Raw genomic sequence first — 45663 nt, 5'->3', positions numbered from 1 at the left:
CACTAGCGTCGCATTAAAATAATTCAAAGCCCTTTATAAATCTGAATTTTCTGCAATATTATTCATGCACAAAAAAATCCTTTATAATGGTTGGGTGGTAATAAACCATCCAAATCCAAAATAAAGGACAATAAGCATGGATAAGTTTACACGAAAAACATCATTTGAACAATGGTTTTCACCGATTTTCTCCACAAAACTCGAGGAATTGGTTGAAAGCTATCAATTAAATTCCTATACAAAGAAGCTGTACATTGCTTCATTCTTGAAATTACTCGTATTCGCACAACTCAACGAAACCGAGAGTCTGCGTGCAGTCAGTGAGACATTATTTTCTGACGACCTTCAAAAAGCGACGCATTTAGAAGCGATTAGCTTTTCGCAGCTCGGACGCCGATTAAATCAAGTGCCGACTAAAGTGTTCCAACAGGTATTTTTGGATTTAGTTGCCCAAATTCACGAGAAATCACATTATGAGCAGCGCCGGAAAACGACAACACCGCTGAAAATCATTGATTCGAGTACGTTGCCACTCAATTTGAATAATCACAAATGGGCGGAGTTTCGCAAAACAAAATCAGGTATCAAGCTTCATTTGCGCCTTGTTTACGCAGAAAAAGGCTGTTCCTATCCTGATAATGCGGTGCTGACAAATGCGAAAGAACACGATCGTGGCCAGCTAGAGGTACTCGTTGACGACAAAGAATGCATGTACGTTTTTGATCGTGGTTACTTAGATTATGAGCGATTTGACCGCATGACAGACGACGGGTATTTCTTTGTCTCACGCTTACGAAAAAACGCCGTTACACATCAAATCGAGAAATTTCACCTGCCAAAAAATTCAACTGTTTTATCAGATGAAATGATTTCTTTGGGCACAGCACAAAGTCGGGCTGGTAATGAGTTTCGACTACTGAAAGTGATGGATTCAAAAGGGAATGAGCTGCACCTCATCACGAATCGTTTCGACTTAAATGCGGATGAACTCGCTGAACTGTACAAATCACGCTGGGCAATCGAGCTGTTTTTCAAGTGGATGAAACAACACTTGAACATCAAAAAGTTCTACGGACAAAGCGAACAAGCTGTCCATAATCAAGTGTACATCGCGATGATTGTCTACTGTTTAAACGTACTGGCTCAGTTGGGTACAAACAGTTCACGGACGTACTTACAAATTAGTCGGTTGTTAAAAGCAGCACCGTGGAAATCCGCACACATTTGGATTCGAAAAATAGCAGGAAGAGCTGTCCCGTAAAGGTTTAACCGTCTCTGTCGCCCTCGCCAAAGGTTATAGTGAAAAAATGGATGATTACTACCTCTGTTCACGTGTCTTCATTTTTCTTCTCAAACGGAAAAATAAGAAAACAGAAAATTCAGTCAATATTTATGCGACGTTAGTGTGAGAATTTCAAAAAAATATATTGAAAGCGCTTTATCTATATGTTATTCTTCATTTATCGAGGTAAAATTTACTGAAAAATAAGTAAAAAAACACATGTAGTGAGGTAGTGTATATGACCACGTTAAAAGAGGTAGCAACTGCTGCAAAAGTTTCAAGCACCACCGCATCTAGGGTGTTAAACAATGATCACACACTTTCTGTTTCTGATGAAACCAGAAGTCGAGTTTTAAAAGCTGCAAAAGCATTGAATTATACACCCGTAAGAGCGCGTAAAGGAGAGACGGGAGATGCAAATCTTACTCCCCGTATTGGTATTATGTTTGCCCAAACTGTTGAAGAAGAGCTGGCAGACCCCTTCTTTTCATCTATACGACACGGAATTGAGAATGCTTGCATAGAGAGAGGAATTTTAACAAATCGAATGTTTCGTCTAAAAAGCATGCATCGAGAAGAAGTGCTTCATGACCTAGATGGTTTAATTGTTGTCGGGCGCATTAGTGCTGAGACGATTCAAACTGTTAGTAATCATCTCGACAATATTATCTTTGTCAATCACTTAGCGGATGAAAATACATATGATTCAGTCATCAGCGATTTTGAACGCGCAACGGAAAGTGCGCTTGAGCATTTAATACAGTTAGGTTATCAGCGTATTGGCTACATCGGAGGACGTGAACGAGAACATTTTATAAACGGAAATCAGGTTATTGAAGATAAGCGCCAAACAACATTTGAAAAAATACTAGAGAAAAAAGGAATGTTTTGTTCTAGCGATGTTCATATTGGTGAATTCGCCATGGCTCAAGGGTATGAGTTAATGGAGAAAGCGATTAAACAAGGAAATTTGCCAGAAGCCTTTTTCATAGCGAGCGATTCAATGGCGATTGGCGCAATGCGAGCTCTTCAAAAAGCGAATCGTAAAGTGCCAGAAGATGTTGCGATTGTAAGCTTTAACGATGTAGATGTTGCAGAATTTACGAGTACGCCTCTAACCACGGTCAAGGTCTACACGGAGCAGATGGGCCAGTTAGCGGTCAACTTACTAATGGATCGAATAAATGGGCGCAAGATTCCGCTAAAGGTGACGGCACCTACAAAATTAGTAATTCGAGATAGCTGTGGTTTAACAATGAAACGAATGGCTAGCGGGGCGTAAACAGTATAACTGAAAGGAGGTGATGCACGAGCCTTATTGGAACGTAAATGATTGTAAGGGGGAGAAGAAATCGAAAGTAAAAAACACATAAAAAAAAGAGATTAAAAAACCTAGAGCAAATGCTTCCGTTTTATTGGCAGATAAAGCGGAACAAGCAAGATGGCAGTCCTTCTTATCTAGGGGTTTTTAACCTCAAATAAAACATATAGAAGCCTATTATACTTACTTTTTTATTTTCTGGCAATAAAACCGTTTTATCCTAATTAATCAGAAAATTCTAAATAAATAACGTGTAGGAGGAGCACATGAAGAACGTGACGCGTTTGTTAATTTTGTTTATGGTTTTTGCGGTATTTGCGGCGGGGTGTGGAAGCAAAGGAGCTTCTTCTGGTGATGGTGGTAAAGTCACACTAACACTGTTTTCCACAATGAGTAATAAAGGAGAAAGAGCAGCATTAGAAAGCGTAATTGCAGATTTTGAAAAGGAAAATCCTGATATAGCGATTGAAGCAAACTTTCCTGGAAACGGATATGAGGATATGCTTCGTGTGAAGATGGGTGCCAACGACATGCCGGATTTATTTGATACGCACGGTTGGTCACAGCTTCGATACGGTGAATATGTTGCAGATTTAAAAGACATGAATTGGGTGAAAGACTTAGATCCTGCGCTTGATCAAATTTTAAAAGATGAAAGCGGCAAGGTGTACGCTTACCCGTTAAATCAAGCTAAAGATGGGATTAGCTATAATGTGAAACTACTAGAACAATACGGAATTAAACCACCACAAACAATGGATGAGTTTGTGAAAGCATTAGAAGTAGTAAAAAACAAAAGCAAAGGTGATGTCGTACCGCTTTGGATTCCTGGAGGAGAAAACGGAAATATTGCGCAAATCTTTGACCAAATCGCTACGCCATATCTTATTACTGACAAAGAGAATGGACATGGAGACGAGCTGTTAGATGGAAGCTTCAACTGGTCAAAATACGATCAGCTAGGAGAGTTGATGGTCGATTTAAAGAAAAAAGATTTACTCAACAAAGATGTATTAACAGCGAAACAATCCCAGGTAACGGAGCTTATGGCACAAGATAAAATTGCGTTTACATTCGTAGGAGGCTCCTTAGGTCCTGATGCAACAGAACTAAATCCTGAAGTAAAGGTTGGAACAATTCCTGTACCAGCTGTTCATAAAGGGGATGCACAAAGTTGGATTGGCGGCGAGCGCTTTACACTAGCAGCATGGAAAGATTCTAAAAACCTAGACGAGGCAAAGGAATTTATTGAATTTGCGGCTAAGCCGGAAAATGTAAAGAAAATAGCTGAAGGCACATCTTCTACAGCAGCATTAAAAAATGCGGAAGCAGATAACTACTACTCAGAGTTTTATAAGCAATATGAAGAAGTAAAGGTAGAGCCATACTTTGATCGTAAGTACTTACCAAGCGGTATGTGGTCTGTGATGTCAACAACAGGTCAAGAGCTATTAGCTGGAACGCTTACAGCAAAACAGCTTTCTAAGAAAATGGAAGAAGAGTATAACCGCTTGCGAAAGCAGTAAAAAGTTAGGGAAAGCAGTGCTTAATTGTGCTGCTTTCTGCAAACTGCATCTAGCTGAAATAGGAGTGAGGTTATGAGCGAATTAGTAAGAAACGAGCGGCTACCCAAAGAGTCTACTTCAGTTATAAAGAAAAAAAAGTCAACTAAGCTCAAAAAAGAATCATCTTTATGGTGGATGTACTTACCTGGGCTTGTCATTGTTACGCTGTTTATTATTTATCCATTCATTAATGGCATCCAGCTTTCGTTTACAAACTGGAATGGTTTTTCGCAAACATATGATTGGATTGGAGTTGAACAGTATCAGAGGTTACTAGCGGATCCAACAACGTGGCTGGTTGTGAAAAATACGCTATTGTACGGAATTGGAAGTACAATTTTTCAGAATATACTGGGCTTGTTGTATGCACTTTTGTTGAATCAAAGTATTCGAATGAAAACATTCACGCGTACGATTGTTTATTTACCGGTTATTATTAGCCCGATTATTATGGGATACATTTGGTACTTTTTCTTCTCATTTCAAGGTGGAGCGCTGAATGATGTGCTGATGCTCTTTGGGTATGAACCGGTTAACGCACTAGGGAATGCAAGTTTGAATCCATGGATCATTGTATTTGTTAATACGTATCAGTTTGTTGGGATTGCGATGATTATTTATCTTGCGGGACTTCAAGGGATTTCAAAAGATTATTATGAAGCAGCTCAGTTAGATGGTGCTTCTGGTTGGCAGCAGTTTAAAACGATTACTCTTCCTTTACTAATGCCGTCTATTACAATTAACGTTGTTTTAAATATTATTGGAGGACTAAAGTTGTTTGACGTAATTGTTGCCTTAACAGGCGGGGGGCCTGGAGATGCATCACAATCTATGTCAACGTTTATGTATGATTTATACTTTAAACGACAAGACGCAGGTTACGCTGCAACGCAGGGTGTATTTATGGCTGTGATTATTTTAATTATTAGCATCGGAGCATTGATTTACTTTAAGAGGAAGGAGACAGAAGCATGATTGATTACACGAATAAGAAGAAAAAAAGACGGCTTACAGTTTTGGCTGTTGTGATCACCATCTTTCATATTGTGCCGTTCTATATTCTTGTGACAACATCGCTTAAACCAGCGGGAGACTTCAGTTCAAAGTGGGTATTTCCATCACAGCCCAATGTTCAAAATTTTGCTGATGCGTGGAGTCAAGCAGGACTTGGTACAGCGTTCTTAAATACGGTTATTATTACGTTTTGCTCAGCCGTTTTACTTATTGTATTAGGTTCGCTCGCTGCTTATCCACTAGCACGTCGTCAAACAAAGCTAAATAAATACGTCTACTTTATCTTTATTGGAATTATGGTCATCCCCCCGCTAACAGCACTTGTTCCCCTTTACAAAATGGTGGTTAACATGGGGATGATGAACACATACCAAATTGCTATCTTAAACAATGTGGCAGCATTTTTACCATTAACAATCTTTCTATATGCAGGATTCATTCGCTCGACGATTTCAAAAGAGCTCGAAGAAGCAGCGAAAATTGATGGAGCAAGTACGTTAGGTATCTTTTTCCGCATCGTCTTCCCACTGTTAAAGCCAGTGACGGCGTCTGTTTTAATCATTTCATGCGTGTATATTTGGAACGATTATCAGTTTGCGATTTTCTTCTTGCAAGATAAAGAAATGCATACATTAACGGTTACGCTTGCCAGTTTCTTTGCACAAAATCAGCATAATTTGAGCTTAGTAGGAGCAGCAGCTTTAATCGCTATGCTGCCGATGACAATTTTATTTTTACTTCTACAAAAATATTTTATTGCCGGCTTAGCTTCGGGATCTGTTAAAGGCTAAATGATGAAAAGAGAGGGAGAGAATTAATGACAAAAATTACGTTTATCGGTGCAGGAAGTACAGTATTCGCCAAAAATATTTTAGGAGACTGCATGTTTGTTCCGGCTTTGGCAGGATTTGAATTTGCCTTATATGATATCGACGAGCAGCGTTTAAAGGATTCAGAAAACATGCTTAATAACCTAAAAGAAAACTATAAAATCAACGTGACGGTTAAATCGTACCTTAATCGAAAAGAAGCGCTTAAAGGCGCAAAGTACGTAATCAATGCCATACAGGTAGGGGGATATAAACCAAGTACGGTAATTGATTTTGATATTCCAAAGAAATATGGTCTTCGCCAAACGATTGGTGACACGGTTGGCATTGGTGGTATCTTTAGATCTCTGCGCACCATTCCAGTGATGCTTGATTTTGCAAAAGATATGGAAGAAGTCTGCCCGGATGCGCTGTTTTTAAATTACACAAATCCAATGGCTACTTTAACGGGTGCGATGTTACGCTATACGGATATTCAGGCGGTCGGGCTTTGTCATAGCGTACAGGTATGTACCAAAGATTTATTTAAGGCGCTTGAAATGGATCACGAAGGAATTGAAGAAAAAATCGCAGGTATTAATCATATGGCATGGCTATTAGAAGTAAAGCGGGATGGAAAAGACTTATATCCTGAAATTAAGCGCCGTGCTCGTGAAAAGCAAAAAATAAAGCATAATGATATGGTGCGTTTCGAGCTTATGGACAAGTTTGGTTATTATATTACGGAGTCGTCTGAACATAACGCAGAGTATCACCCATATTTTATTAAGAACAACTATCCAGGTTTAATCGACCAATTTAACATTCCGCTTGATGAATACCCAAGACGATGCGAAGAGCAAATTAGCCAATGGGAAACGATGCGAGAAGAGCTTGTTCATAACAGAAATCTCACGCACACGCGCTCTCATGAATATGGTTCACGTATCATTGAAGCGATGGAAACGAATACGCCATTTAAGTTTGCAGGCAACGTATTAAACACAGGTGGTTTAATTAGTAACCTGCCACAAAAAGCGTGCGTAGAAGTCCCGTGTATCGTTGATCGTAGCGGTATTATTCCAGGTTATATCGGAGAGCTACCAGAGCAACTAGCAGCGCTTAATCGTACAAATATCAATACGCAACTTTTAACAATCGAAGCAGCAGTGACCAAAAAGCGTGAGCATATCTACCAAGCTGCAATGTTAGACCCTCATACAAGTGCTGAACTATCAATGGATGATATTGTTTTACTATGTGACGATTTGATTGAAGCACATGGTGATTGGTTACCACAGTTTTCAGGAAAAGTGTATCAGTCTATCTAATAATAAATGAGTAGGGAAAATTCCCTACTCGTTTTGAACATTTAAGAAATGATTAATAACAATTGAGACAGCACCTAATGCAGGTGCATTTTTTTCTAATGAAGAGGGGAGTAGTTCACATGTATTTTCTAAATGAGAATGTACCCTAGAAGCAACTTCATTTTTAATGGTGTTTAACACAATCGGGTGAGATTCGATAATATTATTCCTTAGAATAATGGCTTGTGTGTCAAAAGTATTGAGAATGTTAGTGATGCCAATACTAATATAGAATCCAAAGTTTTGTAGTGCACTTAAGGCATCCACATCATTTTTATTTGCACGTTCAATAATTTCTTTTCGTACCAAATTTTTTTCATTTTTTTCTTCTACAGAAGAAAAAGAAGCTAGTAAAGCTTTTTCAGAAGCAAAAGCCATTTTGATGGATATCAAACAAACTATTACAATGAATGCTTCTTCTCAAAAGTTATTCGCCTATGGGAAATTGGTGATTATTGTAGGAATACTACTTTCTGTTTTTCAACAATTTGTAGGTATAAATGTAGCTTTATATTATGCCCCACGTATTTTTGAAAGTATGGGAGCTGCTAAAGATTCTTCAATGTTGCAAACCATTATTATGGGATTAGTGAATGTTGTTTTTACAATTATTGCAATTTTAACAGTTGATCGATGGGGGAGAAAGCCCTTATTAATAGTAGGTTCAATTGGAATGTCTATTGGAATGTTTGGTGTATCAAGTATGGCATTTTCTAATATGATTGGAATAGGGACACTTATATTTATTATTATTTATACAGCTTCATTTATGATGTCATGGGGACCAATATGCTGGGTGCTGATTTCGGAGATTTTTCCTAATAAAATTAGAGGCCGAGCTGTAGCTATCGCTGTAGCAATCGCTGTAGCAGTTCAATGGGCGGCTAACTATTTTATTTCCTCTACATACCCTACAATGATGGAGTATAGTGGAGGATTAACATATGGTTTTTATGGTTTGATGAGTGTACTTTCTGCTTTATTTGTCTGGAAGCTTGTTCCGGAAACGAAAGGAAAAACGCTTGAACAGATGGAAAATACATGGAGAAAAAGAAAAGAAGACCAAAAAGATAGTCAAATTATTTAAATTAGGAGAATCATTCAAAGTAAACCATAAAATATACGTTTCCGGATTTTTGTAGATTGACGAGTAGGGAGTTCCCTACTCGTTTTCTTCTTGTTCCAAACGTTTATAGTGTGTCTTCCCCATTTGATAGACGAAAAATAAAAAAATAGGCAAGAGAATGATAAGAGAAGACATGCGAATTAGCGTGTCCACAATGGCTCCTTTTGTAATAATTAAGTTCACGATAAACATTAAAACAAAAATTACAATACCTACAGTTGTTAGCGTTTTTTTCAGCTTTTCTACTTTCACTTTTATCACCTAGTTTTAAAAATAATGGATGAAGCACTGAAAATCAACTCTTTCGATGAAAAGAGAGCAAAGAGGTTTACAGGATAAAAGATATGTTGTACGATAAAAAAAGTTCAATTCTTACTAAATCTATAAGATATGAGGTGTATATCATGGCATCAACAACTGTACAAACTTCTAAGCATACTAATTCAGCTCGCACAACGGTTGTTACGGAGCTTAGTCCAATGCAAAAGCCGTTAGTTATTGTCGGAATTTTAATTTCGGTCGTGTTACTAACAGCGATTGTAAACACAACAAATTGGACACAAGGTGTATTATTTATTATCGGTCTCGCTCTTGGCGCGACGTTACTATATGCACGATTTGGTTTTACTTCAGCGTTTAGACGATTAATGTCGGTCGGAAACGTACAAGGTTTACAGGCACATATGCTTATGCTAGCAGTAGCTTCCACGCTGTTTGCTATTATTTTAAGCACTGGGTTTAGCTTTACCGGTACGACACCGGCAGGTTATGTGTCACCAGTAGGCGTGAGTGTGGTGGTAGGAGCATTTTTATTCGGAATTGGAATGCAGCTAGGAAACGGATGTGCATCAGGTACTCTTTATAATCTTGGTGGCGGTTCGTCTTCTATGATCATTACGCTCGTTTCATTCATTGGAGGTTCACTACTTGCAGCGTATCACTTTACATTTTGGATGGAGGATATGCCATCGTTCCAACCAATTTCGTTAGCTGAATCAACTGGGCTTGGCTATTTCGGTGCATGGGTTGTTCAAATGGTGGCATTTGCAGTTATTTACTGGATTACAGTTCAGCTTGCTAAAAAGAAAAATCCGCCAATGATGAAGCAGCTTCCAACAACAACAGGATGGAAGAAAGTTATTCGTGGTTCTTGGCCATTATTTGCGGCAGCAATTATCTTAGCACTTTTAAATGCTCTAACGCTAACAGTACGCGGTAACCCTTGGGGCATTACGTCAGCATTTGCTTTATGGGGTGGTAAAGCGTTAATGGCAACAGGAATTGATGTTTCGACTTGGGGTTATTTCCAAGGAGCGAATGGTCAAGCGTTAACGCAAACGGTTCTTGCCGACTCTACAAGCGTAATGAACTTTGGCATTATTTTAGGCGCGTTTATCTCAGCGGCAGCTCAAGGAACGTTCAAGCCTGGTAAAATTAAGCCAGGAGTTGCAGGAGCAGCAGTTGTAGGTGGCCTATTAATGGGCTATGGTTCTCGCTTAGCATTTGGTTGTAACATTGGTGCTTATTTTGGAGGAATCGCATCGTTTAGCTTACACGGTTGGGTATGGATGGTTATGGCAATGTTAGGAACAACGCTAGCCTTATTTATTCGACCATTGTTCGGATTAAAGAATCCAAAACCAAACGATTCGATTTGTTAAGAGAAAACCTACTTGCTTATTTCAGCAAGTAGGTTTTTTTCTTGTACTTATATGAGAAGTGAGATAGAATGAGAAAATAGAAAAACTAAAAATGTTTTATGAGTTTATCACGAGGAGGACTGATAATGAAAGAGCGAATTATGCAGGCATTTATCGAAGAGATTCATCATAAAGGAATGAAATTTACAATGGATGACTTAGCCAAAAGGCTAGGCATTAGTAAACGGACGCTGTACGAACATTTCTCGTCCAAAGTAGAGATTTTAGATACCATTATCACTCAAACGCTACAGGATTTTGATCAGAAAACCGAAGCGATTGTAAATAATGAAAATCTATCTTTGGTGGACAAAATCAAGCGAGTTATTACCGTTATTCCAGAGTATAATGACTTCTATGACTTATGTATCATTGAGCAGATGAAGCGCTACTACCCAGCACAGTGGGAGCAGTTAAATGTGGCTTTGAACCAGTGGGACTCACTGAGAGAGCTCATAAAGCAAGGAATAGAAGAAGGAATTATTGTAAATCGAAATCTTGATTTAATGATGAAGGTAATCATCGACGCTGTGAATTCGACTTTAGATCGAAGCTTTTTTTTAGAAAATCGATTAACCGTATCAGATGCGCTCGATACGATTGTTGATATGCTATTGCACGGCCTTTTAACAAGTAAGGTAAAATCGGAACTTTAAAATAGAGCGCATACGACAGAGTCTGGCATATCTCTTGTTTTCATGGGAGTCAGTCTCTTTTATCGGTCGATAAAAACTAAAAAAACAAAAATAGTTTTCGTGTTTTATGGAGAATATAGGAGAAAGTTGGAGGGTTATTTATGTCACTACTGTTAAGAAATAAAGGAGCCATGCTGCTTTTAATGCTTAACATCTTTTTGGTGTTTATGGGAATAGGTCTTGTAATTCCCATTATGCCAACTTATATGATTGAGCTTCAAATTAGCGGAAGTATCGTTGGAATGCTTGTCGCTGCATTTTCGTTAACACAGTTTATCTTTTCACCTGTTGCAGGGAGATTATCGGACTCTTTTGGGCGTAAAAAAATGATCGTTACCGGTATGTTGATCTTTGCCGTGTCAGAGTGGCTATTTGGAATTGCCAATGCACCGGCGCTATTGTTTGGCGCTCGTATGCTGGGCGGAATTAGTGCAGCATTAATTATGCCAGCCGTTATGGCTTATACAGCTGATATTACGACGCCAAAAGAGCGCGCAACAGGAATGGGGTATATTAATGCAGCAATCACAACAGGCTTTATCATCGGCCCTGGAATCGGTGGATTCATTGCTGAATTTGGCATGCGAGTCCCGTTTTATTCAGCAGCTGTTGCAGGAGTTTTCGCAGCCTTACTTACCTTATTTGTTCTGCCTGAATCACCAATGGAAGAACGCGTGAAGGCTGACCCACTTCAAACAGAAAAGCAGAGCTTATTTACACAGTTACGTAATTCGTATAAGGAACCGTACTTTTTAAGCTTAATTATTGTGTTTGTTGCTTCGTTTGGCTTAGCGAATTATGAGACGGTATTTGGTTTATTTGTAGATCGTAAATTCGGCTTTACGCCAAAAGATATAGCATTTATTATCACGTTTGGTTCCATTGCAGGAGCTGTTGTTCAGCTCACTATTTTTGGGTGGATTGTCAATAAGTTTGGTGAGAAAAGGGTTATTTCAATCTGTCTGTTTGTAGCAGGCTTATTCGTACTTTTAACTTTGTTCACGCATGCATACTGGTTGATTGTTGTCGTAACGTTTACGCTGTTTTTAGCAATCGATATTTTACGACCAGCTATTAGTACACAAATGTCAAAACTTGCTCAAGAACAGCAGGGCTACGTAGCCGGCTTAAATTCTGCTTACACAAGTTTAGGAAACATTGCAGGACCTCTTGTTGCAGGGATTTTATTTGATATTGATATCAACTTTCCATATGTAGCAGCGGCCATCGTTTTATTCGTTTGTTTCGTCTTATCGTTAACAGTAGGAAAGCGAGTAGCTCAGTCAAATCCAGTTGTTGAGAAGTAAAAGTCAATGAAAAACGTTCTATTCCTAGTGGATAGGACGTTTTTCATTGACTTTTGACAGGTTGTTTCATACACTTTTAGTAAAATATTTCAGCTTAGGCTGTATGTTGCTACTTATTAAAGTAGAGAAGATACATAAGGAAGGAACGAATATATGAATGAAACCTCATCTGTAAAGTCGATGGGCTATTTAATTAGTCGTAAGCTTATTGCAGGACTAATCATGGTTGTTGCCATTAGTGTCTTAGCGTTTGTCACGGCGATTATACCTGCGGATAAGCCAGCTGACTTTACTATCCTTAACTTTATTCAGGAGTTTAAGAAAGAAGGGAGTTTTTTCGCGCTTGGGTACTACTTTTTTATTGTAGGGTCAGCTGTTATCTTAACCTCTTTTGTGGTAGAGCTAATTGCGCAAACGATTACAAATCGCTGGGAAGGTAAGTACAAGTGGTGGATTACGGGTGCTTTACATTTTGTTTTATCACTTTTTTTCATCCCGATGCTGCTTTTTTTCTTTATTGTGGATCGCTTATTGGCATTTAAAAAGACGCCATATCATTGGAAGCATGTACTTGGATTTTTTGTAGCTCCAATTGCGCTATTTAGTTTATTTGTTGTTATCGTTTAAAGCCTCTCTGCTTCAGAGAGTTTTTTTTATGGAAGCGTTAGGGGGAACTTTGGTGAATAAGATGCTAAAAGGAAGAAAATAACGAATTTTATAAAAATAATGATATACTAAACTCATTAGTACTGTAGGAGGTTATTGTGTGAAAGGATACTTCAAGCCATTTGCCATTATAATAGGTGCGCTTTTACTTTTTCTAGGAGGATACGTATTTGGAAAATCCACGTCTGATCAAGTCACTCGGGAAATCTGGATTGGCGACGGGAAGGACGGAGAGACAGACGTTCAAAAGGTCATTACGGACTTAGAAAATCAAGCTGCTGTTGATAACTTATCACTGATTTACGCTCACCGAGAAAGCATTGATACTGCGGATGTAGATATAAACAATCCGGATCTTTACGTAGCATTTAATAGTCCAAAGCAATCGGCATTATTAGTTGAGTCTCGTCTTTGGCTAAACGATAAGGGAGCTGTTATAGCGGAACGTACGGGTGAGACGTGGGATGAGGTTGACTATTCTACAATTCCTGTGGAAGATGCTCTTTATATTCAAAGTTTGTTGAAGAACAATAATGAAGAATAATTTCTTTTATTTTCCATAAAATGAAACTTTTTGGATGGTCGTTCGTAATAGAAATAAAGGGGGGGGATTCATTGAAAAATTACATAGCCTTCATTGCTAGCTTTGTAATGTTAATGCTTGTATTGCAAGTAGGTAGTGGTATGCTGTTAACGATGCTGTATGAGCCAGGCTTGACGGAAGAAGTTGGAACGTTAGGAAGCACGGTTACCTTTGGTGAAAGTACTTATATGTTTCCGCTTGTAGTAGCAATGCTAGCAGCAACAATTTCCTTTTTTATTTCAAAACGACTTTCATAATGTAGTAGAAAACTAGGCATGTACGGTGCCTAGTTTTTTCTTTTATATGTTCGAGCTCCAGGCTGTTCTTTTACTGCACGCCACGCTGCAATTGCATCTGCACGGCTTTTCCCTTTGTTGGTTGGGTCTGCAAAGAAATCTCTTGTAAACTGGTTATATTCAAACTGGGCTCCAATTTCTCGCTGATAGGAAGGATCTTTTTTTCGGCTTTCTTCTTCATACCAGGCCGTCACAACATCACGATATGTCTTGCCACTGTTCTGTTTAAAGTAGTTTTGGATATAGGTTGAAAAATGAAAGTTTGGAATGATAGTTTTGAAAAATGTCCGTACGCTTTGGCTACAGCGATGGTGTTTTGTAATAACAGTGTCAAGACTCAGTTCTTCTAACTTGTTACCGTTAGGAGCACCCGTCTTTTTATGAACAGGACGTTTTATTTCTCCAGTTTGCAAAAAGAGATGAATTCGCTCTGTTAATTCTGCTTTGGAGCCACTTCTGGGGATGTGGTGGTCGTGGCAAAAACCTTGTAGTTCTTTCTTTAACCAATAATAGCTGAGAAATTCTTTTGTCTTAATGTGTTGATTCAGTTTAGGTCTCATACATAACCATCCTTTCCATCTATTTCAACATTAGAACATTAGTTCTTATTTTGTCAATGGCATAATAGAGAAAATATACCATTCATAACGATTCACTTTACTACACCTTATTTCCACCTTTTAGTATAATTAGTCATATCATTTAGAGGAAAGGAGCCGAGCAAATGCCTGCTTATAATAAGCTAGTCCGTGATTACATTCCGCAGATTATCGAACAAAGCGGAAAGAAGTATACAACAAGCAACCTAACTATTGATGAATACAAAAAGGAACTAAAGAAAAAAGCTGAAGAAGAATGGAGCGAATATAAGGAAGCCAAAACGGAGCACGAGGCAGTAGAAGAGCTTGCGGATTTACTAGAAGTTGTTTATGCGCTTGCTGCATTAAACGGCGCAACTCCTCAGCAGCTGGAACATGTGCGTCAGCAAAAAGCAGATGAGAAAGGTGGCTTTAACGAAAGAGTTTTTTTAGTAGAGGTGGAAGATCAATAACTCTTAGTATATAAACCTTTTTTAAAACGATAATTGTCCAAAGAAAGACGCTCCTTTTTAAGCACAACTAAACTCAAGTTGTGCTTTTTTATGGTACACTAAAACTAAGAAAAGAGATCTACATCAGGGGGCACAATTGTGATTACAGATTTACAGTTTGGTGAGGCTTTTGTACGAGGAAAGCGATATCGCCGCAAGCAAATTCATGACCTTTATAAAGGGCAGGAGCAAAGTGAAATTTCAACGCCAAAGGAATACCCATACATCTTTATTTTTACAAAGATGAGCGGTGAAGAATACGGTACTTCTCATGGATGGAACGACGACCAAACAACCTTCTTTTATACTGGAGAAGGACAGCGTGGTACGATGCAGCTAATCAAAGGAAATAAAGCGGTGATGGAACACGCAGCAAACGGTGAAACCATCTATTTATTTCAGTACGTAGAGTCTGGAATTGTTGAGTTTTTAGATGAGATGACGTATGTAAACCATCAGCTTGAGTTGATGTGGGATGCAGACGGAAGCTTTCGGGAAGCCATTATGTTTGAACTAAAACCCAACCATGTATTAGAAGAGAAAGCGAACGCAATTAGCATTAACTCAACGGTACAAGAAGAGCTGTTAGAAAAATTCTATGAGGAAAAGAACTTAACGAAAAAGGTAGCTTTCCTTCATCGGTATATAAAAGCGCGAGCGAACGGAAAGTGTGAATCATGCGGTGCACCAGCATCGTTTAAAGATAAAAAAGGAATGCCATATCTAGAGCTTCACCACATCAACCACTTAACCGACAGCGGGTTAAATAGAGTGGACCAAGTTGCGGCCCTTTGTCCAATTTGTCATAGTCATATTCACCATGGACAGGGTGGCAGAAATTACAATGCAAGGTTGGGGAGACTAATTAAAGAAAAAGAACTAGAAGCTGTTCAATAACTGAACGAATAGAAAGGCGTGAAAGTAATGGAACTATTAGGTCTACATCACGTTTCAATTTTAACGGGAAAAGCTGAAAAAAATTATGACTTCTTTACAAACGTACTGGGAATGCGTCTTGTAAAAAAGACGGTTAATCAAGATAACCCGCAGTCATATCATCTGTTTTACGCAGATGCAGAAGGAACACCTGGAACGGAAGTCACTTATTTTGATATTCCTGGCCTTGGTAGAACCTACCCGGGAACAACGGATATTTCAACCGTATCCTTGCGTGTGCCGACGACGGAATCCCTTCACTATTGGAAGCAACGCTTTGAAGAGCTAGGAATCGATCACGATGAGATGACAAACCAAGCAGGTCGCAACGCGCTTGCGTTTCGTGATTACGAAGGTACACGACTGATGCTTGTTGCAGATAACGGAGAAAAAGGTGTACGTGCCGGTGTTCCATGGAAGCGAGAAGATATTGAAGAAAAGCATGCAATTATTGGCTTAGGTCCGGTTACGTTAACAGTTGCAGAAGCGAAGCTAACAGCGGATATCCTAACAAACGTTATGGGATTTCGTCATGTGAAATCTTATAATTCAATGAAAGTTTATGCAACAGGAGAAGGGGGAAGCGGAGCTGAAGTACATATTGTAGAAGAACCCGGGGTGCCAAAAGCAAGGCTTGGAAGAGGTGGCGTTCATCACGTTGCGTTTCGTGTCCCAAATGAGCAAGAATACCGCTACTGGCTTGAACGCTTAAAGCAAGCTCGTATTCCTCACTCCGGCGAAGTCGAACGCTACTATTTTAAAGCAATTTATTTTAGAGAGCCAAACGGTATCTTATTTGAACTTTCAACCGATACGCCTGGCTTTGCGACCGACGAGCCCAAAGAAACGATGGGAGAGAAGCTCGCTCTACCGCCATTTTTAGAACCGCGTCGAGCAGAAATTGAAGCGAATTTACGTCCGTTGGATATATAGAAAGCACAGCTGTTTTTATAGCTGTGCTTTTCTGTTGTTTTTCGTTGCGTGTTTTTTAAGGCGAGCTGCAAAGCGAGTGGAATGGAAACAGCTGATGTGTTGCCGTAATACTCGACGCTCGTTAGCATTTTTTCGCGCGGAAACTCAGCTTTTTCGCAAATGGACTCAATCATTCGCAAGTTGGCACTGTGCGGGACGAACCAGTCAATGTTTTCTTTTTGAAGATTGGTTTGCTGTAACAGCGAATCAATACCTGCTGGAACGGTTCTGGTAGCCCATTTGTACACTTCGCGTCCATTTTGAAGCATTTTACCAGGTGTTTGAAGCTGCTCTTCGTTCATCGTTGTGGATAAGTTCGTTCGATACACGTGCTTACCGCTGCTGCCTCTTTGCCAAATAGGATGCAGGTAGAGCGGTCTTCATAATCCGTTACTTTTGATAGTGTCTCAGCTGTAACAACTAAGACTTTTTGGTGTAATCCAGACGTAATAAAGCTATCGGCAATATGTAATCTGTAAGTAAAGCCAGCGCACGTTGCGTTAAAATCAAATGTTCCTGCACTATTAAAACACCTTTCTTTATGACTAGGTTATATCATTAAATATTAGTGCTATATAACAAAAATGTAAATAATTGTATATCTAAATATTCTTATAATTAAACGGACCTTATTCAAACCAAAGTAGATTTTGTCGAAAAATAGATGTAGAAATTAATAGTTTTATTAGAAAAATAGTAGTATTATAGTCGTGAGTAAAAAGTAACTGAATGGGACTTAGGGGGATTTTTTGATGAGTAAGAAGAAGGTTGTTACAGCATTAACTGCAGGTTTATTGGTTTCTTCGTTATCGATGGGGACAGGTTACGCAGAAGAGAATAATTATGATGTATCAAAAAAAACAATTGAAGAGCAGGCAGAGGTTAGCAAAAAGCTAGAAAAAAACATTGTGAAGCCAGAAATAATAAACGAGGTAAAGTCAGATGTTTTGAAGTCGTTAAATATGCCAGCACCATTTTCAAATAAAGCAGCAAAAAGTCTTCAGCGATCAAGCGTAAGCTTTGATAATGAAGAAATTGTTTTTGAATCAGAGCCCAATGATGATTTTCATACAGCAAATATAATGTCTTACGGTAACACAGTCATTGGTCAGCTTTTACCACTTTACGATTTGGACATGTATAAAGTGAATGTTCCTACAGCCGGCGCATTCATTATAGCAGGAGGTGCCTCTTCACCTGCAATCGATTTAGGCTTTACGGTTACCGAAAAAGATTATAAAGATAATAATAATGTCAGCTACTTAGGCAGCGAGTTTGACGAAGAGATTGAAACGCAAGTGTATCAAGTAAACAAAGCTGGTACTTATTATGTTCCAGTTATTGACTTTGATAATATCGATGACCTTGATGATAATTCGGAAGAAGATATTTATATTTTGTCAGCGGCGTTTGTTGATAACGTTGCGCCAGCAAAGCCAGTAGTGAATCAAGTTACTAACAATGATAAAGTAATCACTGGAAAAGCGGAGGTGAACTCAACGGTAACAGTGAATGTTGGTAAAAATCGAATCGGCTATGCGAAAGCAAATGCGAGCGGATCGTTCTCTGTTAGTATTCCAGCTCAAAAAGTAGGAACAACGCTAAACGTAACGGCAAAAGATGCAGCTGGAAACGTCAGCAGCTTGACCTATGTCAAAGTGACAAGCGTTGACGTGACGCCACCTGCGAAGCCAATTGTTAATCAAGTTGATGATAATGATAAAGTCATTACAGGAAAAGCAGAAGCGAATTCAATGGTAACGGTGAACGTTGGTAAAAATCGAATTGGCTATGTAAAAGCAAGCTCAAACGGATCATTTTCTGTTAGTATTCCTATTCAAAAAGCAGGAACGACGCTAAACGTAACGGCAAAAGACGCAGCTGGAAATGTCAGCAGCTTATCCTATGTCAAAGTTGTAAAAGCTGATGTGACGCCACCTGCAAAGCCAACGGTTAATAAAGTAAAAGAAACTGATAAAGTAGTAACGGGTAAAGCGGAAGCAAACTCAACGGTAACGGTGAATGCCGGTAAAAACAGATTGGGTTATGCGAAAGCTAACTCTAAAGGCGTGTATTCCGTGAAAATTGCTGCACAGAAAAAAGGGACTCTTTTAAACGTAACGGCAAAAGATGCAGCTGGAAATGTGAGTAAACTTTCATACGTAACGGTTGTAAAGCGTTAATAACCATAAAAAATGCACTTCAGAATATTAGCTGAGGTGCATTTTTTATGAGAGCTCATTGTAAATAACGAGGGGTATCCGTTTTTGGATAGTTAATCTCTTGAAACAGATCCTTTTGAGTTCCTGTGTCACTAGATGGACTGTTCTCTAACTGCTGAGCTAAATGAGGAAAATAAAGATTCATTAAGTTTTTAAATTCTCCGATTGTTAATGGCTTTTCCGATTCTTTTAGCTCATAGCCAAGTTGTCCATTGGGTTCAATCGTGGCAGATTTTACGTGTTCTAGCTTTGCCACGCCTTGATTACGAAGCCGCATTTCAAGCTGATCAATGGTTAAACGCAGTTTTTTTTAATTAAGCTGGCCATTTTCAATTACAACTTTTGGTTTGCCTGTAATGAACTTTTCTAGCGCATTGGATTTCACCTGTACGTATTTTAAAACCAAGATAGCTAGTACAAAAACAGCAGCGCCTATAATTGCTTTAAACATGCTTTTTTCGACAATAGGCTGAACGATAATAGTTCCTAGTGAAATCATTACAACGGTTTGAGCTAGCGTCATCTGAGCAATGGATTTACGTCCAGCTATCCTGAGTAAAAGTATACCTGTTAAGATTAAAATAAGCGATTACCATATGAAATTCATTCTTTCACCCTTTCCTATTTATTCCTGAATTTTAGGTTGGTTAAAAAGGAGTTTTTTTATGTATAGATAGGAGGTGAGAGATTTCATATGGTAAAATATATGAATCATATAAATTTAAATAGTATCAATGGAGGAAAGTATGAACGAGTCTATGAGCAGCCATTTTAAAAACTTAGAAGCAGCTGATAAAGCCCTTCAGTATGAAGCTTTTCAAGAAATTCTAAACGCAACTTCTGAACCGGTAGATTGGGCTTATGAAGTGTGGGAGGAGTTAATGAGGTGGTTAGGAGATGCTGATAACCATAAAAGAGCAAGAGGAGCTCAAATTCTTGCAGGTCTTGCGAAAAGTGATCAGGAAAAACGAATACTAACTGATTTTGGTTCCTTGTGGAAAGTAACCAAGGACGAAAAATTTGTTACGGCTCGTCACGCCCTACAGGCAATCTGGAAAGTGGGCTTAGCAGGAGACGGACAAAAAGAGTTAGTTCTCAAGCACTTAGTTGATCGCTTTCATACATGTGAAGGCGAAAAAAATGCCACTCTTATTCGCTTTGATATCATTCAAGGCTTACGAAATCTATACGATGAAACAAATGATGAAAAATTAAAGCAGCAGGCACTAAAGCTAGTAGAGATAGAAACAGATGCGAAGTATCAAAAGAAGTACCTTAAAGTATGGAAATGAAAATCTGTAATTAAAAAACAGAACGCTTCGATACAAGTAAAAAGCATTGAATGGAAGGAGGCCTTTATATGCTTACAGGCTCTAAACTAACACCTGAGCTATCAGTTTCAAATATAGAGAAGAGCTTGAACTTTTACATCAACTTGTTAACATTCAAGGTAAAATACGAACGAAAAGAGGACAAGTTTGCCATGCTGACCTTGGGTGGGTGTGAAATCATGATTGAACAGGTAAACGGATATTGGAATACAGGTGAGCTAGCTTATCCATTTGGGCGAGGTATTAATTTTCAGATTATGGTAGACGACGCTGAGTTTATTTACAGTCGATTAAAAAAGTATGATTATCCAATTAAGTATAAACTTACAGAAAGCTGGTATCGCGTTGATGATAAACTTTATGGACAACAAGAGTTCTTGGTTATGGATCCAGACGGTTATTTATTACGGCTGGCTGAAGATATAGGAAAGAAAGCAGTATGAACACGCTAGAGTTGCACTATCATATTTATCAAGACAATGTAAAAGTTGCTGAACATTACTTGCCATGGGCTTTTTCTATGATAGAGAGTGACTATGAATCTACATCTTTATATATTCTGGCTGCTCTTCAAAAACCTTATAATATTTTTGAAGCGGAACACTATTTTCGAAGAGCTGTGGAAGAGCTTGAACTAAAAGTACCAACTGAACAAGAATGCACCACATATGTTGTATACAAAAGGCTTGAAGAATTAATCAATCAGTCAGATGATCTTTTCAACAAGGTATACGACTTGTCTACCCTCATCATATATGAGTTAGATTCTCCAAAACAACTGGCATCATTTGTAGAAATTAGTGATTTAATTGATGACTTTCTATACGGTGATAACTACTTAAAGTTGACAGAAACTATGTTGAAAGAGGAGATTTTGAGGAGAGCTGAAAAGTTGATAAAGTCAGTGAAAGAACTGGATGGAATAGACTAGCACATTTGTGGAATTAACAAAGGTTTTTTATTGATAAGATGTATTTAATATGTATATTTTATTGTAAAAAATCACACTCTATTCGAATGTGTTTACAGTAGGGGGGATTTGCTTTTGTTTACTATTTTGCAGTTTTTTAAAGTTAAATGTCCCAATCTTCTTTTAGTTGATCGAATAAAAGCCTGGCACCAGATGGGCTTAAAATAAGACCTTCTGCGTACTGCTTATTTTCTGGCGTTACTTCTCCTGTTATAAGGCATTTATTTTCTAGCTCAAATTTCCTTAACATAAGCTCGCCGTCTTTTACGAAGATTTCTAAAGGATCTTTTATGTTAATTCCCAACACTCTTCTCATCTCAACTGGAATGACAACGCGCCCTAACTCATCTACTTTTCGTACGATTCCTAGACTTTTCATAAGTTCCTCCTCACGACCCTTCAAATGAACAGGATTGTTTTAATCCTTTAACTAAAATATGTGAAACGACAGCAATACATGTTTACTTTTTTTAATTTGAATAGTAATTTGTAAATATTTTCACTTGTAAAATAATGTCTATAAATATTCTGAATGTACATAAATATCAAGGTTAATAAAATAAAATTATTTTACAAATGGAGCGTTTCTTTCTTGAAATATCTGTTTGTTATCATCAGTTAATGTAACAGCCGTGATAACTAAACTTTATGAAGAAGAATCCCTCTCATTGTTTGTATTAAAAAAATGGTAAGTATTTTGTTTGAATTTATCGATTGGATTAGATTCTTGTGGTTGGAAAAATATATTAGGATAGTTTACTTGTTTAATATTATGGGTGGTTTAGGAGGGAGAAGCTATATTTTAATTTCATAAGTAGCCACAGGGTTTTTCTTTCTCACTTCTTATCGTATAATCAGTCGTATAAAGAATAAGGACTGATACAACAATGACGGTGGAGAATAATGCTTATTTATTAGCTTATGGCAGAGTGAAAGGAGAGTTTTTATGATTGATAAAAGCTCTTCTACACCTCTTTATTATCAAATTAAAGAAATGATAAAAGAAAAAATTATGTCAACAGAATGGCAAGCGGGAAGTGCGATTCCATCCGAGAACACGCTTTCTAAGCTATTGTCTGTCAGTCGACTAACTGTGAGACAAGGAATTCAAGAATTAGTTGATGAAGGCTATTTGACAAGGAAAAGAGGAGTAGGAACGTTTGTACTTGAGAATAAGATTGAACAAAAATTAGTAGCAGCAACGAGCTTTACCTCATTAATGCATCAGAAGGGGAAGGTTCCTACCAGCACTATTTTATCCATTGATGAAATTACCGCTTCAAGATCTGTCAAACATAACCTAGCGCTGAAGGATGATTCAAAAGTGTTATCCATAAAGAGGATACGATACGGAGATGACGTGCCAGTAGCACTAGAGACGGTTTTTTTGCCCCTAGAATATAGGGATTACGTGCTAGACAACAATATTACGCATTCTCTACATGGCTTTATTGAAAAGAATTTTAATGTAAAAATCGGTGACGCGAAACAAACGGTTGAAGCTACGCTTGCAAATGAGCAAGAAGCAAACTATTTAAATTTAGAAATGAATGCACCTTTACTGTTAATTAAAACGGTGACATACCTTACAAACAATAAGCCTTTTGAATATGTCATTTCAGTATATGCAGGCGAAAGATTCAAGATATCGTCTCAAATTGGAGAGCTTCGTACTAATCAGGTGATGTAAAGAAATAGAGATTGGTGTGTATGTTGTTGGTCTTATGTTAGGAACACCTTTATGTGATATCGACGCAGCGCTTATTCATGACGAAGAAGAATGATTAAACGTTTAGTAGGTGAATCCGGTGAGTTATTAACATAAAAGCAGCTGAATCATTCAGCTGCTTGTTTGCTTATCGATTTCCTGCATAGTTAAAGATAGGATCACGAAGCTCAAATTCATACGTGTGCCCGTCTACAATACCGACAGTTTTATCTCCGTCATATAAATCTAATAAGAAGCCTGCCATCTCTTTTGCTGTATGATATTTTGGTACATTACCTTTATAGTCAAATCCTGCTGTTCCACGAGCACGATTAGCAAACTCGGTTTCAGTAGCGGCTGGTGCCAGCACTTTTGCCTTCATTTTTGCACCTTTTGCTTGAAGTTCTTGGCCAAGGCCTTCTGTAAATACACTGACGTAGAACTTTGAAGAAGGGGATAAGACAGCTCAAGCTCGCCTTGAACTTTTAGAGAATCATCACCTTGCTATCCAAGAGCAGCTTCAAACCTTAATCATTACAGAAGAGATGTTAACTCATAAGATATCAACCTATAAAAAGATGCTAGCAAAGCAAAACGTGTAGAGACATCTCTACACGTTTTTTAGTATACGTATCTGCTACAATTCCACGCTCATTAGGTAAGAAAGATGGCTACTACAAAGAATCCAGTTATTAAAACAATAAGTGAAATTCCGGTGCTTTTCCAGTCCGAGCCTCCAGCTCCATTAGGAGAAGTGCCAATTTGCGCACGGTCTATAGCATCTCATAAGTTTCCGGCAGGATTACTTTCTAATTCCTTTTGGCGCAGCTGTTCTCGCTCATTTTCAGGTGTTCTATTATGAGTTTTCATATACACATCTCCACTTTGTCTCATTTTTTTGCGCCAAATAACGGAACTAAGTAGTAAAAGAAAGGCTACTGCAAAAGGGAGCAGCGAATCCAGCAGTAATTCGTTCGCTTTGACATAGCGAAAAATAAATATACCGCCAAATATCAACATAATCATGAAGGAAAGCCTTATTAAATACGTATTAATACTCATTTTATTCACACCTTTCTACAAGACTATTTTAACATAATAGGTAAAAATAGTAAAAACTATTCCCTGGACAAAAAATGCAAGGAATAGTTCTCTTTGTTATGGTGTTACCTCTACTAAAATTGCATCTCCATTTTTTCCAACCTTGACTTTGGCATGCTTTGCTTCTTGCTCGATTTGTAAACCGGTTCCTTCTGGAATAAAGTAATGCTCAATGCCGTATTGAATTCCCCAGCTGTAGTACGTACCTGTTATGAGAACATCATCTTTCTTTGCTTGATAAGGAGAATTCCACTTATCATGAATTTTATACTGCTTTGCGTATTCGAAAACACCTTGTTTATTTTTGCGAAGCAGCAGTTGAACACGTTGACCATCTTTAACCTTTTCTAATTCAATATCAGAAATTTCATAATGTAGCTCCACATAGTCTCCTTGTAAAAGAGAGCGTGGATCTAACGGAGCTAGCTCGAGCTTCACTTCTTTTCCACTTTGGAGAAGTATTTCATTTTTCATAAACAATCCGCCAAGAATCATAAGCTGTAAAGCAATGATGAATACTATTCTTTTTTTATGTTGCTCGATAAAGGAAGGGTGTTGTTTTTCAACAAGATCAAACTTATAGCTACATGCGGTAAATAAAGCACCTAATAGCAAAAGTGCGAACGATTTATCGAGAAGATCCCAAAGGTAGTCATAATATTGCGTTCCTAAAAAGATAAACCAAAAAATAATCGAAGCTGTAAACTCAAATTTCTTATCTTTCCGCACGCTTTTAAAGAGAAACGCCGTAGAAAAAGCAAAGAACAAGATGCTGTAGGTTATGTTTAGAGTAGGTGAATTCACGCTTCCAATAAGGGAAAGTGAAAAGATAAACGTAAGCAAAAGTGAGCTTCTTTTAAAAGGTAGGCAAGCTGTCAAACAACACACAATGACATTTAAAAGAATGAGCGCAATTAAAACGTAATCAAGTTGAATAGCTTCATAATAAGTTGTTGGTAGCTTAATAAGTATCAACAGCTGAGCAAGCGTGTAGATGGCTACGCGCAAGGATTTTTGTTTAGCAAACCATAGAAGTGAAACAAAGAGTGCTAGATAGATAAAAAACAACACATCGTATACAAAGAATGCGGACACTCCGCTGATTAAAAAACCTGTCATAAAAAGGGTATACTTAACGGTTGGAATAGCTGCTTTAATAAAGAAAAACGAAAGCATAATGGCTGTTCCAATCAGCATCATGAAGTTTTGTGAATACTCGCCAGTAAAGAGCGTTACAAGTCCACCGATAGATATGCTACCTAAAATAGAAGCGATTGCCGTAATTCCTATGATAATAATTTGTTTGATGACACGCAGCGATTTTTGTTGAGCATCAGTGTGAAGAGATAACCAGTTGATAAACCAAACGCTTGCTGCAACAAATAAAAAAACAAATCCAAGTACCAAAAATAAAGTGAGCTCACTGTAGTTATCGAACAGATACCACAAAACTTGCTGGACAACGAGCAGCGCAGCGGCAACGATTGAAATTCCTAACAATCCTTTGTGTGATTGTACTTTTGAAAAATAAAACAGTGAAACAATTGATAGAGCGATATAAGCAATCAAAACGCTTACGCTTAGCACAGTATAATTTGGTTGTGAAATGCTTAAAAAGATGAAGTGAATGACAATAAAAGCACCATACATTACAATAGGCGACTTTACATATTGCTTTTTTACGAATAGAAAGATAAGAGCGTTGATAAACGCCATTGTAAGGTAAAGAAAAATTTCTTCATTTTCTGTTCGGTGGAAAACGGCAGTTGGTGAAATATAAAAGTACATGGTGAGCTGAAGTAAGATAAACGAAAGAACATAAAACGGCTGATATTTTGTAAATACACTAAATAAAACGGCTGGTAAGAGCCAAATGAAAAATAACCAATACCCGTCTGCATGAGAGTTATAGATTTGCCCGACGAGCGCAGTGCTTAAACCAAATGAAATGGAGCTTGCAACGAGCAGCCAGTGACTAAGAAATGCTTGGTGAGGTAACAGCATTCTGCTAACAAATCCACTTCCGTAAAATAAAAGCATCATTGCCATGCTTAAGGCGATTTTTGTATAGCGGTCAAACCCTTGCCAGTTTGATGCAAAGAAATACAGTATTCCTGCCAACACTAACGAAATGCCCAGTAAATAACCAAGCTTTACAAGGTTTTGTCTCATAAAATCTCTCCTTTTTTCGCCTATACTACTATATACTAGCGTGGTAAGAAAAATTTTACAACAAACGAAGAATTTTTCTACTATTGTATAATATAGGTAGTTAAACGAAGGGAGAGGTTTACATGAATGAAGCATATATATGAAGCGAGTGTCATCAAACGTACCCTGTGAAAGACATGCTGTGGAAGTGCAAATGTGGAGGAGTATTGGATTTGTTAAAGGAAAAGGTAGCTTTCCAAAGTGAAAACATTCATCACCACCTGCCAACGATGTGGCGCTATGTTGATGCACTGCCTTTTTCAAAAGAAGCAGACAGCTGGAAGCGAGTAACAATGGGAGAAGGCAACACGCCGCTTATCTCCTTAGAACCAAATGCCCCCAATACGTATGTCAAAGTTGATTACATGATGCCTACACTCTCTTTTAAAGATCGCGGAGCAGCCGTATTGATTGCAAAAGCAAAAGAGTTAAAGGTAGAAAGCATCATTGCGGATAGCAGCGGAAATGCTGGCACAGCGATTGCAGCCTATGCCAAAAGAGCCGGCATTGCCTGTGACATTTTTCTTTCAAGTAGTACGTCTCCAAAAAAGGTGGCGCAAATAAAAGCTCACGAAGCGCGCGTACGAGAAGTGAACGGAACAAGGGAAGACGTTGCTGCCGCTGCTCAGCAAGCAGTTCATAATGAAGAGAAGTTCTACGCAAGCCATGTATATAATCCCTATTTCTATGAAGGTACTAAAACGTATGCGTACGAAATTTGGGAGCAGCTAAACGGAGCACCTGATACACTCATTGTGCCGGTTGGAAACGGAACGCTGCTTCTAGGTGCATATTATGGGTTTAATGAGCTAAAAGACAACGGATTAATAGGAAAAGTGCCTAAAATTGTCGCTGTACAAGCCAAAAACTGTTCTCCAATTCAACAAGCATTTAAAAGAGGAGAAAAAGCAGCCACTCCAATCTCAGGACAGCCTACTTTAGCAGAAGGAATCGCTATTGCGGCTCCGGCTCGCTCTAAGCAAATTTTATCAGCTATTCGAAATACAGGTGGAGACGTTATTCGTGTGAGTGAAGAAGATATTCAAAAAGCAAGAACAATGCTTGCTGAAAAAGGATTTTACGTTGAGCCAACGACAGCTGCGAATTATGCTGGGTATTTGCGATATGCTTGTGAATCAACAGAGAAAGTCGTTATTCCACTTTGCGGGGCAGGAATTAAAGCGACGTAAATAATACAGTATGAACTGTCATTTCTTTTTGATAAGAGACTTTAGGTTTAATAGAAAAAAGAACAAACTCTAGAACGAGATTGAAAGAATTGGAGGAGGAAAGATGATTTTAGTCAGCTCATGCTTAGCAGGAATGCCGGTGCGGTATAACGGTACGTCTTGTGAACAGTCAGTCATACAATCGTTGATTCACGCGAAAAAAGCCGTTCCTGTCTGTCCAGAGCTTTTAGGAGGTTTTACCACGCCGCGCGAGCCAGCAGAAATTGTTGGAGGAAGCGGTGAAGATGTGCTAGACGGAACGGCGAGCGTGATTGAAAAATCAGGTAGAGACGTGACGAGTTTGTACATACAAGGAGCTTATCAAACGCTTGAAAAAGCACAAGAGCTAAACGCAACTGTTGTGGTGTTAAAAGAAAGCAGTCCTTCATGCGGAAGTTCGATGATCTACAACGGCACGTTTCAAGGGGAACAAGTTACGGGAATGGGAGTGACAACAGCTCTTTTACGAAGACATTCAATTAAGGTGTTTTCAGAAGAGGAGTACAAAGCAATAGTTAAAAAGAGTCCCATTGCAAGCTGGTTTTATAGCTGTTAGTTAGAAGCGGGTGGCTCTTCCATCAAGCTTCCAAGTTACTTTAGCTTTCACGACCACGACCTTTGCTTGGACTTGCATCAAAATAAGTGGATTTCTGACGATGACAAGTGGTTTGAGTAGAGGGGAAGAAGATGATGTATGAGCCCAAGTGAAAAAGATAGTATTTTTACAAAAAAGTTAGTGAAAATAATCTAAATAGTAGGTCATGTCAGTTTCTTTTCCTGTTAAAAAAGTTCAGCCATTTTTCGTGAATGATAACAAACCCAAAGCTCTGTGAATTATTCTCACAGAGCTTTTTACTGTTTATAGCACCTTCTTTAATAGCTTTCCTTTGCTTTTACAAGCGCAGTTGATTTGACGTTTACTTTTGATAAGCAAGCGGTTAATATTCCGGCAGTCAGTAGAAATCCACCGATCATTCCAATAACGCCGTGCCAGCCGTAGTGTGACCAGAATATCCCGCCTAGAGTCCCGCCGACGCTTGAACCCGTATAGTATAAAAATAAATATAAGGACGAAGCTTGTGCTTTGTTGCGCAGGGCTCGCTGTCCCACCCAGCTGCTAGCGATGGAGTGAGCGCCGAAAAAGCCGAAGGTAAAGAGGCCGATACCGATAATTTTTAATAGTAAGTGGCTCTCTAAAGTAAGGCAGACACCTGCAAACGCAACGAGTAGATTAATCAGCAGAATTGGCTGTTTACCGTGGTGATCAATGAGCTTTCCGTTCCAAATTGAACTGAATGTTCCAATCATCATGATAATAAAAATCCAGCTGATAACAGATTCGCTGAGTCCGTAAGGCTTAGCGGTTAGCACGTAGCCGATGTAATTAAACAAAGCAACGTTGCTTCCTAATAGCAAAAAGCCAATACAGAATAAAAAGAGTAAGCCAGGATCTCTTAAGTGATCAACTAGTGATTTTCCTAAACTTACGACATTGAGGCTACGCGGTACAAAATTTGTTGAAGCAGGTAGGCTGCGCCAAAAAATAATTGTAGCAACTAAGCTAATAATTCCAATTAATCCAATGGAGAAATGCCAGCTGGCTGCGTCGTTGACAACTCCTGAAATGACGCGCCCCGCTACGGCTCCAATTGCATTTCCACTAATGTATAATCCCATGGCTGCACCTAAGCTTTTTCTTTCAATCTCTTCGCCAAGATAAGCCATTGCAACGGCCGGTAACCCTGCTAAAGCGATTCCGACGAGTGCTCGAAATGCTAATAATATATAAAAATTAGGACTAAAAGCTGTTAAAATGCAAAGCGCAGAAGCAGTGAACATCGAATAAACCATCACAGGTTTTCGACCCCAGACTTCAGAAAGAGAACCAAAGACAAGCATACTGATGGCGAGGGTAATAGTTGTGATGGATAGTGATAAGCTTGCGATAGTCGGTGAAACATCAAATTCGTTTGTGAACGTTACCATTAATGGCTGAGTGCAATAAAGAATGGCAAAAGTATTGAAGCCCGCTGCAAAAAATGCAAAGCTCGTTTTGCGAAACGCTTTTGTTCCCTGCTGAATATAGCTCATACTATCATCACTTGTTCATGATCATATTCTCCACACATGTTTTATCCATCCTTTTGATTATTAATTTCGATTCTATAGCTATAGAAGAATTTCTCTCCTGTATATCCTATCACTTCTGATATATAATGTATAATGCATAGTTATCATGATTTTAATGTATTTATGTAATGAGTGGAAGGGGTGTCAAACGAGGTGGAATGGCAGCAATTTGAGTATTTCCAGACTTTAGCACGCTTACAGCATATGACAAAAGCAGCCAAGGAGCTTTCGATTACGCAACCCGCTTTAAGCAGGTCGCTAGCTCGGTTTGAAGAGGAAATCGGTGTTTCACTCTTTGAACGACAGGGAAGATCGATTCGCTTAAATCAGTACGGTGAAATTCTACTAAAAAGCGTTACGAATATGATGAGTGAATTTGAGAAAGGGAAGCAAGAGATTCAGCATTTACTTGACCCTGACCAAGGTCAGGTTTCTCTAGGGTTTTTACATACGCTGAGCACCAACCTCATACCTGATTTGCTTGTGGAATTTCGCAGACAGTATCCCAAGGTCAACTTTTCACTTAGACAGAGTCCAACGCATATTCTACTAGATCAGCTGGAAAAAGGAGAGTTAGACATTTGCTTAATCTCTCCCATGGGTATTAAAGAACCCGTAGCGTGGAAAGAGCTTTGGAGAGAAGAGTTATTTGCGATTGTGCCGACGAATCATGCTTTTGCCACAAAAGAAGCAATAACCATTGAAGAGCTAGTAGAAGAACCGTTTATTCATTTGAAAAAAGGGTTTAGCCTACGCGTCACGGTTGAGCAGTTTCTTCATGAAGTGGGTGTGAATCCTCACGTAACCTTTGAAGGAGAAGAAGCAGACACGGTTGCGGGGCTTGTGGCCGCTGGGCTTGGCGTATCGATTTTGCCGGATTTAAAAGGAGTAGATCAAAGTCATATCGTGAAAATTCCAATCCACTACCCGAAATGCGAACGTCTTATTGGCATAGCTTGGGTTAAAGGAAGATACATTTCACCAGCCGTGCAGAATTTTAAAGAGTTTGTATTAAAAACGTTTTAGCCGTCTATCAATAAATAAAATCCCTTCTTTACGCATATACATGGGTATTAAAAGAGTGTGCCAAGCTATAAAGGAGGGGTTTTACATGTCAACAGTTCCAATGCCTCTTTATAAAAAATGGTGGTTTCTTGCGCTGATGCTTGCGCTAACGATTGTCTTTTTATTTTGTTCTGCACTTATTATTACGAGCTATCAAAAAATTTCACTGCTAGAAGAAGAGCTTGCTGAACTGACAGAAGAAAAGAAAGAAGTCCTCGTAGAAAAAAATCAGGCTTTAAAGCAGCTTGAACATGTAAAAATGCAGCTGTCTGAGCTTGAAGATAAGCTCGCAGGTCAAACGGCAACCAGTCATGATACGCCAACAGCTTTTTCAGCTACGCTTACGAATCCAATTTTGTCATTAGATAAAAAAGAGGTTGAGCATGCGGTTTATCAAGCTGCCCAAGAGAAATACCCTAAGAACAAAACGATGCAGCAGTACGTGATTAAAGAACAGCTTGAAAGCTATGAATATTTAAAAGAATACGAGATTACTTCGCAGTTTGAGCTAAACCACCTACATGATGCGATGAAGGCCCATCCAGATGATTTTACCGCGATGCAAATGGTATTTGAAGAAGAGTTAAAAGCTTATGAATATTAATGTCGAAATGCTATGCGGGTTATCGTATAGCTATTTTTGTCTGGAAATCTCGTGAAATTCCTGTATAGTGATAGTAGAAAATATTGAATTAACGGGTGAATAACTACATGAGCACAATTAAATGGAATGAAGCAGCTTATGAGATGCTGCAAGAATGGCTGAGCTTATATAACGAAAAAGAACCGCTGCGCTCACGCCATTTACGTAACGTAAAGGACAAGCTTCATCAGCTGACGGAACAAGAGTTTATGATGGAAGTTTCTAAAGAGCTGCATGAGGTTTATAAAGTAGTGAAAACAGAGCGCAAGCAGTATGATATGACTAACGGAGAATTTTTAGTGACAACGCTGCTTTCAACAGATTATCCAGCTTTTCTGGAAGCTCGCAGTCAAAACTTGCGCCGAGTAGAGAAGTTAAAACAACTGCATACAGATATACTAAGCCTTTTTGAAACAAACATTAACACATCGTCTGACATGACCAGCTTGTTAAATCGTTTTTTCGATGTTATGTCAGCATATGGTCAAACAAACAAGCTAGCGAATCTTGAAGCGAAGTGCGCAGAATATTTGCCAACGTTTATGGATGTTGATCAAAAGCGTGAAGGGTTAAAAGAAGATGCTTTAACTGCTCAAAAGCAAGAAAGTGAGCTGCTTGAAGAATGGAATCAGCTCCGAAAAAAGCAGTACGTGACAAAGCAAACAGCAACTGGTTTTCGTACGAAGCAGCACGAATACAATGAAAGCATTCGCCGTCTTACCGTCGCAAATAAACAGCTCGAAGAAATCGACTTACCTGGTTTGAAGAACAGTTTTGCGAATCTTGAAACTGATATGAAAGCATACGCTATCGAGGCGCTGCGGGCTATTGAAAAAGAAATTAATGAAATGATAAACGATAGCGAGCGTTCTCAACAACAGCTACAAAAACAAATCGAGAGAGTAACCTACGTTGAAGAAATGGATGCGCACTATAAATGGCTATCATCGTTTATGAACGCTTCACGAACGTTTTTTCAAGGAAAAGAAATTGAAGCGTTCGACCAAGTAGCAGACCTGTACCGAAGCTCAGCTATTGCTGAATTTATTGAAGTTGCTGAAGAAGTACAAATGCTTACCGGGCCGGAACGTATGTCACCTGTTTCTCTTCCTTCTTATTTTGCTAGTTTGCAAGTGAAAGAAGAAAAGCTAAGCGTTCCAGCTACAGCCGACTATCCGGTTTTAGAAAAGCAGCAAAAAACAAAGCGAACGTTTCCCTTTTTCGTAGGGGCAGTTCTTGCAATCGTGCTCATTTTTATTGTGTATATGAATTTTGGCCGCGGGGTTACGGATGATAACACTGCACCAGCTATGACAGAAAAAGCAGAGGCAAAAGATAAGCAATCAGCAGAAAATGACCCAAAGCCTGTAAAAGACGTGAGTGAAACAGAGATTCACAACTTTGTAGGGTCTTATAAAGCCGCTTATTTTTTAAGCTTAAACAGCGGTGACTTTAGCGGAATGGCACCTTATATCGATGAAGATGCGCAAGTGTATAGTGATTTAGAAGCGTATATTACGTATTTAGCTGGAAAAAACGTGTCGTTTGCCAATGATCAATTGCTTGTTAGTAAAGTTGAAAAGACAGGTGAAGGTAAGTATTCGGTGTATGCAACAGAAGAGTACACGTTTACCGATTCGTATGATGCCAGTACGAAGTTTGTAAAGAATCGAATCTATCGCGTGGAGCTAAAAGGTGAAGATAAGCTTAAAATTAAAAGTATTGAAACCACCAAAGACGTTCAAACGCCAGTTGAATAAACTATAGAGAAAGATCCTCCTCTCATCATTTAAGAGATTTTGAGAGGGGGATCTTTCTGTTCAAGCGTGTTTGCTTTAGGAGTTTTTTGAAGCGTAAGTAAAAAGACAACACCAAAGATACAAGCAGCTCCTACCCACTGAAAGAACCCAAACGGCTGCTGAAGCCAAAAGACCGTTGTCAAAACAGCAGCAAGAGGCTCCAGACTTCCTAACAAACTTGTTTCTTTTGGAGGGAGGCTATCTAAGCTTTTAATATACAGCCAAAACGCCAGCATCGTTCCAAAGATGATGACAAAGAGCAAGTAGCCGTACGCAGCAAACGTAAATGTGTCAAAATGAGCTTCCCAAGGCGCCCGAATAAAGCTAAGTGCAACTCCGCCAACCACCATTGACCATCCAACAACAACCAAAGAGTCAAATCGTTTAAGCAGCCGAACTGCATACAGCGTATAAAAAGCGGAGCATACCGCAGAAAGCAGTCCCCATACGATGGCTAGATAGGGTACAGAAAGTGTTGAGAGCGACCCGTTTGTAAGAAGGAAGAAGCAGCCGGTTAAAGCTAATAAAAGGATCGTTCCGTCTTGTCTAGTAAAACGCATTTGTCTTCGAAACAGCAAGTATACAATAATAATGACGGGTGCTAAATATTGAAGCAGCGTTGCGACAGCTGCATTTCCATGATGAATAGCTGCCATATACGTATACTGCACGCCAAGCATGCCCAATATGCTATAAGTGACAAGCTGAAGAGCCGTCTGCTTTTCTTTCCAAATGAAAAGGACTTCCCGGCGATTTTTACCAAAGCAGCTTAAAAGTAAAAGCAGCAAGCCGGCTAGTAATAAACGCGTGGTCACCAGCCAGTTGACGTCAATTTCATAGTCTTGAAACAGCTTTTTTGTTACTGTTCCTCCAATTCCCCAAAACGTTGCGCCCACAATCGCGAATAATAAGCCAGCACGTCGATTAGATTTCATTTGATTTCCTACCTTTACAAAATATCATGATAGTATAATCATAAAGAGAAAAAATGCGTATTTATATTCAAATCGAGCTTAAAAATATAAAAATATTGAGGTGGACTATGAAGTTTAAGCAGTTTTTAATCAATGAACAAAACTTAAAAGAGCTAACGAAGCACTATACGGGAGCGCTGCCGATTGCTTGCTATGAGACGACGATACTAGAACACGCCAGCGGTTACATCCCGCTTCACTGGCACGATGAAATTCAGCTCATCTACGTTTTAAAAGGAGAAGCAGTTTTTCAAGTGAACGAAGAAAAAATTAAGCTGCGTAGCGGGGATGGACTCTTTATTAACAGCGGCTGCTTGCATATGGCAGAAGATCTGAAGAAAACGGGCTGTGTGTATATTTGTTTAAACGTGCTTCCGCATCTTTTTTTACCTCAAGAGCTCTATACAACTTACGTTTTGCCTTACGTTCAATCCACCAACTTATCGTATGTATTGATTGATGGAAGCAAAGAGTGGAGCAGAGCTATTCAACAAGCTTTATTTGTCATTCGCAAGCTTGTGCAAACGAAAGAACCGCTGTTTGAAATTGAGATTACGGCTAATCTTATTAAGGTTTGGAAACAGCTCTTGGTTCACGCTTTTCAGAAGCGGTACGTGTACACAGAAGAAGTGAAAAATCAGCGCATAAAAGCTATGTTAACGTGGGTGCATATGAACTATAGCGAAAAAATTACTCTCGATGATATTGCAGCATCCGGTCAAATAAGCCGATCTGAGTGCTGCCGCTATTTTAAACGGATGCTAGACGTTACGCCGCTTCAGTACGTGATGAAGTATCGCATTCAAAAAAGTATTCTGCTCTTAAAGCAAGAGGAAAAAAGCATTACGGACGTAGCCTTTGAAGTGGGATTTAACAGCACCAGCTACTTTATTGATCAGTTTAAAAAAATGATGGGAATGACGCCACTTGCTTATCGGAAAGGGAAGCTCTAAAAGTGTTTGTGGAAAATAATTGTAAAAAATGCGTTTCTCCCTTATCATAGTGGGTAAATCTACCAAACTATGGAATAGAATAAGGAGAATCAAATGAAATCAAGAATAAATGAACTCATTCAACATACAAAAGAAAAATTGGGCTTGCAAGACTACTATTTATATCGTTCAGACGTTAGGCGCAGTGCTACTATTTTAGGAGACACAGTCTATACACTTTCAATGGAGTGGTTTCCCAATCATGAACAAGACTTGTTAGATGAAGATCTTAACCCTACTGGAACAGCTGTAGTGGAAGTCGATTTTCACACAGGACTGTTTACAACTGCTATTTTCGTTGGCGGGATTTCTTATGCTGAAGGTGTCAAGCTTTCGATTGAAGACTCGAATGCTGTTGTTCGTTGGATTGAGAGCGAAACGGGACTTCAAGAAGGCACTCATTTTGTATTTCATAAGCGTGAGGACAAGCGAATGTCCTTTAGAAAAATCCTAAACGGTGTTTCCGTATCGCCATCTGGATTGATTGAAGTTGAAGTGGATGAAGCGGGGAATTTAACATTTTTCTCAATCAACGGAGACTTTTCAAAGAAAGAGCCGTTTAACAGAGAAAAGTATGAGCTTACTCTACCGCAAGTGAAGCACATTGTGGCTGAGCAGCTAAAGTTAGCTGAATTTCCAAATATGAAGACGGAAAAAATGACGCCTGCTTATGCGATTGAAGAAGTATACATACGAAATCGCGATTTGTCGCTGATACCATTCAGCGTCATTGTTGCTGAAAAGGCCTATGTAGAACTTGATAAACTAATCAAGTGGGAAGGTGAAGTTCAACAAGCGTTTCAAGAAAAAAGCTTGACGCTAACAGAAGAAGTATCATTTAATCAAGTATTGAAACGAGAGCCACATCCTGACTTAAAAGAAGTGACGAAGGAAGATATTGAGCGGAGTATCGCAGCGGTTCAACGCTTTTTAGCACAAGTATATAAGAGCGACTCTGGAAAGTGGTCTTTAAAATCTATACATCGAGACAAAGGCTACTTAGTTGCTAAAATACAATTAAAAGAACAAACGCAGAGTGTGTTGAAACGAAACATTCAGCTGTTTATTGATCGTTCTTGCTATGAGGTTATGAACTATATGGATACAAAGTCCCTTTTAGAAATGATTGCAGACTTTCAAAAAGCAGAAGAAGTAACAGTTGCGAAAGCAGAAGCGCTTGAGAAGCTGCACAATTTCATAGAACTTACGCCATACTACGTTTATGACCGCAAACAAGGAAGGTACGTTCTTTGCGGAAAGCTAGACTGCCATTACGCTGTAAATGCTATAACTGGAGAAGTCGTTTCAATTGATGATCTGTAACAACAGGAGGTAAGGATATACAATGCGTTTAAATTTAAAAAGATTCACCGCTTTACTGATAGTAACGTTGAGCCTCACAGCTTGTCAAAGCGTAAACGAACAGGAAGAAACACAACCGGAAGCGACAACAGAAGAACAAATAAAAGCAAGAGCACTCCAAGATGAATTTACGCGCAGCATGCTGAAATCCGCACAGGAAACGGAAAAAGGATACTATACGCTTGAATCCAAAACGGGGGAGTATGAGATGTTGTTTCCGGCTGGTGGGGGAATTTCTGAGACGCTTTATTCATATACAGAAAACCAAATTGAATCCTGTGTAATAGGCGCAGTATACGATGATCAAGTAGAAGCGCAAATCCGTATCAACTATAACCAAGAGCTTTATAACGATAAAAAAGGAGTAAGTTATTCTATTGATTTTTTGACGAATAACTTAGGGATCTCATCAGCTTTTGAAAAAGTAGACTTGAAAAATCGAACATTGTATATAGCACCATTCAAGGTGGACGAAGACGCAGTTGGTTATGCGGCATATGTTCATCCCAAAAGTCAAAAAGGTGGAGTAAAAGTAGTATATTCAGTAGGGTGTAATCAGCTTCAGGTCCAGTGTGAACCATCAAATGAAAAAATAAAAGATCGAGCACACAAGGTAATGTCATCAATTACCTTTAAGTGAAATCGAAAACAGCTTATATAGAAATAGAAGAATTCCAAAAGGTAGGAGTTCTTTTTCTCTATAAGCCTTTTAACGTCTTCTCTGGCTATATGCTATAGTTGTTTTATGAATTTTTCTTGTGGAAAGAGATGAGATTAAGTGGATAATAAAATAGTAAGGCAGTAGAAGTTAGAACAAAACTTAAAAGACCTTAAAATAAACACGAAAGGTAGTGACCATCAATTATTTGATGAATGTATTGAAACGCTTGGAGAAAATACAGTAATCCTTTCGAACGAAAAGAGTCAAGCAATTACTAATTTAATAGAAGAAAAGTTTCCTATCTCTGTTTCTGGAAAAGTTGATTGGAGCAATATAGAAAATCATTTGCTTATTCAGAACAGGGAAGAGTTACTTCCACGCATTAAGCAAAGAGTAAAGGACTTTGAAGACAGAGTTTATCTCATTTGGGATGACAATTAACTTCCAGTAATCGAAACAAGCCTGAATCATATATTTCAATCTTTAGATAAAATTGAAGCAGTTAGTTTTTATTATTGTCTGTTTGATACAAATCTTACGCTTATAATTGAAATTTAAGATGAGCAAATCATTAAGGTTGGGTTTAGTGAACTATTAGGGAGATAGCTTAAATAACAATCTCTATACATGTTGATACCATAAAAGAAAGGTACATAAGTGCTAAAAATTAGGAGGAGAACTATGCATATAAAAACAAAAAAAACGCTAGCCATAGTTCTCAGTAGCCTGATTTTAGGTGGCTGTCAAATGAGTGACGAACAATCAATTGAAACAAAGTCCCTAGACCAAAAGCCAAGCGAAGTGGCGACAGAGGAATTGCCAAATACCAGAGCCCTTCAAGATGAATTTACGCGAGATATGATCAAGTCGACAAAAGAAACGGAAAAAGGATATTACACGCTTGAATCCAAAACGGGTGTGTATGAAATGTTGTTTCCAGCTGGAGGAGGAATCGATGGGATTGGTTATAAGCAAAATGGTGAAAGTAGTGAGTCATTCTTAGCCGGTATTTTGTATGAGGATAAATCGTCAGCAGAACTTAGAATTAATTATAATACAATTCTATCAAATGACGAAACAGATATTGAATACGCCAAAAGATTCTTAACAAAAAACATAGGTGAAGACATGACGTTTGAACGAATTGATGTAAAAGGAAAGGTAATGTACATAGCGCCTTTTAAGATGAAGGAAACTGGTTCGTATGGTTATGGTGCATACGTTCATCCTGAAGAAGGATGGGGAGGTGTGGAAATTATTTATTCTGCAAGTTGTAGAGACAAGACAAAGCCATGTGATCCACAAGAAGAAACGTTTAAAAAGCGTGCGTACAAGTTGATTTCCTCAGTAAAATTCTTAAACAAAAATGAGGCTAAAAAATAAGTGTTACACGTTATTACACAAACATAAAATCAGGAGGCACCAAATGTTCATAAAACGAAAACGAATCATACTCGTACTTCTCAGTAGCCTATTCGTAGGTGGCTGTCAAATGAGTGACGAACAATCAAACGAAACAAAACCAGTAGAACAGAAGCCAAGCGAAGTGGCCGTGGAGGAATTGCCAAATACAAGAGCCCTTCAAGATGAATTTACGCGAGAAATGATCAAGTCGACAAAAGAAACGGAAAAAGGATATTACACGCTTGAATCCAAAACGGGTGTGTATGAAATGTTGTTTCCAACTGGTGGGGAAATCGATGGCATTGGTTATACGCGAAAAGATGAAAGCAGTGAGGCATTTTTAGCTGGTATTCTGTATAATGACAAAACGGAAGCGTTGCTTAGAATTAAATATACAAATGCTCTATCTAATGATGAAACTGGAATTGGATATGCAAAAGAACTCTTAACGAATAGTATAGGTGAAGATATGGAGTTTGACCGAATTGATGGAAAAGGAAAAGTAACGTACGTAGCACCGTTCACGATGGACGAAGGTTTATATGGCTATGCTGCCTATATTCATCCTGACAAAGGTTGGGGAGGAGTAGAGGTTGTATATTCTGGAAGTTGTGTGGATAATCCAAAGTTGTGTAACCCACAAGATGCCAAATTTAAAAAGCGTGCATATAAATCAATATCATCGGTTGAATTTTTAAAGAAGAAAGAAAGTGAATAATAAATGAGCGATAAACAACTTGTAGAAACGAAGGAACTGTGGTTAAGAATCACAGATTTAGGATACAAAGATATAAGTAAAAAAGAGTTTGCGCAAGAAATACAGCGAATTTATATAGAAGAAACAGGTCAGCCTTTAAAAGGAGAAATAAGCGTTGTGCGTTCTTCTGAAATTGATCAAATAGTGAAAGATGAGAATTCTTCTTATGACGGAACAGCTATACATATCTATTCAAAAGAGCAGGACGTAAACGAAATGTACGTAATATCTCAAGGTACAACAGACGCTAATGATTGGCTGTATAATATACGAGCAATGCAGGCTGGGGTAGATACTGCCCAAGCAGATAGTACAAACATTTTTGTGAAGGAAGCTCAGAAAGAGTTTAAAGAGAGAGCATCAGTAAAAGAGATTTCTAGTACCATTGGATTGTCACATTCGTTAGCTCATAATAATAATACCGTTTCACAATTGCTAAATGGAAACTTTGACGAAGTTTACAGTGTAAATGGTGCGCAGTCAACATACTTTCAACTCTATCAAAAAGACCATGAATTTTTAGGCGCAGTGAACAAAAAGTTCAACATAAGCATTGGGGACTACAAAGCCATCTATTCTCTCCCTCAGAACGAACTTAAAACTTTCGCAGAAGCGTATTATAAAGAAAAAGGTACGGTGATTCACCAGGTTATTTCTTCTGATGATCCATTGAACGCCCTGGCAAATATTCGAGGTTTTTTCACATTGGGTGATGTCACCATGATTGATACGAATCCTGACAAGCCAGGTCTAAAAGCCATTATTGACAAAATTCCAGATTCAGAGGTTAAAAGCTTACAAGATTTTGCATTAGTTTATGCAGAGGGATTTCAGAACGGTGGAAACAATCAAGGGATTGAAGACTTAACGAGTGTGAATATGGACGTCGTCGATAAAATTATGAACGACGGAGTAGGAGCTGCTGTTGGCACGTATTTCAGCAAAGACCTTGATGACATGATTTCAGACGTCAATAAAAAAGTGCCGCCTTTGCTTGAAAAGGTTACGAACATCACGTCGAATGCAGATGTGATTTTTGGTGAATTGAAAAACGCAGGCTATATTACAAACGCACAGAAGCAAGTCGCAGTGGAAGAGCTTGCGAACATTGAAAAGTCATTAAAAATCATTGAAGAAAAAATTAATAGCATCGACGAGAACCGCAAGATGTCAGAAGAAATGATGAAAGGTACGAAGTACAGTCCATATGCAGGGCAAGCAGCTATGGCCAGTGGGTTTAACGTAATGGCTGGTGATGTGGATGCCGCTATTGCCATTTATCATGAAGTGCAAAATATGCAAGCGAGCGCTAAGCGATTACATGAAGAGTTAGGTTCAGTTATGGAAGAAATTATTGCAAGTCACGGAATCATTGAGATGTTAAATGCGCTAGGTGCTTCTAAAAATCAAGGATATTTAGGTAATGATTTGGTGCTGATGACTGGTGGAAACCAAGAAATTAAAGTTAATATTTCGGCTGCGGTGCGCATGTACCAAGAAGGACAGCAGGAGCTTCAGAAAAAGAAAACGTATATCACTAAAATTGCTGAAAGGTTTCAAGAGCATATTATTGATGATTATGAAAACCAAAAGCAAAAGGTGCTTAGCGATATCCGTAATATTGAAACGAACCCGTGCGGTCAGCTTCCGCTTTTACGAAAGCACGTGTTTTTACCTTACTTTTCACCTGTGCAAATTGATAAAGTAGAAGTAACTGAACAGTTTAACGGTTTAAGCGGCATGGATATTTCTCACTTGATGGAAGGTTTAACTAAAAGCTTGACGGATAACGAAGACTTTTTAGAGTCAACAAAGTCCAATATCGAACAGCTTTTCAGCAAGGACCGAGATCTTAGTATTCTATTTAACTATGTGCCTGGAGGATAACAGATGGAAGGAACTGAAAGCAAAACAGCGTTTATGTTTGAGCGCGTCTCGCCGCAAGAAGACTTGACGGATAGAACCCAACAATTTACAGAGCTCACGGATAAAATTGCCGCTATTGACGACGCATTGGAAAAGAAAATCCAGAAAATTGTAGTGGAAGACGATAGCAAAGGTAAAGTAGTAAACGCGATTGTAGAAGAAGCAAAGGAACAAAAAACAAAAAGCATCGCGCTTTTAGAAACAGTAGACGAAGAAATTGAAAAGCTTGTTTCATCTTACAATGAACAAGTCGATGCAATAAAAAGTCAAAGCATGATGATTACATACAGAGAAATGATGTATTCTACTTCACCTTTTGGGAACGTGCCGAAAGGTCCACCTTATAAGTAATGAAGAGTAGTAGAGAAGTTGAAAATCCCGCTATTAACATAAAGTTGATAGCGGGATTTTTATGGTAAACATAAGTATTAAACTTTCTCTTCACTTCCAATTAATGATGTTCCGTATGAATTATCAATGACGCATAGCCAGTTACATCTTGATTTTTTTGGAACAATTGTATGGTTGCAGTGCTGAGCAATTTTAATGAATGCCCACTTAATTTCCTCTTTTCCACGAGCTATTTATCCCGGCTTGATTGCTAAAATAGTATTCTCAGTATAGTACTCCATTAATTCATCAAAGCGTTCAGCTTTAACTAACAAATTACATTCTTTAATAATTTCTTTTAACTCATGCTCCTCTTAATGATTCCATTCCGTCAAAATAGTGGTAAGTTCTTCATGTGCGAACTACTTTTATCGTAACATGAATAAGTTATGGATTTTTTTAAAATAAAATGTAATATTTGTTAAATTAAGTAGTTAAAAAGTATGAAAAAAGGTCCGATATAATTAAAAATGGATATGAAATACGTTACCTCATACGTGAAATATAGTAAAGAAGTCTTGAGTGAAATCAGTATATTCTGTATATTGGATAGTAAGTGAATAAACAGATAAAAAGTCAGGTAGGAGAATGCCTATGAAAGAAACGAAAAGAGAGCGCTTTATCCGCGTAGCGGAAGCCAGAACAAACAAAATTATTGCTTTAATGGAGCTGCTTGGAAACTGCTCAAACAGAAATAACTACGAATACACGGACCAAGAGGTTGCGACCATTATGAAAACGCTAGATATGGAACTTGCGGCGCTGAAAGCGAAGTTTGATCAGCAGAGTGGGAAGAAGAGGGAGCGGTTTAAGATTAAGGCAGATTAAAATATCTGCCTTTTTTATTAATAAGGCTCTGTTAAAGGTAAATGTTGATATTTGAAACCACCTCTAAATCTTATTATAATTAGCATAAGAACAGACATTCGGGGAGGTGGCAAGGTTGAGCAAAGCGTTCAGTAATCTATTAAAACATATCGGGAATTTATCACACACAGAAAAAGAGCGAGTGTTTCAATGGGTAAAATGCTATGTTTAACCTTCATCCTCCGTTGGTGGTCGTCTAATTAATGAAATGCGAGAAACTCGTTTTAAAGAAGGATTTGAATGTCCTCATTGTGCATCTGAACACATTGTTAGGTTCGGCAAATATAATGGTCGCCAACGTTATCGTTGCAAATGTTGTAGTAAGACCTTTACTGATACAACGAATACAGTTCTTTACCGTACTCGTAAAGGTGATGAATGGATTACATTTGTTGACTGTATGTTCAAAGGCTATTCCCTGCGAAAATCTGCCGAAATCGTAGGGGTTACTTGGGTTACGCTTTTTTATTGGAGACACAAACTGTTAAGTGCATTAAAACAAATGGATTTTAAACAATTTGACGGTATCGTTGAAGTTGACGAGACCTATTTCCTATACTCTCAAAAAGGACAACGTGGGATTACTGAACGTAAACCTCGCAAGCGAGGCGGTAAATCAAAACATAGAGGAATAAGCCACGAACAAGTATGTGTTCTTGTTGCAAGAGAACGCACTAAAGAAACTGTCTCTAAAGTTGCTTGTATGGGGCGTGTTGTCAAAACCAAAGTTGATAGTATGATTGGTTCTAAACTAATATCTGATAATGTACTCGTTACAGATGCGTGGAGAGCCTATAAGACGTATGCAAAAGAAAAAGGTTTAGAGCATTACAGAATCAAATCAAATGATGGAAAACACGTTATAAAAGGCTTGTACCATATTCAAAATGTCAATGGTCTGCATTCACGAATGAAAAGGTGGATAGACCGTTTTAAAGGTGTGGCTACGAAATACCTTGATAATTACCTTGCTTGGTTCTTGTTTGTAGATAGCCGTAGTAACGAAAGCACAAAACACAATATAAAAGAATTTCTTTTATCATCATTTGTATTTGAAATGACGGATACTTATGATAGTTTGCGTTTATCTAAATTCAGTGTGTAGCGGATGGTGAACACAAGATGAAACTTCCTAATGGAGTAACTGGCTTTTATGATTCAAAAGTCAATAAACCCCCACAAGTAGACGGGAAACAGTTCAAGCAATTATGCTTCGACTTTGCTTCTCGTAACAGTGGAAAAGTAATAAATTTTATTACGCCTCAATACCCATCAAATTTTTATTACGCTCACGTTGAGATTGTAGGTAATCAATTTTATATTCTTCTTAATGAACATTATCCTTATCTTGCATTCGCCTCCATAGTTGAATTTGGAAACATAAAATTTATCAACAGACCTGTTCCTTATGAGAAATTTTCATCTTTCTATCGAGTAATAGGTACAGGTGAACTAAACGTTCCTTTAAATCAAAAACTTTCAAAGCAAACGGAATTAAATAGTGCTGAGTTGGAACAAATTGCTTATTGGAAGCCTGAAACGGTAGGGCAGATAATCTTTAACTATTGGGATTGACTATAAGGAACTCCTCAAAAATTGGAGTTCCAATTATTTTATTTAAAATCAACATTATAATTTAACAGAGCCATTAATAAAAAAAGAATTGGATAATATAAAGGGGTTTATTCTTATTCCAGAAATGTTCCTTTTTTCCTAGGATCGTGAACTATGTAATGACGTATTCATTTTATTATAGATAATAATATAGATATAATTTATCACTAGTGTTGCATAAATTTTGACTGAATTTTCTGCTTTCTTGTTTTTACTCATGAGAAGAAAAACAAAGACATTTGAATAGAGGTAGTTAACATCCATTTTTTTACTATAACCTTTGACGAGTGCAACAGACCTGTGAAATTCTTTAGGGCACGGTTTTCCCTACGATTTTTCGTAGCCATAAATGAGCGGATTTCCATGGTGCCGCTTTGAGTAAGCGACTAATTTGTAAGTACGTCCTTGAACTGTTCGTGTTCAGCTGTGCCAGTACATTTAGGCAATATACAATCATTGCGATATACACTTGATTATGTACGCCTTGTTCGCTCTGCGCGTAGAACTTTTTGATGTTCAGGTGCTGCTTCAACCATTTGAAAAATAACTCGATTGCCCAGCGCGATTTGTACAATTCAGCGATATCATCGGCGCTTAAATCAAATCGATTCGTAATTAGATGCAGTTCGTTACCTTTTGAATCGAGCACTTTGATGAGGCGAAAGATATTTTCTGCACGATTTTGTGTGGTGCCGATCAGAATCATTTCATCCGACAATACAGTTGAATCGATTGGCAGTTTAAATGGCTCTACGACACGAATGACCGTATTTTTTCGCAAGCGTGAGACGAAGAAATAGCCATCATCGGTCATGCGGTCAAATCGCTCATAATCTAAGTAACCACGATCAAAAACGTACATGCATTCTTTGTCGTCAACGAGTACCTCTAGCTGGCCACGATCGTGTTCTTTCGCATTTGTCAGCACCGCATTATCAGGATAGGAACAGCCTTTTTCTGCGTAAACAAGGCGCAAATGAAGCTTGATACCTGATTTTGTTTTGCGAAACTCCGCCCATTTGTGATTATTCAAATTGAGTGGCAACGTACTCGAATCAATGATTTTCAGCGGTGTTGTCGTTTTCCGGCGCTGCTCATATTGAGATTTCGCATGAATCTGAGCGACTAAATCCAGAAAAACTTGCTGGAACACGTCTGTTGGAATTTGATTTAATCGGCGGCCTAATTGCGAAAAGCTAATCGATTCTAAATCCGTTGCTTTTTGAAGGTCGTCTGAAAACAATGTCTCACTGACAGCACGTAAACTTTCGATTTCGTTGAGTTGTGCAAATACGAGTAATTTCAAGAATGAAGTGATGTGTAGCTTCTTTGTATAGTAATTTAAATGATGGGTTTCCACTAATTCTTCTAATTTCGTTGAAGAAATCGGTGAAAACCATTGTTCAAATGATGTTTTTCGTGTAAACTTATCCATGCTTATGGTCCTTTGTATTGGATTTGGATGGTTTACTACCGCTCAACCAGTATAAAGGATTTTTTTATGTTTGGGTTATATTACAGAAAATTCAGATTTTTAGAAAGCGTTGAATTATTTTAATGCGACGCTAGTGATAA

General features: G+C 38.4%; 42 protein-coding genes and 8 pseudogenes. 37 read left to right on the top strand and 13 right to left on the bottom strand.

Annotated features, from left to right (window positions below; all coding sequences use genetic code 11):
- Positions 1-136: 136 nt before the first annotated feature.
- From A2U94_RS13320 to A2U94_RS13295, 6 genes are all read left to right on the top strand, one after another.
- A complete protein-coding gene (locus A2U94_RS13320; RefSeq protein ID WP_062954624.1) occupies positions 137-1261 on the top strand; it encodes an IS4 family transposase in 1125 nt (374 codons plus the stop codon).
- Between the two features lie 259 nt (positions 1262-1520).
- Positions 1521-2564, top strand: coding sequence for a LacI family DNA-binding transcriptional regulator (locus A2U94_RS13315; RefSeq protein ID WP_062954622.1), 1044 nt, complete (start codon positions 1521-1523; stop codon positions 2562-2564).
- Between the two features lie 305 nt (positions 2565-2869).
- Positions 2870-4129: an ABC transporter substrate-binding protein gene (locus tag A2U94_RS13310; RefSeq protein ID WP_062954620.1), complete on the top strand. Its 1260-nt coding sequence runs from the start codon at positions 2870-2872 to the stop codon at positions 4127-4129.
- Between the two features lie 174 nt (positions 4130-4303).
- Positions 4304-5143, top strand: a complete 840-nt coding sequence (locus A2U94_RS13305; RefSeq protein ID WP_374699988.1) for a carbohydrate ABC transporter permease — start codon at positions 4304-4306, stop codon at positions 5141-5143.
- Positions 5140-5973: a carbohydrate ABC transporter permease gene (locus A2U94_RS13300; RefSeq protein WP_502686068.1), complete on the top strand. Its 834-nt coding sequence runs from the start codon at positions 5140-5142 to the stop codon at positions 5971-5973. The genes A2U94_RS13305 and A2U94_RS13300 overlap by 4 nt, the downstream gene beginning before the upstream one ends.
- Positions 5974-5999: 26 nt before the next feature.
- The gene (locus tag A2U94_RS13295; RefSeq protein ID WP_025911825.1) at positions 6000-7322 is read left to right on the top strand and encodes an alpha-glucosidase/alpha-galactosidase; all 1323 of its coding nucleotides are present in this window, start codon (positions 6000-6002) and stop codon (positions 7320-7322) included.
- A gap of 24 nt (positions 7323-7346) precedes the next feature.
- On the opposite strand, the pseudogene A2U94_RS13290 reads toward A2U94_RS13295, so the two are convergent.
- Positions 7347-7733, bottom strand: a pseudogene (locus A2U94_RS13290) (ROK family protein); the annotation flags it as partial.
- Between A2U94_RS13290 and A2U94_RS13285 the strand changes: the two are divergent.
- A pseudogene (locus tag A2U94_RS13285) lies at positions 7723-8448 on the top strand (MFS transporter); the annotation flags it as partial. The pseudogenes A2U94_RS13290 and A2U94_RS13285 sit on opposite strands and share 11 nt — an antisense overlap.
- Positions 8449-8523: 75 nt before the next feature.
- Here A2U94_RS13285 and A2U94_RS13280 read toward each other — a convergent pair.
- The gene (locus tag A2U94_RS13280; protein WP_061784931.1) at positions 8524-8739 is read right to left on the bottom strand and encodes a hypothetical protein; all 216 of its coding nucleotides are present in this window, start codon (positions 8737-8739) and stop codon (positions 8524-8526) included.
- Positions 8740-8891: 152 nt separating this feature from the next.
- On the opposite strand from A2U94_RS13280, the gene A2U94_RS13275 reads away from it, so the two are divergent.
- The 6 genes from A2U94_RS13275 (at position 8892) to A2U94_RS13250 (ending at position 13695) form a co-directional block, all read left to right on the top strand.
- Positions 8892-10148: a YeeE/YedE family protein gene (locus tag A2U94_RS13275; protein WP_025911829.1), complete on the top strand. Its 1257-nt coding sequence runs from the start codon at positions 8892-8894 to the stop codon at positions 10146-10148.
- A gap of 125 nt (positions 10149-10273) precedes the next feature.
- Positions 10274-10843, top strand: a complete 570-nt coding sequence (locus tag A2U94_RS13270) for a TetR/AcrR family transcriptional regulator (RefSeq protein ID WP_025911830.1) — start codon at positions 10274-10276, stop codon at positions 10841-10843.
- 140 nt (positions 10844-10983) lie between these two features.
- On the top strand, positions 10984-12189 hold the full coding sequence (locus A2U94_RS13265; protein ID WP_025911831.1) for an MFS transporter: 1206 nt from the start codon (positions 10984-10986) through the stop codon (positions 12187-12189).
- A 153-nt stretch (positions 12190-12342) separates the two neighbouring features.
- A complete protein-coding gene (locus A2U94_RS13260) occupies positions 12343-12816 on the top strand; it encodes a hypothetical protein (RefSeq protein ID WP_025911832.1) in 474 nt (157 codons plus the stop codon).
- A 139-nt stretch (positions 12817-12955) separates the two neighbouring features.
- Entirely contained in the window at positions 12956-13399 is a 444-nt protein-coding gene (locus A2U94_RS13255) for a hypothetical protein (RefSeq protein ID WP_025911833.1), read from the top strand.
- Positions 13400-13470: 71 nt separating this feature from the next.
- Complete coding sequence (locus tag A2U94_RS13250) at positions 13471-13695, top strand: hypothetical protein (RefSeq protein WP_025911834.1); 225 nt, start codon at positions 13471-13473, stop codon at positions 13693-13695.
- A 29-nt stretch (positions 13696-13724) separates the two neighbouring features.
- On the opposite strand, the gene A2U94_RS13245 is transcribed toward A2U94_RS13250, so the two are convergent.
- On the bottom strand, positions 13725-14294 hold the full coding sequence (locus tag A2U94_RS13245) for a DUF6434 domain-containing protein (RefSeq protein ID WP_025911835.1): 570 nt from the start codon (positions 14292-14294) through the stop codon (positions 13725-13727).
- A gap of 164 nt (positions 14295-14458) precedes the next feature.
- On the opposite strand from A2U94_RS13245, the gene A2U94_RS13240 reads away from it, so the two are divergent.
- From A2U94_RS13240 to A2U94_RS13230, 3 genes are all read left to right on the top strand, one after another.
- Positions 14459-14785 (top strand): nucleoside triphosphate pyrophosphohydrolase, encoded by a 327-nt coding sequence (locus A2U94_RS13240; protein ID WP_025911836.1) that lies wholly within the window; start codon positions 14459-14461, stop codon positions 14783-14785.
- A 138-nt stretch (positions 14786-14923) separates the two neighbouring features.
- Positions 14924-15721 (top strand): HNH endonuclease signature motif containing protein, encoded by a 798-nt coding sequence (locus A2U94_RS13235; RefSeq protein WP_025911837.1) that lies wholly within the window; start codon positions 14924-14926, stop codon positions 15719-15721.
- Between the two features lie 27 nt (positions 15722-15748).
- Positions 15749-16693 carry a ring-cleaving dioxygenase gene (locus A2U94_RS13230; RefSeq protein ID WP_062686708.1) on the top strand — a complete coding sequence of 315 codons (945 nt, stop codon included), beginning with the start codon at positions 15749-15751 and terminating at the stop codon, positions 16691-16693.
- Between the two features lie 53 nt (positions 16694-16746).
- Here A2U94_RS13230 and A2U94_RS20735 read toward each other — a convergent pair.
- Positions 16747-17243 (bottom strand): annotated as a pseudogene (locus A2U94_RS20735) (3-oxoacyl-[acyl-carrier-protein] synthase III C-terminal domain-containing protein); the annotation flags it as partial.
- Between the two features lie 241 nt (positions 17244-17484).
- Here A2U94_RS20735 and A2U94_RS13225 point away from each other — a divergent pair.
- Positions 17485-18915, top strand: coding sequence for an Ig-like domain-containing protein (locus tag A2U94_RS13225; RefSeq protein ID WP_064484041.1), 1431 nt, complete (start codon positions 17485-17487; stop codon positions 18913-18915).
- A gap of 55 nt (positions 18916-18970) precedes the next feature.
- Here A2U94_RS13225 and A2U94_RS20730 read toward each other — a convergent pair.
- Positions 18971-19537: pseudogene (locus tag A2U94_RS20730) on the bottom strand (DUF421 domain-containing protein).
- 163 nt (positions 19538-19700) lie between these two features.
- Between A2U94_RS20730 and A2U94_RS13210 the strand changes: the two are divergent.
- The 3 genes from A2U94_RS13210 (at position 19701) to A2U94_RS13200 (ending at position 21216) form a co-directional block, all read left to right on the top strand.
- On the top strand, positions 19701-20246 hold the full coding sequence (locus A2U94_RS13210; RefSeq protein WP_061784937.1) for a hypothetical protein: 546 nt from the start codon (positions 19701-19703) through the stop codon (positions 20244-20246).
- Between the two features lie 68 nt (positions 20247-20314).
- Positions 20315-20728 carry a bleomycin resistance protein gene (locus tag A2U94_RS13205; RefSeq protein WP_061784938.1) on the top strand — a complete coding sequence of 138 codons (414 nt, stop codon included), beginning with the start codon at positions 20315-20317 and terminating at the stop codon, positions 20726-20728.
- Positions 20725-21216 carry a hypothetical protein gene (locus tag A2U94_RS13200; RefSeq protein WP_062954614.1) on the top strand — a complete coding sequence of 164 codons (492 nt, stop codon included), beginning with the start codon at positions 20725-20727 and terminating at the stop codon, positions 21214-21216. The genes A2U94_RS13205 and A2U94_RS13200 overlap by 4 nt, the downstream gene beginning before the upstream one ends.
- Before the next feature lie 142 nt (positions 21217-21358).
- On the opposite strand, the gene A2U94_RS13195 is transcribed toward A2U94_RS13200, so the two are convergent.
- Positions 21359-21634 carry an AbrB/MazE/SpoVT family DNA-binding domain-containing protein gene (locus tag A2U94_RS13195; RefSeq protein ID WP_062954612.1) on the bottom strand — a complete coding sequence of 92 codons (276 nt, stop codon included), beginning with the start codon at positions 21632-21634 and terminating at the stop codon, positions 21359-21361.
- Positions 21635-22201: 567 nt separating this feature from the next.
- Between A2U94_RS13195 and A2U94_RS13190 the strand changes: the two genes are divergently transcribed.
- On the top strand, positions 22202-22945 hold the full coding sequence (locus A2U94_RS13190) for a GntR family transcriptional regulator (protein ID WP_062686704.1): 744 nt from the start codon (positions 22202-22204) through the stop codon (positions 22943-22945).
- Positions 22946-23111: 166 nt separating this feature from the next.
- Here the strand turns inward: A2U94_RS13190 and A2U94_RS13185 are convergent.
- From A2U94_RS13185 to A2U94_RS13175, 3 genes and pseudogenes are all read right to left on the bottom strand, one after another.
- Positions 23112-23411 (bottom strand): annotated as a pseudogene (locus tag A2U94_RS13185) (SDR family NAD(P)-dependent oxidoreductase); the annotation flags it as partial.
- Between the two features lie 206 nt (positions 23412-23617).
- A pseudogene (locus A2U94_RS22235) lies at positions 23618-23983 on the bottom strand (DUF6366 family protein).
- A 138-nt stretch (positions 23984-24121) separates the two neighbouring features.
- Positions 24122-26236 carry a GDYXXLXY domain-containing protein gene (locus A2U94_RS13175; protein WP_062954610.1) on the bottom strand — a complete coding sequence of 705 codons (2115 nt, stop codon included), beginning with the start codon at positions 26234-26236 and terminating at the stop codon, positions 24122-24124.
- Between the two features lie 176 nt (positions 26237-26412).
- Here A2U94_RS13175 and thrC point away from each other — a divergent pair, with 176 nt between their 5' ends.
- The gene (gene thrC, locus A2U94_RS13170; RefSeq protein ID WP_062954608.1) at positions 26413-27465 is read left to right on the top strand and encodes a threonine synthase; all 1053 of its coding nucleotides are present in this window, start codon (positions 26413-26415) and stop codon (positions 27463-27465) included.
- 103 nt (positions 27466-27568) lie between these two features.
- On the top strand, positions 27569-28060 hold the full coding sequence (locus A2U94_RS13165) for a 2-thiouracil desulfurase family protein (RefSeq protein WP_062954606.1): 492 nt from the start codon (positions 27569-27571) through the stop codon (positions 28058-28060).
- A gap of 317 nt (positions 28061-28377) precedes the next feature.
- On the opposite strand, the gene A2U94_RS13160 is transcribed toward A2U94_RS13165, so the two are convergent.
- Positions 28378-29595: an MFS transporter gene (locus tag A2U94_RS13160; protein WP_062954604.1), complete on the bottom strand. Its 1218-nt coding sequence runs from the start codon at positions 29593-29595 to the stop codon at positions 28378-28380.
- Positions 29596-29787: 192 nt separating this feature from the next.
- On the opposite strand from A2U94_RS13160, the gene A2U94_RS13155 reads away from it, so the two are divergent.
- From A2U94_RS13155 to A2U94_RS13145, 3 genes are all read left to right on the top strand, one after another.
- The gene (locus tag A2U94_RS13155) at positions 29788-30660 is read left to right on the top strand and encodes a LysR family transcriptional regulator (protein ID WP_062687429.1); all 873 of its coding nucleotides are present in this window, start codon (positions 29788-29790) and stop codon (positions 30658-30660) included.
- An 85-nt stretch (positions 30661-30745) separates the two neighbouring features.
- Positions 30746-31303, top strand: coding sequence for a hypothetical protein (locus A2U94_RS13150; RefSeq protein ID WP_062687428.1), 558 nt, complete (start codon positions 30746-30748; stop codon positions 31301-31303).
- A gap of 107 nt (positions 31304-31410) precedes the next feature.
- Positions 31411-33102 carry a TcaA NTF2-like domain-containing protein gene (locus A2U94_RS13145; RefSeq protein ID WP_062954602.1) on the top strand — a complete coding sequence of 564 codons (1692 nt, stop codon included), beginning with the start codon at positions 31411-31413 and terminating at the stop codon, positions 33100-33102.
- A gap of 29 nt (positions 33103-33131) precedes the next feature.
- Here A2U94_RS13145 and A2U94_RS13140 read toward each other — a convergent pair whose 3' ends face one another.
- Entirely contained in the window at positions 33132-34076 is a 945-nt protein-coding gene (locus tag A2U94_RS13140) for an EamA family transporter (RefSeq protein ID WP_062954601.1), read from the bottom strand.
- Between the two features lie 107 nt (positions 34077-34183).
- On the opposite strand from A2U94_RS13140, the gene A2U94_RS13135 reads away from it, so the two are divergent.
- The 8 genes from A2U94_RS13135 (at position 34184) to A2U94_RS13105 (ending at position 41568) form a co-directional block, all read left to right on the top strand.
- Positions 34184-35068, top strand: coding sequence for an AraC family transcriptional regulator (locus A2U94_RS13135; RefSeq protein WP_025911855.1), 885 nt, complete (start codon positions 34184-34186; stop codon positions 35066-35068).
- Positions 35069-35161: 93 nt separating this feature from the next.
- Complete coding sequence (locus A2U94_RS13130) at positions 35162-36430, top strand: hypothetical protein (RefSeq protein ID WP_062954599.1); 1269 nt, start codon at positions 35162-35164, stop codon at positions 36428-36430.
- Between the two features lie 22 nt (positions 36431-36452).
- Entirely contained in the window at positions 36453-37109 is a 657-nt protein-coding gene (locus A2U94_RS13125; protein WP_062954597.1) for a YvcA-related protein, read from the top strand.
- 195 nt (positions 37110-37304) lie between these two features.
- The gene (locus A2U94_RS22325; RefSeq protein ID WP_427625262.1) at positions 37305-37571 is read left to right on the top strand and encodes a CDI toxin immunity protein; all 267 of its coding nucleotides are present in this window, start codon (positions 37305-37307) and stop codon (positions 37569-37571) included.
- A 306-nt stretch (positions 37572-37877) separates the two neighbouring features.
- Complete coding sequence (locus tag A2U94_RS13120; protein WP_156482252.1) at positions 37878-38513, top strand: YvcA-related protein; 636 nt, start codon at positions 37878-37880, stop codon at positions 38511-38513.
- A gap of 109 nt (positions 38514-38622) precedes the next feature.
- Positions 38623-39252, top strand: a complete 630-nt coding sequence (locus A2U94_RS13115; protein WP_025911860.1) for a YvcA-related protein — start codon at positions 38623-38625, stop codon at positions 39250-39252.
- Between the two features lie 3 nt (positions 39253-39255).
- Positions 39256-41178, top strand: coding sequence for a DUF6792 domain-containing protein (locus tag A2U94_RS13110; RefSeq protein WP_062954593.1), 1923 nt, complete (start codon positions 39256-39258; stop codon positions 41176-41178).
- 3 nt (positions 41179-41181) lie between these two features.
- Positions 41182-41568 (top strand): hypothetical protein, encoded by a 387-nt coding sequence (locus tag A2U94_RS13105; RefSeq protein ID WP_062954591.1) that lies wholly within the window; start codon positions 41182-41184, stop codon positions 41566-41568.
- 77 nt (positions 41569-41645) lie between these two features.
- On the opposite strand, the pseudogene A2U94_RS21840 reads toward A2U94_RS13105, so the two are convergent.
- Positions 41646-41900, bottom strand: a pseudogene (locus A2U94_RS21840) (hypothetical protein).
- A 301-nt stretch (positions 41901-42201) separates the two neighbouring features.
- Between A2U94_RS21840 and A2U94_RS13100 the strand changes: the two are divergent.
- The 3 genes and pseudogenes from A2U94_RS13100 (at position 42202) to A2U94_RS13090 (ending at position 44049) form a co-directional block, all read left to right on the top strand.
- Positions 42202-42435 (top strand): hypothetical protein, encoded by a 234-nt coding sequence (locus tag A2U94_RS13100; RefSeq protein ID WP_197473402.1) that lies wholly within the window; start codon positions 42202-42204, stop codon positions 42433-42435.
- Positions 42436-42550: 115 nt separating this feature from the next.
- A pseudogene (locus tag A2U94_RS13095) lies at positions 42551-43579 on the top strand (IS1595 family transposase).
- A 17-nt stretch (positions 43580-43596) separates the two neighbouring features.
- Entirely contained in the window at positions 43597-44049 is a 453-nt protein-coding gene (locus A2U94_RS13090) for a hypothetical protein (protein WP_062954588.1), read from the top strand.
- Positions 44050-44398: 349 nt separating this feature from the next.
- Here the strand turns inward: A2U94_RS13090 and A2U94_RS13085 are convergent, their stop codons facing one another.
- The gene (locus tag A2U94_RS13085; RefSeq protein WP_025910968.1) at positions 44399-45523 is read right to left on the bottom strand and encodes an IS4 family transposase; all 1125 of its coding nucleotides are present in this window, start codon (positions 45521-45523) and stop codon (positions 44399-44401) included.
- Positions 45524-45663 lie beyond the last annotated feature (140 nt).

Source organism: Bacillus sp. VT 712 (assembly GCF_001614195.1).
GTDB classification, from domain to species: Bacteria; Bacillota; Bacilli; order Bacillales; family Bacillaceae_H; genus Priestia; species Priestia flexa.
The sequence above is the reverse complement of the archived record's forward strand: the minus strand, read 5'-3'. Positions and strand labels throughout refer to the sequence as shown.

Coding starts and splice junctions, on each gene's coding strand:
- A2U94_RS13300 (WP_502686068.1), top strand. CDS start 5,140: ATGATTGATTACACGAATAAGAAGAAAAAAAGACGGCTTACAGTTTTG.
- A2U94_RS13120 (WP_156482252.1), top strand. CDS start 37,878: ATGAGTGACGAACAATCAATTGAAACAAAGTCCCTAGACCAAAAGCCA.
- A2U94_RS13295 (WP_025911825.1), top strand. CDS start 6,000: ATGACAAAAATTACGTTTATCGGTGCAGGAAGTACAGTATTCGCCAAA.
- A2U94_RS13210 (WP_061784937.1), top strand. CDS start 19,701: ATGAACGAGTCTATGAGCAGCCATTTTAAAAACTTAGAAGCAGCTGAT.
- A2U94_RS13275 (WP_025911829.1), top strand. CDS start 8,892: ATGGCATCAACAACTGTACAAACTTCTAAGCATACTAATTCAGCTCGC.
- A2U94_RS13140 (WP_062954601.1), bottom strand. CDS start 34,076: ATGAAATCTAATCGACGTGCTGGCTTATTATTCGCGATTGTGGGCGCA.
- A2U94_RS13265 (WP_025911831.1), top strand. CDS start 10,984: ATGTCACTACTGTTAAGAAATAAAGGAGCCATGCTGCTTTTAATGCTT.
- A2U94_RS13160 (WP_062954604.1), bottom strand. CDS start 29,595: ATGAGCTATATTCAGCAGGGAACAAAAGCGTTTCGCAAAACGAGCTTT.
- A2U94_RS13315 (WP_062954622.1), top strand. CDS start 1,521: ATGACCACGTTAAAAGAGGTAGCAACTGCTGCAAAAGTTTCAAGCACC.
- A2U94_RS13245 (WP_025911835.1), bottom strand. CDS start 14,294: ATGAGACCTAAACTGAATCAACACATTAAGACAAAAGAATTTCTCAGC.
- A2U94_RS13195 (WP_062954612.1), bottom strand. CDS start 21,634: ATGAAAAGTCTAGGAATCGTACGAAAAGTAGATGAGTTAGGGCGCGTT.
- A2U94_RS13270 (WP_025911830.1), top strand. CDS start 10,274: ATGAAAGAGCGAATTATGCAGGCATTTATCGAAGAGATTCATCATAAA.
- A2U94_RS13320 (WP_062954624.1), top strand. CDS start 137: ATGGATAAGTTTACACGAAAAACATCATTTGAACAATGGTTTTCACCG.
- thrC (WP_062954608.1), top strand. CDS start 26,413: ATGCTGTGGAAGTGCAAATGTGGAGGAGTATTGGATTTGTTAAAGGAA.
- A2U94_RS13145 (WP_062954602.1), top strand. CDS start 31,411: ATGAGCACAATTAAATGGAATGAAGCAGCTTATGAGATGCTGCAAGAA.
- A2U94_RS13205 (WP_061784938.1), top strand. CDS start 20,315: ATGCTTACAGGCTCTAAACTAACACCTGAGCTATCAGTTTCAAATATA.
- A2U94_RS13240 (WP_025911836.1), top strand. CDS start 14,459: ATGCCTGCTTATAATAAGCTAGTCCGTGATTACATTCCGCAGATTATC.
- A2U94_RS13260 (WP_025911832.1), top strand. CDS start 12,343: ATGAATGAAACCTCATCTGTAAAGTCGATGGGCTATTTAATTAGTCGT.
- A2U94_RS13105 (WP_062954591.1), top strand. CDS start 41,182: ATGGAAGGAACTGAAAGCAAAACAGCGTTTATGTTTGAGCGCGTCTCG.
- A2U94_RS13230 (WP_062686708.1), top strand. CDS start 15,749: ATGGAACTATTAGGTCTACATCACGTTTCAATTTTAACGGGAAAAGCT.
- A2U94_RS13090 (WP_062954588.1), top strand. CDS start 43,597: ATGAAACTTCCTAATGGAGTAACTGGCTTTTATGATTCAAAAGTCAAT.
- A2U94_RS13305 (WP_374699988.1), top strand. CDS start 4,304: ATGTACTTACCTGGGCTTGTCATTGTTACGCTGTTTATTATTTATCCA.
- A2U94_RS13310 (WP_062954620.1), top strand. CDS start 2,870: ATGAAGAACGTGACGCGTTTGTTAATTTTGTTTATGGTTTTTGCGGTA.
- A2U94_RS13175 (WP_062954610.1), bottom strand. CDS start 26,236: ATGAGACAAAACCTTGTAAAGCTTGGTTATTTACTGGGCATTTCGTTA.
- A2U94_RS13225 (WP_064484041.1), top strand. CDS start 17,485: ATGAGTAAGAAGAAGGTTGTTACAGCATTAACTGCAGGTTTATTGGTT.
- A2U94_RS13150 (WP_062687428.1), top strand. CDS start 30,746: ATGTCAACAGTTCCAATGCCTCTTTATAAAAAATGGTGGTTTCTTGCG.
- A2U94_RS13100 (WP_197473402.1), top strand. CDS start 42,202: ATGAAAGAAACGAAAAGAGAGCGCTTTATCCGCGTAGCGGAAGCCAGA.
- A2U94_RS13130 (WP_062954599.1), top strand. CDS start 35,162: ATGAAATCAAGAATAAATGAACTCATTCAACATACAAAAGAAAAATTG.
- A2U94_RS13125 (WP_062954597.1), top strand. CDS start 36,453: ATGCGTTTAAATTTAAAAAGATTCACCGCTTTACTGATAGTAACGTTG.
- A2U94_RS13165 (WP_062954606.1), top strand. CDS start 27,569: ATGATTTTAGTCAGCTCATGCTTAGCAGGAATGCCGGTGCGGTATAAC.
- A2U94_RS13115 (WP_025911860.1), top strand. CDS start 38,623: ATGAGTGACGAACAATCAAACGAAACAAAACCAGTAGAACAGAAGCCA.
- A2U94_RS13085 (WP_025910968.1), bottom strand. CDS start 45,523: ATGGATAAGTTTACACGAAAAACATCATTTGAACAATGGTTTTCACCG.
- A2U94_RS13190 (WP_062686704.1), top strand. CDS start 22,202: ATGATTGATAAAAGCTCTTCTACACCTCTTTATTATCAAATTAAAGAA.
- A2U94_RS13200 (WP_062954614.1), top strand. CDS start 20,725: ATGAACACGCTAGAGTTGCACTATCATATTTATCAAGACAATGTAAAA.
- A2U94_RS13110 (WP_062954593.1), top strand. CDS start 39,256: ATGAGCGATAAACAACTTGTAGAAACGAAGGAACTGTGGTTAAGAATC.
- A2U94_RS13135 (WP_025911855.1), top strand. CDS start 34,184: ATGAAGTTTAAGCAGTTTTTAATCAATGAACAAAACTTAAAAGAGCTA.